The organism is Gordonibacter sp. RACS_AR68 (genome assembly GCF_030418485.1).
Classification (GTDB): Bacteria; Actinomycetota; Coriobacteriia; order Coriobacteriales; family Eggerthellaceae; genus Gordonibacter; species Gordonibacter urolithinfaciens.
Window position 1 is genome coordinate 1 of the sequence record NZ_JAIPUP010000002.1, and the last position, 54,126, is coordinate 54,126.

At 68.5% G+C, this 54,126-nt stretch carries 56 protein-coding genes, 1 tRNA gene, 1 pseudogene and 1 riboswitch (1 of these 59 only partly in view); of the genes and pseudogenes, 16 read left to right on the top strand and 42 right to left on the bottom strand.

The window, feature by feature from the left end:
* The 4 genes and pseudogenes from K9U15_RS04695 to K9U15_RS04710 form a co-directional block, all read right to left on the bottom strand.
* Positions 1-552: pseudogene (locus K9U15_RS04695) on the bottom strand (hypothetical protein); the annotation flags it as partial.
* Between the two features lie 4 nt (positions 553-556).
* Entirely contained in the window at positions 557-1,243 is a 687-nt protein-coding gene (locus tag K9U15_RS04700) for an ABC transporter ATP-binding protein (RefSeq protein WP_301155680.1), read from the bottom strand.
* Positions 1,244-1,460: 217 nt separating this feature from the next.
* Positions 1,461-1,613, bottom strand: a complete 153-nt coding sequence (locus tag K9U15_RS04705; RefSeq protein WP_241557781.1) for a hypothetical protein — start codon at positions 1,611-1,613, stop codon at positions 1,461-1,463.
* Complete coding sequence (locus K9U15_RS04710) at positions 1,562-2,575, bottom strand: helix-turn-helix domain-containing protein (RefSeq protein WP_241557782.1); 1,014 nt, start codon at positions 2,573-2,575, stop codon at positions 1,562-1,564. The genes K9U15_RS04705 and K9U15_RS04710 overlap by 52 nt, the downstream gene beginning before the upstream one ends.
* 262 nt (positions 2,576-2,837) lie before the next feature.
* Between K9U15_RS04710 and K9U15_RS04715 the strand changes: the two genes are divergently transcribed.
* The 5 genes from K9U15_RS04715 (at position 2,838) to K9U15_RS04735 (ending at position 6,278) form a co-directional block, all read left to right on the top strand.
* Entirely contained in the window at positions 2,838-3,767 is a 930-nt protein-coding gene (locus K9U15_RS04715; protein WP_123674695.1) for a DMT family transporter, read from the top strand.
* A 320-nt stretch (positions 3,768-4,087) separates the two neighbouring features.
* Positions 4,088-4,567 (top strand): type III toxin-antitoxin system ToxN/AbiQ family toxin, encoded by a 480-nt coding sequence (locus tag K9U15_RS04720; protein WP_157780582.1) that lies wholly within the window; start codon positions 4,088-4,090, stop codon positions 4,565-4,567.
* 218 nt (positions 4,568-4,785) lie between these two features.
* The gene (locus K9U15_RS04725; protein WP_123674696.1) at positions 4,786-5,109 is read left to right on the top strand and encodes a PadR family transcriptional regulator; all 324 of its coding nucleotides are present in this window, start codon (positions 4,786-4,788) and stop codon (positions 5,107-5,109) included.
* Positions 5,106-5,462, top strand: a complete 357-nt coding sequence (locus K9U15_RS04730) for a DUF1048 domain-containing protein (RefSeq protein WP_087191954.1) — start codon at positions 5,106-5,108, stop codon at positions 5,460-5,462. Before K9U15_RS04725 ends, K9U15_RS04730 begins: the two co-directional genes overlap by 4 nt.
* A 24-nt stretch (positions 5,463-5,486) precedes the next feature.
* Positions 5,487-6,278 (top strand): bifunctional 2-polyprenyl-6-hydroxyphenol methylase/3-demethylubiquinol 3-O-methyltransferase UbiG, encoded by a 792-nt coding sequence (locus K9U15_RS04735; protein ID WP_096228214.1) that lies wholly within the window; start codon positions 5,487-5,489, stop codon positions 6,276-6,278.
* A gap of 114 nt (positions 6,279-6,392) precedes the next feature.
* On the opposite strand, the gene K9U15_RS04740 is transcribed toward K9U15_RS04735, so the two are convergent.
* Together K9U15_RS04740 and K9U15_RS04745 are read right to left on the bottom strand one after the other, a co-directional pair.
* On the bottom strand, positions 6,393-6,875 hold the full coding sequence (locus K9U15_RS04740) for a hypothetical protein (protein WP_096228213.1): 483 nt from the start codon (positions 6,873-6,875) through the stop codon (positions 6,393-6,395).
* Entirely contained in the window at positions 6,872-7,081 is a 210-nt protein-coding gene (locus K9U15_RS04745) for a helix-turn-helix transcriptional regulator (protein ID WP_087191957.1), read from the bottom strand. Before K9U15_RS04745 ends, K9U15_RS04740 begins: the two co-directional genes overlap by 4 nt.
* 308 nt (positions 7,082-7,389) lie before the next feature.
* Between K9U15_RS04745 and K9U15_RS04750 the strand changes: the two genes are divergently transcribed.
* Positions 7,390-8,277 carry a YafY family protein gene (locus tag K9U15_RS04750; RefSeq protein ID WP_301155681.1) on the top strand — a complete coding sequence of 296 codons (888 nt, stop codon included), beginning with the start codon at positions 7,390-7,392 and terminating at the stop codon, positions 8,275-8,277.
* 61 nt (positions 8,278-8,338) lie between these two features.
* Positions 8,339-8,923, top strand: a complete 585-nt coding sequence (locus K9U15_RS04755) for a type 1 glutamine amidotransferase family protein (protein ID WP_301155682.1) — start codon at positions 8,339-8,341, stop codon at positions 8,921-8,923.
* 79 nt (positions 8,924-9,002) lie between these two features.
* Here the strand turns inward: K9U15_RS04755 and K9U15_RS04760 are convergent, their stop codons facing one another.
* From K9U15_RS04760 to K9U15_RS04780, 5 genes are all read right to left on the bottom strand, one after another.
* Positions 9,003-10,442 carry a HAMP domain-containing sensor histidine kinase gene (locus K9U15_RS04760; RefSeq protein WP_301155683.1) on the bottom strand — a complete coding sequence of 480 codons (1,440 nt, stop codon included), beginning with the start codon at positions 10,440-10,442 and terminating at the stop codon, positions 9,003-9,005.
* Positions 10,430-11,092 (bottom strand): response regulator transcription factor, encoded by a 663-nt coding sequence (locus K9U15_RS04765; protein ID WP_301155684.1) that lies wholly within the window; start codon positions 11,090-11,092, stop codon positions 10,430-10,432. The genes K9U15_RS04760 and K9U15_RS04765 overlap by 13 nt, the downstream gene beginning before the upstream one ends.
* A 150-nt stretch (positions 11,093-11,242) precedes the next feature.
* Positions 11,243-12,061 carry an ABC transporter permease gene (locus K9U15_RS04770; RefSeq protein ID WP_241557752.1) on the bottom strand — a complete coding sequence of 273 codons (819 nt, stop codon included), beginning with the start codon at positions 12,059-12,061 and terminating at the stop codon, positions 11,243-11,245.
* The gene (locus K9U15_RS04775) at positions 12,058-12,834 is read right to left on the bottom strand and encodes a hypothetical protein (RefSeq protein WP_123674430.1); all 777 of its coding nucleotides are present in this window, start codon (positions 12,832-12,834) and stop codon (positions 12,058-12,060) included. Before K9U15_RS04775 ends, K9U15_RS04770 begins: the two co-directional genes overlap by 4 nt.
* Positions 12,831-13,529 (bottom strand): lantibiotic protection ABC transporter ATP-binding protein, encoded by a 699-nt coding sequence (locus tag K9U15_RS04780; protein ID WP_301155685.1) that lies wholly within the window; start codon positions 13,527-13,529, stop codon positions 12,831-12,833. The genes K9U15_RS04775 and K9U15_RS04780 overlap by 4 nt, the downstream gene beginning before the upstream one ends.
* A gap of 134 nt (positions 13,530-13,663) precedes the next feature.
* Between K9U15_RS04780 and K9U15_RS04785 the strand changes: the two genes are divergently transcribed.
* Positions 13,664-14,506 carry a hypothetical protein gene (locus K9U15_RS04785; RefSeq protein ID WP_123674432.1) on the top strand — a complete coding sequence of 281 codons (843 nt, stop codon included), beginning with the start codon at positions 13,664-13,666 and terminating at the stop codon, positions 14,504-14,506.
* A gap of 28 nt (positions 14,507-14,534) precedes the next feature.
* On the opposite strand, the gene K9U15_RS04790 is transcribed toward K9U15_RS04785, so the two are convergent.
* Positions 14,535-16,280 carry a sensor domain-containing diguanylate cyclase gene (locus tag K9U15_RS04790; protein ID WP_301155686.1) on the bottom strand — a complete coding sequence of 582 codons (1,746 nt, stop codon included), beginning with the start codon at positions 16,278-16,280 and terminating at the stop codon, positions 14,535-14,537.
* A 594-nt stretch (positions 16,281-16,874) separates the two neighbouring features.
* On the opposite strand from K9U15_RS04790, the gene pyrE reads away from it, so the two are divergent.
* Positions 16,875-17,552 carry an orotate phosphoribosyltransferase gene (pyrE, locus tag K9U15_RS04795; protein ID WP_087191966.1) on the top strand — a complete coding sequence of 226 codons (678 nt, stop codon included), beginning with the start codon at positions 16,875-16,877 and terminating at the stop codon, positions 17,550-17,552.
* A 127-nt stretch (positions 17,553-17,679) separates the two neighbouring features.
* On the opposite strand, the gene K9U15_RS04800 is transcribed toward pyrE, so the two are convergent.
* From K9U15_RS04800 to K9U15_RS04855, 12 genes are all read right to left on the bottom strand, one after another.
* Complete coding sequence (locus K9U15_RS04800) at positions 17,680-18,393, bottom strand: VanZ family protein (RefSeq protein WP_301155687.1); 714 nt, start codon at positions 18,391-18,393, stop codon at positions 17,680-17,682.
* Positions 18,394-18,603: 210 nt separating this feature from the next.
* Positions 18,604-19,776, bottom strand: coding sequence for an MFS transporter (locus K9U15_RS04805; RefSeq protein ID WP_301155688.1), 1,173 nt, complete (start codon positions 19,774-19,776; stop codon positions 18,604-18,606).
* 161 nt (positions 19,777-19,937) lie between these two features.
* Positions 19,938-20,273 carry an oxidoreductase gene (locus tag K9U15_RS04810; RefSeq protein ID WP_123674436.1) on the bottom strand — a complete coding sequence of 112 codons (336 nt, stop codon included), beginning with the start codon at positions 20,271-20,273 and terminating at the stop codon, positions 19,938-19,940.
* Between the two features lie 20 nt (positions 20,274-20,293).
* Entirely contained in the window at positions 20,294-22,600 is a 2,307-nt protein-coding gene (locus tag K9U15_RS04815; RefSeq protein ID WP_154270695.1) for a molybdopterin-dependent oxidoreductase, read from the bottom strand.
* A complete protein-coding gene (locus K9U15_RS04820) occupies positions 22,593-22,868 on the bottom strand; it encodes a hypothetical protein (RefSeq protein ID WP_301155689.1) in 276 nt (91 codons plus the stop codon). The genes K9U15_RS04815 and K9U15_RS04820 overlap by 8 nt, the downstream gene beginning before the upstream one ends.
* 6 nt (positions 22,869-22,874) lie before the next feature.
* Positions 22,875-24,173 (bottom strand): trigger factor, encoded by a 1,299-nt coding sequence (locus K9U15_RS04825; protein ID WP_123674438.1) that lies wholly within the window; start codon positions 24,171-24,173, stop codon positions 22,875-22,877.
* Positions 24,174-24,206: 33 nt separating this feature from the next.
* Positions 24,207-24,443 (bottom strand): hypothetical protein, encoded by a 237-nt coding sequence (locus K9U15_RS04830; protein WP_123674439.1) that lies wholly within the window; start codon positions 24,441-24,443, stop codon positions 24,207-24,209.
* Positions 24,444-24,577: 134 nt separating this feature from the next.
* Positions 24,578-26,083, bottom strand: coding sequence for an MFS transporter (locus K9U15_RS04835; protein WP_123674440.1), 1,506 nt, complete (start codon positions 26,081-26,083; stop codon positions 24,578-24,580).
* A 70-nt stretch (positions 26,084-26,153) separates the two neighbouring features.
* On the bottom strand, positions 26,154-26,486 hold the full coding sequence (locus K9U15_RS04840; RefSeq protein ID WP_154270691.1) for a 4Fe-4S binding protein: 333 nt from the start codon (positions 26,484-26,486) through the stop codon (positions 26,154-26,156).
* Between the two features lie 33 nt (positions 26,487-26,519).
* Positions 26,520-28,832: a molybdopterin-dependent oxidoreductase gene (locus K9U15_RS04845; protein WP_301155690.1), complete on the bottom strand. Its 2,313-nt coding sequence runs from the start codon at positions 28,830-28,832 to the stop codon at positions 26,520-26,522.
* Positions 28,833-28,862: 30 nt separating this feature from the next.
* Complete coding sequence (locus tag K9U15_RS04850; RefSeq protein WP_154270690.1) at positions 28,863-29,099, bottom strand: hypothetical protein; 237 nt, start codon at positions 29,097-29,099, stop codon at positions 28,863-28,865.
* Positions 29,100-29,325: 226 nt separating this feature from the next.
* Positions 29,326-30,573: an MFS transporter gene (locus K9U15_RS04855; protein ID WP_227115381.1), complete on the bottom strand. Its 1,248-nt coding sequence runs from the start codon at positions 30,571-30,573 to the stop codon at positions 29,326-29,328.
* Positions 30,574-30,929: 356 nt separating this feature from the next.
* Here K9U15_RS04855 and K9U15_RS04860 point away from each other — a divergent pair, with 356 nt between their 5' ends.
* The gene (locus tag K9U15_RS04860) at positions 30,930-32,429 is read left to right on the top strand and encodes a response regulator transcription factor (protein WP_123649924.1); all 1,500 of its coding nucleotides are present in this window, start codon (positions 30,930-30,932) and stop codon (positions 32,427-32,429) included.
* A 42-nt stretch (positions 32,430-32,471) separates the two neighbouring features.
* Here K9U15_RS04860 and crcB read toward each other — a convergent pair whose 3' ends face one another.
* On the bottom strand, positions 32,472-32,873 hold the full coding sequence (crcB, locus tag K9U15_RS04865; RefSeq protein ID WP_114568427.1) for a fluoride efflux transporter CrcB: 402 nt from the start codon (positions 32,871-32,873) through the stop codon (positions 32,472-32,474).
* Positions 32,874-32,959: 86 nt separating this feature from the next.
* A riboswitch (Fluoride riboswitch) is annotated at positions 32,960-33,036 on the bottom strand.
* The gene (locus tag K9U15_RS04870) at positions 33,037-33,327 is read right to left on the bottom strand and encodes a hypothetical protein (protein ID WP_154270687.1); all 291 of its coding nucleotides are present in this window, start codon (positions 33,325-33,327) and stop codon (positions 33,037-33,039) included.
* Positions 33,328-33,632: 305 nt separating this feature from the next.
* On the opposite strand from K9U15_RS04870, the gene K9U15_RS04875 reads away from it, so the two are divergent.
* Both K9U15_RS04875 and K9U15_RS04880 read left to right on the top strand, forming a co-directional pair.
* Positions 33,633-34,019, top strand: coding sequence for a helix-turn-helix transcriptional regulator (locus K9U15_RS04875; protein ID WP_114568429.1), 387 nt, complete (start codon positions 33,633-33,635; stop codon positions 34,017-34,019).
* Positions 34,016-34,849 (top strand): nitroreductase family protein, encoded by an 834-nt coding sequence (locus K9U15_RS04880; RefSeq protein ID WP_301155691.1) that lies wholly within the window; start codon positions 34,016-34,018, stop codon positions 34,847-34,849. Before K9U15_RS04875 ends, K9U15_RS04880 begins: the two co-directional genes overlap by 4 nt.
* Positions 34,850-34,988: 139 nt before the next feature.
* On the opposite strand, the gene K9U15_RS04885 is transcribed toward K9U15_RS04880, so the two are convergent.
* From K9U15_RS04885 to K9U15_RS04895, 3 genes are read right to left on the bottom strand one after another with little or no spacing between them, the layout of a single operon-like run.
* Positions 34,989-35,786 (bottom strand): ABC transporter permease subunit, encoded by a 798-nt coding sequence (locus K9U15_RS04885; RefSeq protein WP_301155692.1) that lies wholly within the window; start codon positions 35,784-35,786, stop codon positions 34,989-34,991.
* Positions 35,779-36,735 carry an ABC transporter ATP-binding protein gene (locus K9U15_RS04890; protein WP_301155693.1) on the bottom strand — a complete coding sequence of 319 codons (957 nt, stop codon included), beginning with the start codon at positions 36,733-36,735 and terminating at the stop codon, positions 35,779-35,781. Before K9U15_RS04890 ends, K9U15_RS04885 begins: the two co-directional genes overlap by 8 nt.
* Positions 36,732-37,382, bottom strand: coding sequence for a TetR/AcrR family transcriptional regulator (locus K9U15_RS04895; RefSeq protein ID WP_096228186.1), 651 nt, complete (start codon positions 37,380-37,382; stop codon positions 36,732-36,734). Before K9U15_RS04895 ends, K9U15_RS04890 begins: the two co-directional genes overlap by 4 nt.
* 429 nt (positions 37,383-37,811) lie before the next feature.
* On the opposite strand from K9U15_RS04895, the gene K9U15_RS04900 reads away from it, so the two are divergent.
* Positions 37,812-38,540: a hypothetical protein gene (locus K9U15_RS04900; RefSeq protein ID WP_096228185.1), complete on the top strand. Its 729-nt coding sequence runs from the start codon at positions 37,812-37,814 to the stop codon at positions 38,538-38,540.
* Positions 38,541-38,743: 203 nt separating this feature from the next.
* On the opposite strand, the gene K9U15_RS04905 is transcribed toward K9U15_RS04900, so the two are convergent.
* A tRNA-Thr gene (locus K9U15_RS04905) sits at positions 38,744-38,818 on the bottom strand.
* A 145-nt stretch (positions 38,819-38,963) separates the two neighbouring features.
* Here K9U15_RS04905 and K9U15_RS04910 point away from each other — a divergent pair.
* The 3 genes from K9U15_RS04910 to K9U15_RS04920 all read left to right on the top strand — a co-directional run bounded on the left by K9U15_RS04910 (position 38,964) and on the right by K9U15_RS04920 (position 42,830).
* A complete protein-coding gene (locus K9U15_RS04910; protein WP_123674447.1) occupies positions 38,964-40,475 on the top strand; it encodes a putative DNA modification/repair radical SAM protein in 1,512 nt (503 codons plus the stop codon).
* Positions 40,472-41,575: a TIGR03915 family putative DNA repair protein gene (locus K9U15_RS04915; RefSeq protein WP_241557753.1), complete on the top strand. Its 1,104-nt coding sequence runs from the start codon at positions 40,472-40,474 to the stop codon at positions 41,573-41,575. The genes K9U15_RS04910 and K9U15_RS04915 overlap by 4 nt, the downstream gene beginning before the upstream one ends.
* A gap of 124 nt (positions 41,576-41,699) precedes the next feature.
* Positions 41,700-42,830 carry a DUF362 domain-containing protein gene (locus K9U15_RS04920; RefSeq protein WP_301155694.1) on the top strand — a complete coding sequence of 377 codons (1,131 nt, stop codon included), beginning with the start codon at positions 41,700-41,702 and terminating at the stop codon, positions 42,828-42,830.
* Between the two features lie 176 nt (positions 42,831-43,006).
* On the opposite strand, the gene K9U15_RS04925 is transcribed toward K9U15_RS04920, so the two are convergent.
* The 12 genes from K9U15_RS04925 to K9U15_RS04980 form a co-directional block, all read right to left on the bottom strand.
* Positions 43,007-43,957, bottom strand: coding sequence for a radical SAM protein (locus K9U15_RS04925; RefSeq protein WP_123674449.1), 951 nt, complete (start codon positions 43,955-43,957; stop codon positions 43,007-43,009).
* A 15-nt stretch (positions 43,958-43,972) separates the two neighbouring features.
* On the bottom strand, positions 43,973-44,926 hold the full coding sequence (locus K9U15_RS04930; RefSeq protein WP_123674450.1) for an NAD(P)-binding domain-containing protein: 954 nt from the start codon (positions 44,924-44,926) through the stop codon (positions 43,973-43,975).
* 63 nt (positions 44,927-44,989) lie between these two features.
* Positions 44,990-45,916, bottom strand: coding sequence for a DegV family protein (locus K9U15_RS04935; RefSeq protein WP_041240313.1), 927 nt, complete (start codon positions 45,914-45,916; stop codon positions 44,990-44,992).
* A 56-nt stretch (positions 45,917-45,972) separates the two neighbouring features.
* Complete coding sequence (locus K9U15_RS04940; RefSeq protein ID WP_114568438.1) at positions 45,973-46,875, bottom strand: DegV family protein; 903 nt, start codon at positions 46,873-46,875, stop codon at positions 45,973-45,975.
* A gap of 57 nt (positions 46,876-46,932) precedes the next feature.
* On the bottom strand, positions 46,933-48,411 hold the full coding sequence (locus tag K9U15_RS04945) for a nicotinate phosphoribosyltransferase (protein ID WP_181813785.1): 1,479 nt from the start codon (positions 48,409-48,411) through the stop codon (positions 46,933-46,935).
* Positions 48,412-48,492: 81 nt separating this feature from the next.
* Entirely contained in the window at positions 48,493-50,049 is a 1,557-nt protein-coding gene (locus K9U15_RS04950; protein WP_301155695.1) for a regulatory iron-sulfur-containing complex subunit RicT, read from the bottom strand.
* A gap of 13 nt (positions 50,050-50,062) precedes the next feature.
* The gene (locus tag K9U15_RS04955) at positions 50,063-51,232 is read right to left on the bottom strand and encodes a DNA polymerase III subunit delta (RefSeq protein ID WP_096228178.1); all 1,170 of its coding nucleotides are present in this window, start codon (positions 51,230-51,232) and stop codon (positions 50,063-50,065) included.
* 3 nt (positions 51,233-51,235) lie between these two features.
* Positions 51,236-52,177 (bottom strand): dTMP kinase, encoded by a 942-nt coding sequence (gene tmk / locus K9U15_RS04960; protein WP_301155696.1) that lies wholly within the window; start codon positions 52,175-52,177, stop codon positions 51,236-51,238.
* Between the two features lie 43 nt (positions 52,178-52,220).
* Positions 52,221-52,763, bottom strand: a complete 543-nt coding sequence (locus K9U15_RS04965; protein WP_087190982.1) for a fumarate hydratase C-terminal domain-containing protein — start codon at positions 52,761-52,763, stop codon at positions 52,221-52,223.
* A complete protein-coding gene (locus K9U15_RS04970) occupies positions 52,760-53,629 on the bottom strand; it encodes a fumarate hydratase (protein ID WP_278806935.1) in 870 nt (289 codons plus the stop codon). The genes K9U15_RS04965 and K9U15_RS04970 overlap by 4 nt, the downstream gene beginning before the upstream one ends.
* Positions 53,630-53,722: 93 nt before the next feature.
* Entirely contained in the window at positions 53,723-53,902 is a 180-nt protein-coding gene (locus K9U15_RS04975; RefSeq protein WP_301155078.1) for a helix-turn-helix transcriptional regulator, read from the bottom strand.
* 24 nt (positions 53,903-53,926) lie between these two features.
* Positions 53,927-54,126 carry the 3' portion of a hypothetical protein gene (locus K9U15_RS04980; protein ID WP_301155697.1) on the bottom strand. Its footprint extends 121 nt past the window's final position, so the window shows 200 of its 321 coding nt (coding positions 122-321); its start codon lies off the right edge, out of view; the stop codon is at positions 53,927-53,929.

Here is a 54,126-nt window from a genome sequence, read left to right on the forward strand (position 1 = left end):
GCCCAGGAGCCACGCGCCGCCCACCTCCGCCGCGACCAGCAGCGCGGCGGCCAGCGCGCAGGCCGCCGGCGGCGCGAACGCCCCCAGCCCGCTTTCAAGCCCCACGCCCAGCACGTACCCCGCCAGCGCCCCGGCCGCGGCGCCCGCGAGCATGGAGGAGGCGCAGCCCATACCCGCGATGGCGCGCATGCCCAAGGGTCCCGCCGCGACGAAGGGCATGTCGGCGCGCGCCAGCTTCACCGGCGACGTGCGCAGCGCCCGCACCGCCGCCCACGCGAGCACGGCAACAGGCGCCAGCAGGCCCAATGCCAGCGCCATGGCCGACGATGCCGGCCCGACCGCGGCGAATGCCGCCGCCGTGGCGTCCAGCAGGGCCGCCCACATGAGCGCCGCCCACACCGCCGCGATGGCCGCCAGGTACAGCTGGTAGGCGCGCTCCCCTGGACTGCGGTTCTCCACGAGGTCGGTGCCGCCAGCGTGGACGAGCCGCACGAGAGCCGTGCGCGCATGCCGGGCGCGCAGCCATAGCAGCAGGCGGATGTCGCACAGCATGGCGTCAGCCCCGCCCGGGGACGGCCGCCGCCAGGCGCCCGCCCTCCACGTGCAGCAGCAGGTCGGGCTCCAGGCCCGGCACGTCGTGGTGGCAGCTCACGAGGGCCGCCGCGCCCTCGGCGCGCGCCGCGTCCAGAAGGCCGCTCAGCACGGCGGAGGCGTCCGGGTCCAGCGGCCCGTACGGCTCGTCAAGCAGCAGCAGGCGCGGGCGCACGGCCAGCGCCAGCACGAGCGCGAGCTTCTGGCGCATGCCGCGCGAGTACGCCGAGGGGCACTGGTCGCGATGCCCCGCCAGCCCGAGCGCCTCCACGAGCCCGGCCGCGCGGGCGTCGTCCGCGGGCAGCCGGTTCGCCCTCAGCACGAAGTCAAGGTGCTCCCCGGCGGTCAGGTCGTCGTAGAAGGCGGGCACGTCGGGAACGAACGACACGGAGCGGCGCTGATCCAGCCGCTCGGGCCGAAACGGCCGGCCGGCAAGCTCCACCGTGCCTTCGGCCGGCGCGTCCCATCCGGCCAGGCAGCGCAGCAGCGTGGACTTGCCCGCGCCGTTCGGCCCGGTCAGAAACGCAATGCTCCCGGCCTCCAGAGAGAACGACACGTCGTTCCACACGTCTTGGCGCACGTAGCGGTACGCCAGCCCCTCCACCCGCAGCGCGGGCGCCGCAGCGCGCGGTTCTCCGTCCAATGCGTCCATTCGCCCTCTTTCGTCTTCCTGGACCGATCGCAAGGTTTCCATCAGAAGTCACACCAGGTTCGCTGTAGGGCAAGGGGCTCTGCCCTTGCCGTCAACCGAGATTGTCCTGCAAGTGGCGGCAAAGGCTCTGCCCTTGCCCTACAGGATGGTTCCGCCGCGAAATGCCGATTGCGAAACTGTTGGCACAGTCCCGCCGGCTGGAATCGCCTCGCACTCCCTACGCCGCGGCCAGCCGGTCGAGCAGCGGGCGGAAGCGCGGATCGTCGGCCACGCGCTCCCACGCGGCATCGCCGGTGACGGCCAGCTTGCACTGCTCCTTCATATCGAGACCGCCGAACAGCGTGTCGGCGGTCGCCTGCTCGCGCTCCACGTCGGTCTCCGCCAGCTCGGGCACGAGGTCGAACAGCGCGGAGCGCCGAGGGAACAGCAAGCCGTCCAAGTCGAAACGCTTGAGCAGCCCACGAACCGCTCCAGATAGGACAGCGCGCCCTCCTCGTCGCCGGCCCGCAGGCACGCCGTGGCCGCCGAGCCGCAGAACGTGGCGGCCTCCATGGGGTTCACCTCCTCAACGTCGAAGCCCTCCATCACCCCCTCGGCCGCCCGCAGCAGCGCGGCGAGGTGCGCCGGGTCCTCGGTGTAAAGCGCAAGCTGCATGCCGATGCTCTGCATCACGTTCATCTCGCCCCAGAACAGCATCTCCTGGCAGAGCTTCAGGCACGTCTCGCGCTCGCCCCGCATACTGTGCAGGCCCGCAAGCATCCCCTCGATGCCCAGCGGACGTGCGGGCTTCACGCCCTCCAACAGGGCAATGGCCTCGTCCATGCCGCCGCGCTGGCTGATGACGAGCGCGCGCACGACGCGCGCCGAGCGCACCAGCTCCACGTCGTCGGCATTAGCCTCCACCCGCTCGGCCAGGCTGCACGTCCTGTCCAGCAGCTCCACGGCGCGCTCCGGCTCCACGAGCGAGCGCTGCGAATACAGCGAGGCCATCTGCAGTAGCAGGCTCCAGCACGAGGCGTAGTCGCGCACGAGCTCGTCCATGCGCGCGTAGGCGGCGTCGGCGTCTTCGGCGAACAGGCGGCACAGCTCCAGGTAGACGTCGCGCACCTCGTCTTCGGCAAGCTGCGGCCGAAACGCGAACAGGTCGTCCAGCGAGATGCCGAAGTAGGCGGCTATGCGCGGCAGCAGCGCCACGTCGGGCAGGCTCTGGCCCAGCTCCCACTTCGACACGGCAGCCTTCGTCACGCCCAGGCGCTCCGCCAGCTGGGCCTGCGTGACGCCCGCCGTGCGTCGCTCGCGCGCGATGGTGGCGCCGATTCCCACATCGTTCATGGTCGCCTTCCTCTCTTTCGGGTCCCGGCCGCTTTGGGATTTGCCCGCGCCCGGTTCCGGGACGCTTTCCGCGCTTCCAGTATGAGGGAGTCGCATTGGTTGACGCAAGCGATCATCGGTTGATTCTCGAACGCGAAAGTAACGCACCGCGCGACCGGGCAAGGCGGCGCAGCGCGGCCCACGGCGCACGCCTTCTGCCGACGCCACGGCCCGCCGCCCCGCCCGCCTCCGGGCGCTCTCGGCATGCCCTAGAATAGGCCCCATGCAGAAGGACACCTTGAAATACTCCGGGATCGTCTTCCTCGCCGGCGCCAGCTACGGCGCCCAGGCCACCACGGTCAAGATCACCTACGCCGCCGGCTTCACCTGGACCCAGACGGTGGCAAGCCAGGCGCTGTTCGCCGCGCTGCTGTTCGCGGCGGCGCTGCTCGTGCAACGCTCGCGCGGCAGGCGCCTCGTTCCGCTCTCGCCGAAACAGGTGCTCGCCCTTCTGGCCCTCGGGCTGAACACGTGCATCGGCACCGTGCTCTACAACTACGCGCTCACCCTGCTGCCGGTGTCGGTGGCCATCACGCTGCTGTTCCAGTTCACGTGGATGAGCATCGTCCTCCAACTGGTCGTCGTGCGCCGCCGCCCGCGCGCGGCCGAGGTCGTCGCCGTCGCCGTCATCCTGGGAGGGACGTTGTTGGCCAGCAGGGCGTTCTCGAGCGACGTGGGGGCGCTCGATCCCGTCGGCGTGGCGTGCGGGCTGCTCTCGGCCGCGAGCTGCACCTTCTTCATGTTCTTCTCGAGCCGCGTCGGGCGCGGCCTGCCGCCCATCCAGCGCGGGCTCGTCGTGTGCCTGGGCGCGTGCGCGCTCGGCTTCGCGCTGTGCCCCGACTACTTCGCCAGCGGCGCGCTGCAGGACGGCATCTGGAAGTTCGGCCTGGTCCTGGGGCTGTGCGCCCTGTTCGTCCCCGTGGTGCTGTTCGGCATCGCCACGCCGCACCTGACGCCGGGACTCTCGGCCATCATGGCGTCCTCCGAGCTTCCCTGCGGCATCGCCCTGTCCGCGCTCGTCATCGGCGAGCCGGTGGAGGCGCTCCAGGCCGTCGGCATCGTCGCCATCCTCGCCGGCATCGCCATCTCGCAGCTTCCCCACATGAAGGCGCAGGTCGAGCCTGCGGAGGAAGCTGCGGAGCATCCCGCCTAGCCGGCACGCTTCGGAACACCTCTAATGGGGACTGTCCCTTTTTGGGACACGCACTAACAGATGCGGTGGACGCATAGCTGTGTAGACGTAAAGCATAGTTTCCCCATCGTTTGTTCGCTTGCGCTCCGCGCGGGCGCGTGCCATACTAAGGTTATTCAAGGTGTTTCGCCACCGATAAGCGCGACTGGTTTATGCAAGGTGTTTCGCCACCGATAAGCGCGACTGGTTTATGCAAGGTGTTTCGCCACCGATAAGCGCGACTGGTAAGCATGAGCGGTTCGAGCAGTCGAGCCGCTTATCTTTTTTACAAGGGGGAGATCATGGGGGCGCTGAACTTCTACACCGTCGATCAGGCTTATATCGACGAGCTACAGGCCATCGAGCCGAAGGTGCCGAACGTGCAGTACGAGAAGCACAACAAGTTCGTGTGCGGCGTCCTGTTCCGCATCCACGGTCTTGACTACTTCGCACCCGTTTCCTCGTTCACCAAATCGCAGAAGACAAGCTTCGTCATCAAGAACGTGAACAACAAGCCCGTCGGAAGCCTGCGGTTCTCCTTCATGTTCCCCATCCCGCCCGACCTGCGAGCCGTCAAGAGCTTCGACGAAGAGGACTACCAGCGCAAGCGCCTGCTTCTTGAGGAATACCAGTACTGCAACCGCAAGGCGCGGCAGATCGTCTCGAAGGCGCAGCACGTCTACGACATGGCGACCTCGGGAAAGGACCCGCATCTGGCCGCGGTGTGCTGCGACTTCAAGCGGCTCGAGGCGCACCTGCGCGAGCGGCAGGCGAACTCGTAGGGACGCTCGCACGCCGCGGCGGTAGGCGAGCCGCCGTATCACGCCCCCAGCGCCCCGCCTAGCGCCCATACCCGCGATCCGGCCTGCCCGCGCTCCTGCCCGCCGCGCCTTACCGTCTTGCCCGTGCCCTCCTGTATCCTCGCTATTCTGTGTTACTATATACTGGTACTAAGCACCGCTGAATACCGTTCACCCGAACCGCTTGGAAGGAGGGAGCGATGGAGAACCTAACCGAGATGCTGAAAGGCGTGCTGGAGGGCTGCGTGCTGGAGATCATCGGCCGCGAGGAGACGTACGGCTACGAGATAACCCGGCACCTGAACGCGCTGGGCTTCGCCGACGTAGCGGAAGGCACGGTGTACGCCATCCTCGTGCGCCTGGAGAGGAACGGGCTGGTGGACACCCAGAAGAAGCCGTCCGAGCTGGGCCCGCCGCGCAAGTTCTACGCGCTGAACGATACGGGCCGCGAGGAGCTCGTGCGCTTCTGGGCGAAATGGGAGTTCGTCGCGTCGAAGATCAACGAGCTGAAGGAGAGCCGATGAAGAACCCGGTCGCCTATTTCAAGAAGGTCGCCCGCGAGAAGCGCGAGTACCGCGAGGCCATGGCGCGCGTCAAGGCGCTGCCCGAGGACTACCGCTTCGTGTACGACAAGATCCAGCACTATATGTGGAACCATGTGGCCGGCGACGGCATGGACATGACCGTGGTGCTGGCCGACCTCGTGGACCTGTTCGAACAGGGCGCCGCGGCCGGTCGGGACGTGCTGGACGTCACCGGCGAGGACGTGGCCGCGTTCTGCGACGACCTGCTGACGGGCGCGAAAACGTACCAGGGCACGAAGCAGGACGCCCTCAACCGCGCTATCATGGGAAAGCTGGGGAGCAACCGCCCCTAGCCCGACGAGAGGAGAGGACCTGGCATGATCGAGGTGGAGAGCAACCGGCATGCCTGGGGCATGCTGGCCGAGGACCATTACCGCCACTACCGGAAGCGCATCGAGGACGGGGAGAACCGTCTGAACGCCCACATACGGGAAGAGCTGGGCGATTTGGCCGGCAAGCGCGTGGCGCACCTGCAGTGCAACGTCGGGTTCGACACGCTGGCGCTGGCCGAAGGCGCGGCGCACGTGACGGGCGTTGACCTGGCTCCCGAGAACGTGCGCTGTGCGCGGATGCTCGCCGAGGACTTCGGGTTCGCGAACGTCGATTTCGTCGAGGCCGACGCCTGCAACCTGCCCGCCAGCCTCGACGGCCGCTACGACGTGGTGTTCACATCCGAGGGGGTGCTGGGCTGGCTCCCCGACCTCGATTCCTGGGCGCGCGGCGTGCGACGGCTGCTCGCGGACGGCGGCTTCCTCTACGTGTTCGACTCGCATCCGTTCTACCTGGCCTTCGACGAGGCCAAGCTGGGACGCGGCGAGTACGACCTGGCGTACCCCTACTTCGGCAAGGAGCCCGACGTGGACGACTGCATCGGCGGCTACGCCTCGGAGCCGAAGGAGGGCGTCGAGGCGTACTTCTGGATGCACCCCGTCTCGGACATCCTGAACGCGCTTATCGGGGCCGGCTTGCGCATCGACGCGTTCAACGAGTTCCCCGAGAACTTCTTCGACTCGGGCAGCCTCGAGCTCTCCCCCGAGAAGGGCCTCTACGAGCTCCCTGGCAACGACGACAGGTTCCCGATGACGTTCAGCCTGCGCGCCTCGGCGTGACGGCGCGCACGTGGGACGGGTGCCGGGAGCAGGGAGACTTCGGGGCTTGGAGGGTGGAGACGCCGGAAGACCTGCCCGATGCCGCGAGGGTCGCGCCGGGAGGCGGGCCGCCCCTCACTTCCGGTACTCGAGGCACCACCGGATGCAGTACGAAGCACTCGCGGCAACGAGGGTGGCGGCGATGATTCCCACGGCCGTGCGGTACACGGCTACGGCGTCGCCCAGGAAGGTTGCGGAGAGGAACTGGGCGGCAGCCAGCACGCCCAGGCCCACGATCAAGCACGTCATGAGCACCCGGTACGCGGTTCTGAGCGCGCGGCCCGTTATCTGGAGCTCGCGCTCGTCGTCGGCTGCGAGCTCCAGGTTGTCCCGCGTGCTCGCATGCAGCCCGCTGCGCCTCACGAACATCGCACGGGCGATGGGATAGAGCACCAGGAACACCACGAACACCGCCATGAGCGGCGAGAGGTGGACGGAAAGGGAGAAGCCGTCTGCGGTCGCACCGCCCTCGTAGCGCGAGAACGGGAACATGAACGCCAGCCCCATGAGCACGAACAGCAGCACGTTGCCCACGCTCTCGAACACCACCTTCTTCATGATTGCTCCTCCTTGCTGAACACGTCCTCCACCGCGGCATCGAACACCTCGCACAGGTTGAGCGCGAAAAGCAGCGACGGCACGTAGCTCCCCTTCTCCAGCGAGATGATGGTCTGGCGGGTGACGCCCGTGAGCCGTGCCAGCTCGCTTTGGGAGAGCCCGCGGTCCTCGCGCAGCTCCCTCACCCGGTTCCTGATGGTGTCCACGGTCGGCTCGATTCAATAGTAGTAAAGTTGACTTTACCTAGTATGGCAGGCGGGCGAAGATATGTCAAGTTGACTTTACTTGCATCGCGGGCGCCCGAAACAGAACAGCCGGCGCATAATAAAGAGAACAGATGTTTCACGCTAAGCACTCCGTCGCAGGCATGGTAAGCTGGCGCTTGACAAGTTTGCGTTCCGGCAGGTTTGCACTCCGGCAGGTTTGCGCCAGTGCAAGCTGACGCCGCGGCAAGCTGGCGCTTGGCGAGTTGGCGCCTTGAATGCAGGCAGGAAAGGGAGGGAGGGGGGGGCTTATGCGGATGGAACGACTCATCGGGATCATGTGCGTGCTGGCGGATGCGCAGCGCACGACCATCGGGGCGCTGGCCGAGCGGTTCGAGGTGTCGACGCGCACGATCGCGCGCGACCTCGACACGCTGGGGCAGGCGGGCGTGCCCCTCGTCACGTTCCCGGGCGCGGGCGGCGGCGTGGGCGTCGTCGAGGGCTTCAAGGTGCGCCGCGACCTGCTGAGCACGCACGACGCGGCGGCGCTGTACGCGGCGCTCGACGGGCTGCGCAGCGTCGACGGCGACCAGGCCGTCACGCAGCTCATCGCCCGGCTCGTCCCCGGCGCCGACGCGAACGCGCAGGTCGCCGCGAGCGGCCCCATCGCCCTCGACCTCTCGTCGTGGTTCGCCGACGGCATCGCGCAAGAGAAGCTCGCCCTTCTGCTCGACGCCGTGCGCGAGCGGCGCTGCGCGCGGATCGAGTACATCGCGCGGTCGGGGCGCAGCGCGCGCACCGTGGAGCCGGCGCGGCTCGTCTACAAGCAATCGAGCTGGTACCTCCACGCCTTCTGCCGAGAACGCGAGGCGTTTCGCCTGTTCAAGCTCAAACGAATCGCCGCTCTCGAGGTGCTGGGCGAAACGTTCGAACCGCGCGACACCCCGGCGCTCGCCCTCTCCGCCCCGCACGCCCCGCTGCTGCTGCCGCCCGACGAGGACGTTCCGGGCACCTTCCTCGTGGAACTCGACTACGAGGCGGCCGACGAGTTCGCCCTCGTCGAAACCATCGACGCGCGCTTCCTCGAACGCGGAGCGGACGAAGCCGCCGGCGTCGCGCGCTTCCGCACCGACGACGCCGCCTGGGTGCAAAGGCTCTGCGGATTCCTGGGCGATCTCGCACATATTCGAAAACCATGACATACAGCTGTCATGGTTGCTCCCGTACTATGGGTTCCGCCCCCTAAGGAAAGGATCCACCATGCAGCATCCGAAGAAAACCGTGCTCGTCTACGTGTTCGACGGCTTCGCCGACTGGGAAAGCTCGTACGTGTGCGCCGAGCTCAACCAAACCGACTCCTTCGAGGTGAAAACCGTCGCGCCCGACCATGCCCCGAAACGCTCGATGGGCGGCATCGCCGTGGTGCCCGACTACGCGCTGGACGACGTCCCCGAGGAATTCGCCGCCCTGCTGCTCATCGGAGGCAACCCCTGGCTCGACCCGACGAGCGGCATCGACGCCGTTGAGCCCCTCGTCCGCCGTGCGCGGGAGCAGGGGGCGCTCGTGGGAGGCATCTGCAACGCGGCCGCGTTTCTGGCCGAGCACGGCTTCCTCGACGACTGCGCCCACACGGGCAACACGCTCGAGTACGTGCAGCAGTGCGCACCCCATTACCGCGGCGCCGAGCACTTCGTGGAAGCGCAGGCGGTGGCCGACCGCGGCGTGGTCACGGCGAACGGCAGCGCCGCGCTCGAGTTCGCGCGCGAGGTGCTGCGCGAGCTGGACGCGAAGGACGACCCCGATGCCTGGTTCAAGCTCCACAAGGACGGCTTCTACCCCGGGTAGCGCCGGACGCGGCGCCCCTGCCGCGAAGGGGCGCTCGACCGCCCAGGGCGCCCGCTCCGCACCATGGGAGCGGGCGCCCCTAGCCCAGCGGAAACCGCAGCGTCACGCAAGCGCCGCCGTCCGCGTCCTCGCGGTTCGCCAGCTCCACCGAGCCGCCGTGGCGGGCGGCGGCCTGAGCGGCCACATGCAGCCCCAGCCCGCGGTGCCCGCGCGCGGTGCGAGCGGGATCGCCCTGGTAGAAGCGCTCGCAGGCGCGCTCCAACGCCTCGGGAGAGAAGCCGGGCCCCGCATCGGCCACGCTCACCGCGAGCATGCCGCCCGCGCCCGCCGCCTCGTCCGCCCGCACGCGCACCTCCACCGTCGAGCCGGCGGGCGCGTGCTCCACGGCGTTCGCCACCACGTTCATCGCGGCGCGCTCCACGAGCGCCTCATCCATCCGCAGCGCCTCGGGCAGCCCCGCGCCCTCGCTCCATGCCACCTGCGCGCCGCCGCACGCCGCAAGCGCCTCGGCCTGCGCGCGCAACCGCTCGAGCAAGGGACGCAGCGGACGTTCGACCGGCGCGAACGCCGCGGCGTCGCCGAGCGTCGCGTCGATGAGCGCGGCCAGGTACGTGCCCATCTGACGCGCGCCCTCGGCCGCATCGGCCGCGCACGGGCGCGCCTCGTCCGACAGCTCGCCTTCCAGCAGCAGGTCGACGTTGCCGCGCACCACGGTGAGCGGCGTCTTGAGGTCGTGCGCGAGCGCGGCGATCTGCTCGCGCTGCGCCTGCTCGCTTCTCCATTGCGCCTCGAGCGAGCGCTTGAGCGAGGCGCGCATCTCGTCCATCGCGCCCAGCACGTCGTCGATCTCGCGCACGCCCGACGCCCCCACCTCGAAGTCGAGGTCGCGCTCCTCGATGCGGCGCGCGGCGTCTGCAAGCGGGGCCATCTTGCGCGACAGCACGCGCGCCGCGCGCACGGCTATGGACACGAGCACGAGCACCGCCAGCACGGCGAACCCTCCCAGCAGCAGGTTCTGCGGGTTCGGCAGCGCGTCGCGCAGCCCCTTCGACGCGAACTGCGGCATGTAGTCGTACGTCAGCACGCACACCGAGCCGTCGGCCAGCTCCACCGGCTCGTAGCGCGTGGTGCTCAACCCTCCGTAGGCGATGGCGAGCCCGTCGAAGGCGGCCGCCTTGAGATCGTCCCGCGCGCGCTCGGGCGCATCGCCGGCCACGTAGGCGCCGTCCTGCGCGAACAGGGCCCAGCGAAAGCTCGACGGCACGGCGTCGTCGATCGCCCCAGCATCGTCGCTCGGCAGCTCAGCCAGGCGCGCCGACGTCTCCGCGAGCGCCGTGTCGCCGTAGTTCGCCGGATACACCGCGCCCGTGCCGACGAGGATGCCGAACACGAGGTACGTCCCCAGCGCCAACGCGACGGCCGCCGCCAGCACGTAGGCGAAGTAGCGCAGGATGACCAGGCTCAACGGCAGACCTCGCCCGCGGTCGCGCCGGGTTCCGCTTCCGCTCACGCGATCCATTTGTACCCCACCCCCCATACGGTCTGCACGGGTTCCGCGCCCGCCGCCTTCAGCTTCGCGCGCGCGTTGCTCACGTGCACCGAGATCGTGGCCGCGTCGCTTTCGGCGCCCCAACCCAGCACGCCTTCGACGATCTGGTCGCGCGAGAACACCTGGCCGGGGTGGCGTGCCAAGAACTCGCACACGTCGAACTCGGTCTTCGTCAGCGCCACGCGCGCCTCGCCCACGTACAGCTCCCGCGCCGCGAGGTCGAGCCGCACGTCGCCGAACGCGAGGGCGTACACGCGCTCCCGCTTCTCGCGCCGCAGGTGGGCGGCTACCTTCGCGCGCAGCTCGGCCGCGCCGAAGGGCTTGCGCACGTAGTCGTCCGCGCCCGCGCCGAGGCCGAACACGGCGTCCTCCTCCGCGGCTTTCGCCGTGAGGAACACGATGGGCGCGTCCGTGCGCTCGCGGACGATGCGGCACAGCTCGAAGCCGTCCATGCCGGGCATCATCACGTCGAGCAGCACGAGGTCGTAGCGCTCGGGATGCGCGGCGAGCGCCTCCTCGGCGCATGCCGCGCAGCGCACGTCGTGACCGTCCTTGCCGAGCGTGCGCTCAAGCAGGCTCCTGATCGCCGGCTCGTCGTCCACCGCCAGTATCCGCGCCATCTTCGCTCCTTTCCTTCGTCGTCGAGTGTAGCATGAGACAAAGACCCCGTCCCTTTGTCTCACCCCCGCTTCCCGCCGTCCCCGACTATGCGGATCGGCGGGGCTCCGGTCGGGCACGGAAGACGGAGGCGAGGCGCGAGGGGCGATGCCTCATTCGCCGCCGCGGCGGCCTTCGAAACGGTTCGCGCAGGCCAGCACCGCGGCTGCCACGACGGCCGTCAGGACGACGCATGCGAGCGCCACCGTTATCCAGGCCGACGCGAGCGCCTGGGCCTGGCCGGCCGCGCCCATCGCCGAGGCGATGGACGCCTCGAGGGGCAGCGTCGCCAGGCGGGACGGCCATGCGAACGGCACGAGCGCGGCCGCCTCGACGCCCAGCGCCCCGGAAAACGTTCCCGTCACCAGCCCGTTCGCCAGCCCGCCGAGCAGCGCCATCGCAGCGATGAACCCAAGCGCGCCCAGGCCGATGGACGCGTTGCGCCCCCACTTCAGCGCCACGATCAGGAAGACCGCGTATGAGCACGCGCTTCCCAGCGCGATGCCCAGCACGGCCAGCGCGAGGGCCGGAAGCTCCGGCATCGGGCGCCCGGCCAGCGCGAGGGCCGCGCAGAACAGCACTGCCGCCCAGGCAGCCGCCGCGAGGCCGAGCCCCAAAAGCGCGACGATCTTCGCCGCGAGCGCGCTTCTGCGCGACGACACGCCCAAGAGGTTCGCCGCCTCGCCCGCCCGCTGCTCCGCGTCGGCCGCCAGCCCGCACGAGATGCCCGCCAAAAGCGGCGCGCCGGCGCCGAGCAGCTGGAAGAACGCGTCGGTCCCCATGAGCGAATCCCAGGCCGAGAACGCGAAGTACGCGCCCGCCAGCCCGCCGAGGACCGTCGCCAACACCGCATGGAGCCACACGAGGGGCGAGCGGCGCAGCCGCGCAGCCTCCGAGCGCAGCGCGTGCGCGAACGTCACCCGCGCCATCATGCGGCCTCGCGCTTCGAGAACCACGCCGCCCCGGCGATGGCGAGCGCCGCGAACAGGGCAAGGGCCACCGCGATGCCACACACGGCGTCCCCGCCGAAGGTGCCGAGCGCGTCCCCTGCCTCGAGCGGCACGCCCGAGGGCGCCACGCCCAAGAGCGGCGCTACCGCGCACAGCGTCGTGGCCGGGGGAAACGCGAACCACGCGCCCGACGTCCACAGCGCGATGCCCACGCCCACCTGCGCCAAAGCCGGAATCGCGATGCCGGCGAGCGTGCCGAAGCGCAGGGTCAGCGCGAGCGCGGCGGGAACCATCCACGAGCTGGCGAGGGTCAGCAGGACCGCCGCGGCCAGCCCCTCGGCGAAGCTCGGCCCCTCAGCGCCGAGCGCCGTGAGCACCGTCGAGCAGGCGAGCACGACGAGGTTCGCCCCCAGCACGAGCGCGAGCGCGTAGGCCACCTTGGCCCACCACGTACGCGCCGGCGGCAGCGGAAGCCCGAGCACCGGGCGCAGCTTCTGCCGCGCGTCGAGGTTCGCGATGGACGCGCAGATGAGCGCGATGGCCACCGGCATCATGAGCGCGTACCAGTAGTTCCACAAGCACGTCGCGATGCCGCCGATGGCGCCCGTGCCCGGGATCACGCCCGAGGACAGCACGCCCAGCACGCAGAACGGCAGCGGCGCGATGAGCGCCACCTTGCGCGGGGCGCCGCGGCGGCCCTTGAGCACCTCCGCCTTGAACACGGTCGGAAACGATCCTGCTGCAGCTCCCATCATGCCACCGCCTTCCCCATGCACACGTCCATGAACAGCCTCTCCAAATCGACGCCCGCGTCGAGCGGCGCCTCAAAGGCCAGCCGGCCCTCCACGATGATGCCCACGAGGTCGGCCACGTGCTCCACTTCGTTCAAGATATGGCTCGACAGCACCACAGTGATGCCGCGCTCCGGGAACGACCGGATGAGCGCGCGCAGCTCCTGGATGCCCACCGGGTCGAGGCCGTTCGTCGGCTCGTCGAGGATGAGCAGGCGCGGGCTGCCCACGAGCGCGAGCGCGATGCCGAGGCGCTGCTTCATGCCGAGCGAGAACTGCCCCGCGCGCTTCGAGCCCGTATAGGCGAGCTCCACCGTGGCCAGCGCCTCGTCGACGCGGCTCTCGGGCACGCCCAAGAGCGTCGTGCGCACGCGCAGGTTCTCGCGCGCGGTGAGGTTGTCGTAGAGCGGCGGCGTCTCGATGAGCGCGCCGATGCCGTCGAGGTCGGCGCGCGTCCACGGGCGCCCCGCGAAGGCGATGCTGCCCGACGTGGGGCGCAACATGCCGCACACCATTTTAAGCAGCGTCGACTTCCCCGCGCCGTTCGGCCCCAAAAGACCGTACACCGAGCCCTCCGGCACGTGCAGCGACACATGGTCGACCGCCGTCTGTCCCTTGAACGTCTTCGTGAGCGCGTTCGTTTCCAGTAGGTTTCCCATAGACCTTTCCTTTCTCTTGCCTGAACCCAGGATGCGCCCGGTTCTTAAAGATTCGTTAAAGGCAGGGGAAACAATCGCCGCGCGCACGCGGTGCCCTATAATGGGAGTTCGTTCTCGGAAGGGGGAGGAACCGCATGGGCTTTCTGCGCGCCGATTTCACGTGGGGGTGGAAGGCCCTCGTCATCGCCGGGATCGCGCTGCTGTTCGGCGGGTTCGCCGTGCTCATGTACGGGGAATTCTCCCCTTCGATCGGACTCCAGGGCGTGATCGACTACGGCATCAGGGCCCTCGGCTTCGTGGCCATGGGCGTGGGCGTGGCCTGCTTCGTGCCGGTGATCCTGCGCGACCCCTGGCGCTCACGCCCCCGCACCGAAGAGGGCTGGCGCACGCTACGGGGCGAGGCAGCACGCGAGGCGGGCGTCATCGCGCTCAACCTCGTGTGCTACGTGGGCGCGGGGCTCGTCGCCCTCGGCGCCCTCACCGCGCTCGGCCGCGCACCGGTCGCCGCAGGCATCACCATGCTGATCTCCCTCGCCGTGCTGGTGCGGTACCGGTGGCACCGATGGAAACACCGCTGCACGTACGATCACTTCAAGCCGTTCGGCATCGTCCTTATCATGCTCGCGTTCGGCTTGGTCGCCGGCATAATCGGAGGGATGCAGGCCGCCGATGCCATCGCGGATGCCGCCGAGGGCCCCAGCGAGGAAGCGTGCATGCTCAACGGCTTCAAAGAGCAGCGCCCCTCGGGTCGCGGCGCCGCCTTCAACGCCACCGACCTCGTAATCGATTTCACCACCGGGGTCGGCAACGAGCACGTGTACGTGTCCATCAAGGAGCAGGACCGCGCCGTACTCCAGCAGATCGTGGACACCGGCGGTTTCGTGCGCCTCACCTATTACCCGCGCACGAACGTGTTCGTGCGCGCCGAGTCCTCCCTGGGTTGGCGCACGACCGACAACACTTCGGGCGCGAACTGAACGTCCCCGCTGACACTGCGCCCTGCTTTTACGGGCGGCAGCCGCCGGCGAAGCGGGTGCAGTCCTTGCCCTCGCGCTTGGCGTCGTAGAGCGCCCGGTCGGCGGCGGCGAAGAGATGCTCGTAGTCGTCGCCGTCCGCGCCCGCCAGCGCCACGCCCACGCTGAGCGTGACCTGCCGGCCCGACACCTGCAGCGCCGACGCCGCCCGGCCGAGGCGCTCGCCGGCCTTGCGCGCACGGTCCGCGTCGGCGTGCGGCAGGAACAGCACGAACTCGTCGCCGCCTATGCGCGCGGCGAAGCCCTCCTCGCCGCGCAGCCCCTCGGCCAGCACGCCCGCCGCACCCACCAGCAGGTCGTCGCCCGCCAGATGGCCGTATGTGTCGTTGACGGCCTTGAAGTCGTCGATGTCCGCCACCAGCAGGGCGCCGGTTCCGCGCTCGGCGCATGCAGGCAGCTGCTGCGCAACCAACTCGGCGGCCGCCCCCTGGTTGAGCAGCTTCGTCAGCGGGTCGCGGCGCGCCTGGTCGACCAGCTGCTCGATGCGGCGGCGCTCCTCGGTAACGTCCTTCCAGCTTCCGATGGTGCGCACGGGCCTTCCCTCGGCGTTTCGCAGCATGAGGGCATGCATGCGCACCCAGCGCCACGCGTCGCCGCCCCCGGCAACGCGGTGGCGCACTTCCATCGTGGTGGAGCCGTCGTCGCGCAGCGCCTCGGACAGGCGGCGGAAGTCGTCGGGGTGGATGCGCCCCGACTCCGCGGACGCGGTGTAGCGCGGGTAGCGGCGCTCCTCGGGCGGAGCCCCGTCCGCAGTCGCGACGCCGCGCTCGAACTCTATGAGCGCGTCCTGCTCCACGTCGTACTCGAACAGAACGTCGGTCACGCTGCGCAGCGCTATGCGGTAACGCTCCTGCTCGAGCAGCAGCGCCTGCTCGGCACGCTTGCGCGACGTGATGTCCATGAGCAGGCTGCTGATCTTCACGGACCCGTCGGCGGCCTCCATCTTGCGACCCGAGTCCATGATCCACACCAGCTCGCCGTTCTTCTTGCGCACGCGGTACTCCGTCTCGTACGACGACCCCTGCGCGAAGCAGCGGCGCACGTCCGCGAGCGCCTGGTCAAGGTCGGGCGGGTACACGATGCCGGAGGCCGTGCCCCCGCTCATGGCCATGAATTCCTCGGTGGTGTAGCCCAGCATGCGCGCCAGGCCCTCGTTCACGTACACCAGCCGGTAGGGCTCGGCGTCCTCGCTCACCTTCAGGCCGCCGGCGATGTTCGCCGTTATGAGGTCGATGGTCTCGGTTTTCTCGCGCACCAGCTGCTGCAGGTACTCGTAGCTTTGCCGGCCGGCCTCGAAGGGGAAGAACTCCTCGTCCTTCATGGCCTGGTAGGGGTTCGACACGTGGACGTGCCCGATCCTCAGCTCGCCGCCCTCGTCCACCAGCTCGTAGCTGCAGCGTTGGCGCTCCTCCAGCACCAGGCCCGAGTCCGCGCTCGTGCGCACCCGGTAGCGCCCCATGACCGTGCAGGAGCGCTCCCCCACGTTCACCAGGCGGAAGTCCTCGTCCGACACCTCGCATGGCGGCGCGAGCGGGGCGCGCTCCAACAGGTACGACACGATTCCCTCGGAATCGGTGGAGAACTCGACCTCGCCGGCGCCGATCCAGGAGAAGCCGTCGGCGAAGCGGCCGACCACGCGCTCCACGTCCTTGCCGGAGTAGAACAGCCGCACCGTCTCGGAAACGTATGCGATCGCCTTGTCGAAAAGCGGGTTCATGCCCATCCCCCCAGCCTGCCAAGCTTCACGGTTCGACGGAGGGCTCCCCTCGCCCTTCATCGTCGCTTGCGCACCCCCTTGGCAATAGCGCGCCACTGGCAGTATGGCCTTTCAACCAGGCGTTGACGGGCGCGCATGGCAATCGGGAGAAAAAATCGACAACCGGAACGCCCGGGCGCAGCGGCGGCGCAGAAGAGGTTTGGTGCCGCCCCCGGCCAGCCAGGACCGGAAGCGTGTGCCGGAGTCGCAGTCGTTCGCCTCGAGGCAGAACCGGGACGGATCCCCGTCATCGAACGCGCCGGCGTCGGAAAGGAGTTGCGCACGCGTAGCACGGCACCTGGAACGGCAAGGCGAAGGGCGGGTCCAGCTCGCACGAACGAGGCGCGCCCGGCATCCCTTGGGGGGTGGGATGCCGGGCGCGCCTTCCTGTGTTTCAGACCGCCCTTACTGTATGACGTAATCTAATAGTTGTCAATGACTCCTATTGTAGTTTTTCGCGAATAGACCCGGAGCGGGCCGCGTTCTTGTATCATGGTTGCACGACGGAACGCGCACGTGCGGCACGGTGCCGCACGCGGGAGGAAGGGAGCGCCCATGGAGGCCTACAAGCAGGAGTTCATCGAGTTCATGGTGGAGAGCGACGTGCTCAAGTTCGGCGACTTCACGCTGAAGAGCGGCCGGAAGTCCCCCTTCTTCATGAACGCGGGCGCCTACGTGACGGGCTCGCAGCTCCACCGCCTGGGCCAGTTCTACGCCCGCGCCATCCACGACGCGTTCGGCCTGGACTTCGACGTGGTGTTCGGCCCGGCGTACAAGGGCATCCCGCTTTCCGTGATCACCACGATGGCGCTCTCGGAGCTCTACGGCAAGGAGGCGCGCTACTGCTCGAACCGCAAGGAGGTCAAGGACCACGGCGACACGGGCATCCTGCTGGGCTCGGCGCTTCATGACGGCGACCGCGTGGTCATCGTAGAGGACGTGACCACGTCGGGCAAGTCCATCGAGGAGACTCACCCCATCCTCATGCAGCAGGCGAACGTGGAGGTGGTGGGCCTCATGGTGTCGCTCAACCGCATGGAAGTCGGAAAGGGCGGCGAAATCTGCGCGCTCGACGAGGTGCGCGAGCGCTACGGCTTCGCATGCGCGTCCATCGTGGACATGGCCGAGGTCACGGAGCACCTGCTGAACCGCGAGTGCCAGGGCCGCGTGGTCATCGACGACGAGGTGAAGGCTGCGCTGGACGCCTACTACGAGCAGTACGGCGCGAAGTAGCCCCGCCCTCCCGCAGGTGCGGCCGTCAGGCCGAACGAAGCGAAAGACGGCCATCGGGATGAACGACAGGGGGAGCGCATGGTGCGCTCCCCCTGTCGTTCATCCCGGGCAGACCCAGGTCGCCTCACTATCCGTTCGCCGCCACGAGCAGGGCCGTCAGCGCCAGGACGAGCAGCGTGCAGGCAAGCCCCGCGGCGTTGCACCAGCGCAGCGCGCGCCCGTCCGAGCGGAAGGCGCGGCGCGCGAGCGCGTAGAGGCCCAGCCCCAGCGCGCCGCCCGCCGTGTTCGCGATCAGGTCGGTGACGTCCGACGCCCCCATGGCGAACGCGAACTGCAATACCTCGAAGCCCAGGCTCACGGCCGCCACGGCCGCGATGCCCCGCCAAAGCGGCTGGCGCCCTGCGAGCATGCCCAGGTACAGCCCGAACGGCACGAACGCCACCAGGTTCTCCACGGTCTCGCGGTAGTCGGCCGCGCCGTTGATGACCGTCGCGCCCGCCAACGGCACTAGGTTCACGCTGCGCATCGTGCCTGCCACGTCAAGCGAGAACTGCCCTTTAAGCAGCACGATCCATGCCAGGAACGCCAGATAGACCGCGAAGAGGCACCCGGTGAGCGCCCGGCTTCCCAAGAACCCCGCCGGCCGTTCCATCTGGAACGCCGCCGGTGCGGCGATACCCGGAAGGCCGTCCGCCACGCCACCGGCCCCGTGCCCGGCGCTGCGTCCCAGCCCGCGGTCGGTCGCGCCGCGGGGCCCGCCATCGCGTTCGCCGTCCCTCGCAGGGCCGTCCGCCCTGCCCGCCGCCTTGCCTGCACACCCGCAAGCCTTTGACTGCTCCATAAGGCCGCTCCTTCTCCGCTTCCGACCGGTTGCGCCCCGGTGCGCGCAACCGGGGCAGGAAGAAGCGTACCGCCCTGAGGCCCCTGCCCCGCCCCGCGCGCGCCAACCGTAGCCGCAACTTCAGCGCCGGTTAAGGAACGCTTAAGGGACGGGAGCATGAGGGGGCACGGCAGCCTTCGCAGCCGACGGAGCGTGGCTGGACGGCTACCGTCAAGAGGCGCTGTCGGCACGCCGCCTTCCGCAAACGACGAGCAGCCCCAAGCCTGTCAGGACGGCTGTCGCGTTGAACAGGAACAGGGCCGCCGCCCCCGCCGCCTGCAGTACGAAACCTCCCAGAACGGGGCCCAAGCCCATGCAGAGATCCGGTCCGAGATAGAACGTGTTCGCAGCGCGCCCAACTCGATCCTTAGAAACCCCGCGCACCGACTCGGCCTGCAGGGCGCAGTACGCGGATCCCTGCCCCGCCCCCATGCACACTCCCGCCGCGGCGATGCCCGCGAACGAATCCACGAACGCCGCCGCCAGCATCCCGAATGCGGCGAGCATCATCATGGGAACCGCCACCGCATGGACGCCGCGCGCATCGCTGATGCGCCCTGCCAAAGGTCGCGCCGTCGCCGTTGCCAAGGAGTAAAGCAGAAAATACAGGGGCGCGCCCTCGATGCCGCGCATTTCGCCCACTACGAGCACAAACGACGACGTCACGCCCTGCGCCACCATCAGCAGGCCGGCTACCGCGGAAAGCGGCAGCGCGGGGCCGTAGAGCCAATCGGAGGGCTTTCCGCGAAGCCGCCCGCCCGACGATGCACGAACCTCTGCAGCGGGAGGCGTCTTGAACAGTACCGCCATGACGAACCCCGCTGAAAGCAGAGCCCCCGAGGTGGCGAAGGCGCCCGCATAGCCTGCCATGTCGCCGACGAGCGAGCCGAACGCAGGACCCAGGGCGCAGGCTATCGTGTAGGCTACCCCCAGCCACCCTACGCCGCTTCCCACCCTCTCCTCGGGAACCACAAGCGATGCGAGCGAGACGACGACGGTCGATTTGAAGGCGAAGGCGAACCCCTGCAGGGTCAGGAAGAGCGCCATGAGCGGGATCGACCGGAACAGGGCGCACCCCAAAGCCGAGACCGCGAAGAGCCCGCAGGATACCGAGAGCAGGTCCTTTTTCCCCAGCCTGTCAGCAACGATGCCACTCGCCGGCCTTGCAGCGAGAGCCGCTGCGGCGAAAAGCCCCGCGAGGAAACCCGCCAAAGTCAGGGACGCTCCCAACGAAACCGCATAACCCGCGATGAGGGGTCGCGTGAGGTACAGCCCGAACTGCAGCGTTGCCTCGATGCAGAACAGCTGCGCGAACCTCGTGTTCCACAGCTTCGCGCTCCCCATGCCCTCCCCCCTCCTCTTGCAGCAACCCCTGGCTTCCAAAGCCGGAAACCGGTGCCGAGCCAAGTTCAAAACGTGCGCACCAGGCACCGGCGCCGATCAAGCAGGAGAAGAGCCGGGCGCAGCTGTTTCCGGCCGAGTGCCTCGCGCCCGGCTCCAAGTGCTTACGGCAGGAACACCGAGCACTGCGCCCCGCGTTCGGCCATCTTCGCGGCCAGCTCCTCGAGCGTGCCGTACTCGATGGCGTTAGCTAGACAGTGCAGCGCGCACGAGGGCTCCCCGCCCGCGGCAACGCGGCCCTCGCACAGGTTGCACGAGGTGGTGGGCACGGGGACGTACTTACCCTCCCAGGTGCCGTCGGTCTTGCGCCACGGCCCCATCTCCAAAAGCTTGATGCCCCATTGCCCCAAGGGCAGGCCCAGCTCGTTGCGGCAGGCGATCTCGCAGGTGTGGCAGCCGGTGCAGTACTCGTTGTCTACCATCAGTCCATAGGTGGCCATATCAATACCTCCCTTCCAGGCTAGTTTTCGGTCCGGTAGATCTTGCAGGGCAGCGCTCCGTAGTGGGAGCCCAGGCCCAGCTTCCCGATCTCCTTCCACGGCATGAGCGAGTTGATGGACGACTTGCGCACGCTGAACAGCTCGGCGTCCTTGTCCTCCGGGTACCACCATCCGTGATCGCACCCGATGACGCCCTCTTTCACGATGGGCGTGATGTCGGCAACCATCTGGCACTTCCCCCAGGGGTTCTCGATGGTCACCCAGTCGCCCTGGCCGATGCCGTGCTTCTCGGCGGTGGCGGGGTGGATCTCCACCGTGGCTGCGGTGCGTATCTCGCGCAGCGAATCGATCATGCGGTGCTCGGTGTGGAACGACGTGGGACGGCGGGCGCCCGTGACGAAGTCGAGCGGGTACTCGTCGATCCATTCGGGGCGCGAGCGCTTGGAGAAGCGCGGCTCCTCGTAGTAGGGCAGCGGATCCTCGCCCAGGTGCTGCTTCACCGTGCTCCACAGCTCCACGCGCCCGGTGGGCGATTTGAAGCCCGGCTTGCCGTCGGCGCGCAACAACCCCAGTTCGTACTGGTAGTAGGGAATCTCGTAGCGGCCGTATACCCATTCGCGCAGCGTTTCGTAGGTCATGTCCTCGCCCGTGTCGGGGTCGGCCGTGTAGGGTATGTTCTGGATCTTGTTGTCCAGGTACGCGTGCGGGCTCGACCACTTCTCGGCGTCCTCGGTGCGGTCGGGATTGATGCGGTGGTCGAGGTCGAGCATGATCTCCAGGTCGGACTTGCACTCGCCGAGCGGCTCGAGCACCTTCGTGAGCGCATGGAACTGGCCGGGCTGGTTGCAGCCGTGAAACGTGACGATGCCCTCGTGCTCGAGCGAGGTGGACACCGGAAGCACCACGTCGGCGAGCGCCTGGATAGTGGGGTTCATGAAGATGTCGGTGGCCACCACGAACTCCTTGTGGCGGCATGCCTCCATCCACTGCATGGGCTGCTGGGTGATGCACGACGAGATGAAGTTCGAGCTCTGGATGAACAGGAACTCTATCGGGTACGGGATGTTCGTGCGCAGCGTGTCCAACGTGCAGTCGGGCTGCGTGGTGTTGATGATGAAGTCCATGGCCGGATACTGGTCGTGGCCGGCGATGGGGATAGGGTTCGTGTCCTCTTCCTCCACCAGCATGCCCACGCCCTTGCGGCCCGTGGAGCCGCCGTTGAGCATGGTCTGTCCCAGCTTGATGCCGCCCGGGTTGTCCAGGTTGCCGCAGATGGCGAAAATACCCCAGATGGCATGGCAAATCTGGAGCGTGTTGGGGTTCTGGTCGGTCTTGAGACCCACCGACGCCGTGCACGGCTTCTGCGCAAGGCAGCGGGCGGCGGCGTAGATGTCCTCGACCGGCACCTCGCAGATCTCGGCGGCCCTCTCGGGCGTCATGGTGCAGCAGCGTTCCGCGTACTCGTCGAAGCCGTACGTCCATTTCTCCACGAAATCGTGGTCGTAGAGGTCCTCTTTGATGATGACCGCGTTGAATGCCATGGCGAGCGCCGCGTCGGTGCCGGGCCGGATCTGGAAATGGTAGGCGGCGTGGCGGGCGAGCCAGTTGGCGCGGGGGTCGACCACGATGACCTTCATGCCGCGCTTCATCATGTCAACCGTGCTGTGCCCGAACAGGCCGTCCGGGTTCGACCACAGCGTGTCGCGGCCCCACACGAGCATGTAGCGGGGCAGCTCGTAGCGCGGGTCGTCGTAGCGGTCCTTGAAGCCGAAGGCGCCGTCGTACTCCACGTAGGCGCAGCCCAGAAGCCAGTCCATGGCGGTCTGGCGCGGAATGACGCACGACCAGCCGCCGTTGGCGTGGATGGCCGTCCGGCTGTGGAACACCTGGTTGCACGTTTGGAACTGGTACGCGCTGGCCTCGCGGCCGGTGCCCGTCCAAACTGACACCGTGTCGGGGCCGTACTTCTCGGTAAGCTCGCGGTACTTCTCCACGATGATATCGTACGCCTCGTCCCACGAGATGCGCTCCCACTTGTCGGGCTGGCCGCGGTACGCGCGATCGCGCTTCATGGGATGCAGGAGACGGTCCTCGTGGTAGAGGTACTCGGGCAGCGTCAGGCAACGCACGCAGAGGCGCCCGTTCGTGATGGGCTGGTCGGGGTCTCCTTCCACCTTCACCAACTTGCCGTCCTTGACGAACGCCTTCAGGCCGCAGCCGACGCCGTGACAGCCCGGGGGCGACCACTGGGCCGTGCGGTACACCTTCGTCCCGTCCTCGAGCTCCGTGACGCGAGGCGTCTCGGACACGCGGGTCAACTCACTCATGCTCTCTCCTCTCTGTTGCGCTCCGCCCGTTGGCGAAGCGGTTTCCCTGGTTGCGCGGGCCGACGGAGGGCTGAGCGCCGCCGGGCCCAGGCGATGCGGTCCGGTCGGTCGCCGCGATGAGCCCGCTGCCGCACACGGCGCAGCGGGCGGGGCTCTCGCCCGGCTCCACGACATGCCCGCAGTCGAGGCAGACGGGTGGCGGTGGGGCGATACCCCATTCCATCTCGTCGCATTTCCCGCAGTGGTTGCACACGTAGCAGCGCTCCATGACCGGTCAGCCCTTCACGACCGCCGTGTCGGCGAGCCAGTTGAGGGCGGCGATGCGCTTCGCGGCATCCTCCACCACACGGCGCCTCCCCGTGCGCTCGAGCGTTTCCGGGTCGTACGACCCGGCGCCGAACGCCTCCTCGCACGCAAGCCGAAGGTCATCCTCGGCAAGCTCCATGCCGCGTGCGTCGAACAGGGCCTCCAGCGCGAAGCCCTGGCGCAGGTTCTCGCCCGACTTGATGAGCAGCTGCACGGAGAGCTCCTCCTCGTTCATGCGCTCCTGCTCGTAGTAGTCGTCGATCGTCTGGCCCTTGCCGGCCAGCTCGCGTTCGAGCGAGCGGCGCAGGCCGTCCCGCGAGGCTTGGTAGAACGCGTCGGGAATAACCCCTTGCAGGCGCTTCTCCAGCTCGATGTTCGCCAGGCGGGCATGCGCGTCGCGGTTGAGCAGCGTAGCCTCAGCCTCGAGGCCGCGGGCCACCGCAGCCCGGAACTCCGCCGCCGTGGAGGCGCCCTCCATGCTTTCGGCGACCCACGCGTCGGTGAGGGCCGGCACTTCCTTGTGCAGCTGGCCGAGAACCGTGACCGTGGCCGTGTAGCACTCCACGTCGCCGTCGCCGAGGGCTCGCGGCCGCGGCACCTCGTAGTCGAAAGTGCGCGTCTGGCCCACGTCCATGCCCACGAGCCGCTCGACGAAGGATTCGGGCATGGAGCCGTCCGCCAGTTCGAGCACCATGCTCTTGCCCGTGAGGCGCGGCACCGGCCGCCCTTCCAAGAACGTGGCCACGTCGACGCTCACGACGTCGCCGAGCACAACCGGGTGCGGGTCGGCCGGCAGGAACTTCGCGCGCGCCTCCATGAGCTCCGCGATGCGGGCATCGACCAGCTCGCCGGTCACCCGGACATCCTCCGCCTCGATCTCCACGGGGTCCGCCGACGACAGCGAAAGTGCCGGCCTCTCCACTGCGGACAGCTCGAAGGCGAAGTCCTCGCCCGCGTCCGGGTACGCCGTGGCGCGGACGCGCGGCGTGAGCGCCGGCTCGATGCCGAGCGCCGCGAGCGCCTCGCCCGCCGCTCGGTTGACCACGAAGTCGCGCCGCACCTCGCGGTAGTCCTCCGGCGGCATCGTGCGCGCGCCGGCGGCGTCCACGTCATCCCACTGCGCATCGGACGGCAGCTTGCACGCCGCGCCCACCGCGCCGTAGAATTCCGCCAGCTGTCGGTGCACCTCTGCGGCGTCCAGCACGACGGCAACCTCTACCGCGCCGGTCGCCTCATCGTCCGCCCTCTCGAGTTTCTTGAAGTCCATGGCTCGCTCCCGTCCTTGGCTGCGTCTTCGGCGCTACTCGGCCGCAGGGGCCTTCGGGGCCGCAGGGGCTCCCGGCGCCGCCGGGGCTTTCGGGGCAGCTGGCGCTCCGGGGGCACCTGGCACCCCGGGCGCCCCCGGCATGCCCGCGATGGGCGGGGCGCTCGGCAGCGTCGCGCCGCACTGGTCGCAGTTCTCGTTATTGAAGTCGTTGGTCGCGCCGCAGGCGGGACACGTCTTGTCCATGCTGATGGCAGCTGGTCTGAAGCACATGTGAGTCCTCTTTTCCGTTGGGGACGGGCCGTCCGCAGCCACTCGCCGCGGCGCAGGTCGCCGGCTGGGACGCTCGGTCCCCGCCGCAAGCGCGCTGTTTGCGGCCCGCCCGGTTGTAGTCAATCGGCGGCCGGCTACTTGCCGTCCGCGCCCTTTTCAGCCTCGCGGGCAGCGAGGTCGACGGCGATCTGCTCCATCTTCTTCGGTGTCAGACGGTAGCCGAAGAAGAAGGCCGCGAACGCTACGCCGAAGCACACGGCAGGGATGAGGCAGATGATGTTCACCATGCCCTGTGCGAGCTCGGGCGACGCCTCCATGCCCGACACGAATCCGATGGCGGCCAAGCCGAAGCCTGTGAGCAGGCCGGCCACCGCGTTGGCGATCTTCGGGCACCACTGGAACGTGGACATGATGAACGCCTTGGCGGTCTTGCCGTCGCGCCACTCGCCGTAGGCGATGGCGTTGGACTGCATGCCCATCATGGTGCCGTTCATGAAGTTCATGCCGAAGTAGATGCCGCAAATGCACACGATGAAGGCCATCATGCTCGACGCGCCCACGAAGAGGCACACGACGGAGAACGCGAACGACACCCCGATGCCCACCAGGTACGTGGCGCGGATGCCCACCTTGCGGGCGACGGGCTCGGACACGAACGTGGCCACGAGGCCTGTGACGTTGCACGCCGTGAGCATGACGGCCGCCATGGCCACGTCGCCGAACGCGTAGGTGAACACGTACATGGCCATGCTCTGGATGGTCATCTGCGCCACGAAGCGGATGATCTCGGCGAACAGGCCGATGACGGCCGGAAGGTTCGTGAGCCAGTACTTGAGCATCTCGCCCAGGCCCACCTTCTCGCCGGCGGCGAGGGGCGGCACCTTCTCGCCGCGCTTCTTGGCCGCAGCGCGCTCCTCGCATATCTTCTGCGTGGGGTCCATGCCGTCGATACGCTTGTACATGACCACGAACATGACGATCATAATGATGCCGAACACCAGCGCCAGCACCGTGAATCCGGCCGGTCCTGCGTTCTGGGCGTTCTCGCCGGCGGGCACGCGGTACACGAGGCTGTTGATGGCCAGGATAGCCGGCAGCGATATGGCGGCGAACAGCACCTTCACCAGCATGTTGCCCTGCGCCTTGCGCTGCGAGAGCAGCGTGCGGTCGGCCTCGGTCCGGCTGATAACCGGTACGATGGACGTGGCGGCTATCATGAAGAAGCTGGAGAAGAACCCGCCCACGATCTGGAAGAAGATCATCCAAGCCGTCTTGGCGCCCATGTCCAGGAACACGGGATCGACGAACGTCATGAGCAGGCAGACGAACGTCGCCGGCGGCGCCACCAGAAGCCAGCTGCGGTACTGGCCGTGCTTGAGCCACACGCGCTCGATGATGATGGCGGCTATGATGACGAAGAACCACTCGCCCACGCCCGTGACCGCCTTCACGGTGCCCATGACGGTGGGCTCCAAACCGCAGATCTCGGTGAGGAAGTACGACCAGTAGTTGCTGTTCATCTGGTTGAACGCCGTCCAGGTGAGCATGCCGAGGCCGTATATCAGGCCGAGCGCCTGCCCAACGTTGTTCTGGATGGCCGAAACCGCCCGGTCCCCTAGCTGTGAAACCTTCTCGCTCATGCGAAACCCCCTTTGCCGTATGCCGGCCCCCGCGGCGCGCCCTCCCGGTGCACCGCGGGGGCATAATCCTCTACCGAACCGTGAACAGCGCCATGCGCGGCTTGACCGCTTTCTTGGCAAGCTCGTCCACCGGGCCGAACTCCATCGCCAGCGACTGGCAGTGGTGCACGCACGCCGGGACCTTGCCCGCCGCCACGCGCTCCGCGCACAGGTCGCAGCGCTGGGTGGGCAGCGGGACGTAGTCCCATTCCCACGCGTCGCCGTCCAGCTTCCAAGGCCCTATCTGGGCGAGCTTGATGCCCCACTCGCCCTCGCCCAGGCCCTTCTCCACTTTGCATGCCATCTCGCAGGCGTGGCAGCCCGTGCAGAACTCGTAATCGATCAAAAGACCATGTTGTGCCATGCGTCCCATCTCCTTTCCTTAGTATGGCGGCGCCTACAGGTTGTGGTGTTCCGCGTACATCCTCTCGAACTCGGCCCCGTATCCCTCCGGCGCCGGGTAGACACGGCAGAGCTGGGTCTTGTACGACGAGCCGTAGCCGCTCGGGCCGAAGTCCCCCTGCACGGTGAGGCAGTTGATGTTGGACTCCCACACCCCGTAAAGCGACGGCTCCTCCTTGTCGCGCTCGGGGAACCACCAGCCGTGCTCGGCGCTCACCACGCCCTTCATGATGGTGTCGGTGACATGGGCCACCTCGATGGCCTTGCCGTGCGCGTTCTCGATGACGGCCCAGTCGCCCTCCTTGATGCCCGCCGCCTCGGCGTCGGCCGGGTTGATGGCAAACATCGGCCACTTGTGGAACTCGCGCATGGAGCGCAGCTGACGATGCTCGGAATGGAAGTACTCCCAGCAGCGGCGCCCGGTCGTGAGCACGAGCGGGTACTCGGCGAACAGCTCGGGCGTGCTCTCGGGGCTCTCGGGAGGCTCCTTGAAGTAGGGAAGCGGGTCCATGCCCACGTTGTTGTACATGTTGCAGAACAGCTCCACGCGCCCGGACAGCGTGTTGAACCCGGGGTTGCCGTCGAAGCGGAGCTTGCCCGTCTTGTACTTGTAGTACTCGAACTCGGGGTACACGATCACCTTCTCGCGCAGCTCGCTGAACGTGATATGGATGGGAACCGTGGCCATGTTGTTCGTGCAGAACTCCAGCATCTCGGGCACGTCGTCCCAATAGAACAGGTCGGGGTTCATCTTCTTGCCGAGCTCGAGCATCATCTGCTCGTCGCCCACGGCGTCGCCGGTCTGCGTGACCTTCACGATGGAGCGCAGGGGCGTGTACCAGCCGCGCACGCCGTTGCGCTCGCAGCCCATGGCCATAGGGATGAACAGGTCGCCGATGGCCATGGCGGTGGGAGTCATGAACAGGTCGCACACCACCACATGGTCCATGTCCTTGTACACGTCGTACACGCGCCGCGCCTGGCCGGCCATGTTGGTGAACGCCGTCGTGGAGCACATGAACAGCATCTTCACCGGATACGGCACCCCTGTCTCGGCTGCGTCGAGGATAGCCTCGGGGATGGCATGGCCGCCCTTGCCCACGGCGTTCATGAGGCCCCAGTTGCCGTCATCGCCCAAGCGGCCCTCGCGCACGTTCGGCAGGCTCTTGGCAATGTTCTCGCGGATGTCGGACTGCACGTAGCCGAAGTTGATGCCAACGAAGCCGCCAGGGTTGTCGATGTTGCCGGTAAGCGCCTGCACGGCCACGGCCGCATGCGCCGTGCCGTTCGCCCACTTCGTCTGGTCGAAGGCCACGCCCCACTGCAGCGTGGTCACGCCGGCGGTGCCGATGAGGCGCGCTGCCTCGTAGATCTTCTCAGGCTCGCACCAGCAGATCTCCGCGGCGCGCTCGGGCGTCCAGTCGCTCACGCGCTCCTTGTACTCGTCGAAGCCGTAGCACCAGCACTCCACGAACTCCTTGTCGTAGAGCCCCTCCTCCACCATCACGTGCCCGATGGCCAGCGCGAGCGCCGCGTCGGTGCCGGGGCGCACCTGCACGTAGAGCTTGGCATGCGCCGAGAGCCACGTCACCTGCGGGTCGACCACGAACAGCTCCGAGCCGCGGCGCATGCAGTCGATGATCCAGTGCCCGTAGAAGCCGTCGGCGTTGGCGCGCAGCGGGTTGTTGCCCCAGATGATGAACAGGTCGGGGCGCCGGTAGTCGGGGTGGTCGAAGCGCGCCTCGTTGAGCTGTCCGCAGTCGGCGATGAACGTGTCACCCAAGACCGCGTTCATGCCCTGCATGCGCGGCGTGTAGCAGCAGTTGCCCGCGAGCAGGCCGCAGTTGTCGTTCGGCGTGCCGAAGGCGCCCTGCCCCAGCACGTTGGACTGCCAGGTGGCGTTGCGGCCCGTGCCCGCGCCGGTGCAGATGGACTTCGCGCCGTACTTCTCGGTGATGTCCTTCACCATCTCGACGCACAGCTCGTACGCCTCGTCCATGGTGATGCGCTCCCACTTGTCCTTGCCGCGATCTTCGCGGGCGCGCTTCATGGGATAGATTATGCGGTCGGGGTGGTACACGGCCTCCACCATGGCCAGGCAGCGCATGCACAAACGGCCGTCCGTCACCGGCGAGTTGGGGTCGCCTTCGACCTTCACCAGCTTGCCGTCCTTGTCGGTGTAGAACAGGATGCTGCACCCCTGGTGGCAGCCGGGAGCCGACCATTGGCACGTGCGCGTGACGGTGAGGTCCCCTTCCTGGTACTGCCAATCCTTCTTGTAGATTTGAGGATCGAAGCACTCTCTCATGCAATTCTCCTTCCAGCGTTCGCTCTCGTATCACTTCACCTGCTCGCCCTGCTTCTGGGCGCGCGCCCACACGCCCAGCATGACAAGGTTGTCGTTCGACACGACGTTGTCCTCCCCCACCCGGTGGTAGGTCATGCGCGTTTGGAGCTCGGCCGGGTCGCGGAACTCGTGGCGAATGTACAGCTCGCTGTCGAGCAGGTAAGCCTCCTTCGTCTCCGGCGAATCGATCGTCGGCGCATACCGGGCGAGCAACTCCTGATCTGCCATATGAACCTTCCTTCCTCGCAACTCCCTCGGGCCGCCAACCTCCCCGAGGCCCTCCTTCATCCTTCGACCCCGCCGCGTCTCGGCCCATTTGGCCCGCGGCGGCTTCGATGCCGACGAGTTTCCCCGCTTGGCGGCGCCGACGCATCTGCTGCTGGGTATTAACCTGGAAATCATGCTCTGAACTGGCGGTTTGAAACTGTTCCAACGGGGTGCGATACTCTGGGTATTAGCCGCGCCCAGCACCTTTTCCCTGCCGGCCCGCCCCTCTCTTGCGTCGGGAGGACATCGCCTCCACCGCGACGAGCGCCGCGAAGCCGCATCCGGCCACGGCGAGCGAGCCCGCTGCCGATTCCGCACCCCACACGAGCACCTGCAGGCCGTTGATAACGAGCGGCGACAAGGTGGCGCCGAGCGAGACGAACGAGACCAGCACCGAGATGGCCATGGTCACCACGCTCTTGTCCACCGTCTTCGAGATGTAGTAGATGGTGCTGATCTGCTGGATGCCTGATCCGATGCCGAACAGCACCCCGCCCGCCATGATCACCGGAAAGCTGTAGCCGAACGCCGCCACGGCGAGCATTCCCGCGGAGAGGCACCCGAACCCGATGCACAGCGTGGAAGGGCCGAACGTCTTCGACACCTTCCCATATGCGATGCCCACAAGGAAGGACACGACGCTCACCGACGAGGCCACCACCGACACGTCGGCCGTCGTGCCCAGGCCGCGCTCCTGCACCAGCATGGCGATATTGGTGTGGAAGCCGAACAGGAACATCATGGCGAAGAAGAACAGGGCGAACAGGTAGACGGCGCGGGGCTTGAACACCTCCTTCAAGCCGGCCGCACGGCCCTTCCCGCCGACAAGCCGCTTGTCTAGGCCGCCCTCGGGAAGCGCGATATGGGCTACGATGAACACGGGTATCACACCCAGGTACACGAGGAACGCGTTGCCCCAATGGGAAAGCGCCAAGAACCCCACGAGCAGGGCGACCAGCGCCTCCCCAATGAAGTTGAACGCCTGCTTGAACCCGAGAGCGCGACTGCGCTCGCCGTCGTCGTCCCAGGTCTGGCAGATGAAAGCGTTCGCCATGGGGTGCAGGAGCCCCTGCCCGAGACCCACGCAGGCGCTGCACGCGAATAGGGCGTAGATGCTGGGCTCGGGCAAGACTGCGGGGATCATGCCCCCGACGAACAGCACCGCCAGCGCGAACTCCGCGATGCGCTTCTTGCGCACGTACGAGGACAGGAACCCCGAGAACAGCGTTCCGGGGATGCTCACCAGGGGCGGCACCGAGAGCACCATCTGCACCATCGTGCGCGGCACGTCCGGATACGCGTCGCCCAGCACGCCGAGAATCGACGAGAACGCCGAGAACACGCTGTCGTACACCGCGAACCCGAACACGGGCACGAGCACGAGCGCGTGCTCGATCCTGAAATAGGCGAAGAACCTGCGAAACGTCTCTCTCATGGCGCCTTCCCCTTTACGCCGAGGGCCGCTTGCGTCGCCGAGCACAACGCGGCACGGGCCCTGCCGCCGGACCGACGGAGGCCGCGCCTGCGACCGCGCCCCTCGCGCGCCGCAGGGCATCCGCCCGTCGCTTGGCCATGATTGCCACGGGGACGGTTTTTGTCTTGCTACTCAGAGGATTAAATCGGCTCCGGCGGCATCGAAACGAGAAAACGTACTCTCGATAGCATACCGCACGCGATAGAATACGATATATCCGAAACCTGCGGAGCAGCGCATCGGAGGGCGGGCCCTCCCAAGCCGAGCCGCGCGCCGGCTTTCGCATGGGTACGTGGAATCAGGGGGGATACGCGACCATGGCCGAAACCACCAAGGGGCATGCAAATCGAAAGGCGAACCGCTACAGCGAGCGGGAGCTGGCGGGGATCGCGGGGTTCACGCTCTTCACCGCGTCCGTGCTGCTTGCCGCCTTCAGCCCGCTGCTGGCCACGGTCGCAACCAACACGCCCGTCATGCACGGCCTCACCCACGGCACGATGTTCGCCGCCATGGCAGGCTTCTACTTCGTCATCACGCGCTGCAAGGGTCGCAACGAGCTCGTCTCCTCCAACCGGGTGCGAACCGGCTTCCTGGCCCTGCAGCTGCTGTTGCCCGGCATCGTCCTGCTCGAGACGGTGCTCGCGTTCGCACTTCCCCTGGTACTCCAGTTCGCGCTCTGGGCCGTGTTCGGCGCCTCGGGCGCCTACTTCTCGTGCGTCTGGGCGGACGTGCGCAGCTCGCTTGGCGAGGAGCGCATCCGCGCAGCCAACCTATGGTCGTTCGGACTGGCAGGATGCATCGTGGCCGGCGTCTTGGCCATGCCCGGCCCTGCCGCCATCACGGCGTTCCTGCTGCTGTGCGCGAGCTCGTTCGCGCTTCTCGCAGCCTCACCGCCGAGCACGACCGAGCTCACGAGCGAGCGCGACGAGCGCTGGCTGGCGGAGACGAGCCGGTACAGCCCGAACGGCTCCTACATCATGCTGGTCGACGGCATAATGTGCGGCGTGATAGCAGGGCTCGTCGTCGCGCGAATCAGCAAGGGCGTCCTGCCGCCCATCACCATGGGCGCGGCGTTCGTCTGCGTCGCGCTTATTTTCCTGCTCCTGAGCCGGAAGGCGCCCCGGCTCCTTGCCATGGGAAGGGTGCAGCTCGTGCTCTTGCCCTTCCTCGTGTGCGGGCTCATCCTCTCCGGGTTCCTGCAGGCGCCTTGGAACACCGTCGCCGCGCCGCCGCTCTTCGTCATCCTGTACCTGCTGGACTACACGAACGCCTCGGTGCTGTCGCTGCGCGGCACGCTGCTGTCCATCTCACCGTGCTACTGCTTCGCGAGAGGACGCTTCTTCATCGTCCTCGGCCAGGCACTCGGCTGGTTCGCCGGCGCGTTCGTGGCCACGGACTTCGGCAAGGGCTGGCTCACCGTGGCGGCCATGGTCCTCATCATGCTGGTATGCGCCTACATCGTGGTCGCCACCGTCAGGCCCGACCAGTACGCCATCGTGGCCGAGGAGCCCGAGCCCGTCGAGGCGCCTCCCGCCCCGATGTCCGAGCCCGAGACCGACCCCGAGGCGGTGGTGGAGCAGCATTACAAGCACAAATGCGCCGAGGCGACCCGCACCTTCAACCTTACCCCACGCGAGGGAGAGATACTGTTCTACCTGGTGAAGGGGCGCAACGCGCGCCATATCGCCGACCAGCTCTACGTGGCCGAGCGCACCGTCAAGACGCACACCTACCACATCTACCAGAAGATGGGCATTCACTCGCAGCAGGAGCTCATCGACATCGTGGAGGCCCAGGAGGCCGGCGATACGGCATGAAGCGCGCCGGCCGGCCGCGCGTCCAACGCGCCTTCCGCTCCGTCAGGCGCCCTGTGCGCCGATGAGCTGCACGAGCGACAGCGCGCCGCGCACGGCAAGCTTGCCCGCCGCTACGCCCAGCACGCAGGCAACAAGGCTGCCGCCGGCGTAGAGCGCGGCCGTGGCGTACTTGCCGCCCTCGAACAGCGCGAGCGTCTCCAGCGAGAACGTGGAGAACGTGGTGAAGCCGCCGCACACGCCCGTCTTCAAGAAGAGCGCCGCCTCGGCCGACAGGGCCGACGTGGCACCCGCCACCTCGGTTATCGCGCCGATGGCCACCGCACCGGCGAAGTTCACGAGGAACGTCATAAGGGGGAAGTCCCCCTCGAAGGGCACGAGCCCCAGCAGGTAGCGCCCGACGGCGCCCAGAAACCCGCCGGCGCCCACCCAGAGCACCGCTGCCATATCCCGTCCTTTCCGACACCCCCCCGCCGGCCGCGCGGCATGAAAAAAGCCGACGACCCGCGCGCGGGCGCTCCCCCATGGGGAGTCCGTTTGCAGAAGTCATCAGCTTTACGCGGTTCAAGCCTTCGAGCGGCTTAGGGAGAACCTCATTCCCGCAGGCATTCTACCGCTTGCGGGCCCCGCCCGCAAGCGACGCGCTCCCCTCGTCCTCGGGCACGACCTCTTCCACGAACCAGCGCGGGTCCTCGAAGAACAGGTACTTGTCGCGGCCGTGAACCGTCACCAGGTAGCGTATCCCCGTGCCGCCCACCCGGGTGGACGCGCGCCGGATGGCCTCGTGCACCCGGTCGATCTCGAACGTCCGGCCGTCGCGCCACCGGATGGACAGCGGCGTCACGCGCCCGTCCACGTCGATGTTCGCCACCACGTCCACGTATGTCTTGCGAAATCCCATGCGCCCATGCAACCATGCCCGGCACCCCGGCGCAATCGCCCGCATCGACCCGTAGCGAAACGAATGCCCGCTCGTCATGCGCGACGGCCGGTGCAAGCGCCGGCGGTACGGGGTCGGCGGCGCACCAGCGGTCACGGGGCGCTCGGCGGTAAGCGCCAGGGCGGAACCGGAGGGCCACGGCCTCCGTCTCGAATTTCTTTCCCAAGGGAAAACGCCAGCCTTCCCCCGCCTTGCGAGCCGCCTCTTCATGGTTTAATGGTTCGAACAATCGAACCGTATAAGACGCGATGGGCGAAGGAGCATCGATGGACGAACGCGAATGGGCGCAGAGCAGGCAGGACCTCGCAGAGGGGTTCAAGAAGTGCCGGGGCATCATCGGGGCTCTGGGCGACGAGACGCGCCAGCAGATCATCATGGCGCTGTTGGAGGCCGAGGAGTGCGGCTTGCGCGTGGGCGAGATCACGGTGCGCACGCACCTCTCCCGCCCCGCCGTGTCGCACCACCTGAAGATCCTGCGCGACGCGAACATCATCGCCCTTCGGCGCGCGGGCACCATGAACTTCTACCACATTGCCGCCGACGACGCGCAGTGGGCGCAACTCAAGCAGCTCGTCGACCGCGTCTACGAGCTGGTACAGCAGGCCAACCTCGAAGGCTATCTGCAAGACAGCGAAGGCAAGGTGCAGCGATGACAACGAACCCGCACGAGCAGAAGGAGCGCGGCATTATGGAGAAGGTCGAAGGAGGACCCGGCGGCGCCCGCGAAGACGAGGACATGCCCGGGAGAGCGTATGAGGACGCCGCGGCGTGCGAGGATCGCACGACCCCCTCAGGCGGCGCCCTCCCCCTCTGCACCGTCGAGGAGGCGATGGAGCGCCGCCACTCGGTGCGCAGCTTCACCGGCCAACGTATCGAGGGCCCGGTGCTCGCCGCACTGTGCGACGAGCTGGACGCCTGCAACCGCGAGGGCGGCCTGCGCATGCAGGTCGTGCTCGACGAGCCGCGGGCGTTCTCCAGCATGCTGGCGCGCTACGGGAAGTTTGCCAACGTGCGCAATTACGTGGCGATCATCGGGAAGACGGCCGACGACCTGGACGAGCGCGCGGGCTACTACGGCGAGCGCCTCGTGCTCGCAGCCCAGGCGCTCGGGCTGAACACGTGCTGGGCAGCCCTCTCGTTCAGCAAGCGGCAGGTCCGCCGCCTCGCCGGGCCGGAAGAGAGGCTGATCTGCGCGCTGGCGCTCGGCTACGGCGCCACGCAGGGCAGACCGCGCAAGTCGAAGGCACCCGAGGACGTGAGCCGTGCGGCCGGGAAGCCGCCGGAGTGGTTCGAACGCGGCGTGCGGGCGGCGCTGCTCGCCCCCACGGCCCTGAACCAGCAGAAGTTTCGCTTCGAGCTGCTGCCCGACGGCAAGACGGTGCGCGCCCAAACCCTCTCCGGCGCCTACACCGCCGTGGACCTGGGCATCGCAAAATACCACTTCGAGGTGGGCGCCGGCACGGAGAGCTTCGCCTGGGCGTGACAGGGGCGTGACAGGGGCGTGACAGGGGACGGGCGAGACAGGGGGGGGGATAATGTCTCATTCCAATACGTCTGCCGAAGCCTTGCCGCATCGCGGAATGAGACATTATCCCCGTCCCCCTGTCTCGCCCTCGAATCTGCTAGATGCTCAAGTCGCGCCGGTCGAACACCGCCACTGCCGCTGCGAACAGCGCCACCGCGCTCGCGGCCAGCGCAATCGCGCCGCCGACTGCCGACGCGTCGCCTGCGGCCAAGCCGTAGTAGTCGAACAGCGTCAAGGGGTTGACGTTCTCCAGGAACTCGAACTTGTCGCCCACCTTCGACACCATCTGCATGAGGAAGAACAGGATGCAAAGGCCGCCGCCCGCCCACAGAGCCGCCGTGGCGTTCGAAAACAGGCAGGCCGACAGGAAGCACAGGCCCGCGATAGCCAGCCACAGCGCGAACAGCCCCGCGTTCACCTGCAACAACGCCTGCATGTCCAGCTCGCCGGGGAACAGAGTCTCGGCGAATCCCACCTCGAGCGCCGTAACCGCCACCATGAGGGCGGCAAGGATAGCCACCATCACGCCGATCATCGTGCATGCGATGCGCGTGCGGCTGTTCGGCGTTGCCAGCAGGTACGCCATCGCGCCGCGATCGAGGTAGCGCACCATCAGCTTGTTCACCATGATCAGGATCAGCACGAGGATGAAGATGGTCAGCAGGAACCCGTACAGGTAGTTCAGCATGAAGTCGATAAGGGTGGTGGCCTGCGTCGACATGCCGAATGCGGCGAACACCTCAGGCATGCTCTGCATCATGAGATCGAGGCTCTCGCCCAGCTCGGGATCGAACATGCTCACGATCATGCCGATGTACATAGCCAGCACCGCGGCGATGATGCCGCTGACGAACAGGTTGGCGCGCAGCTCCTTCGCGAACAGCGTCTTATTCATGGGAGCCTCCTTTCAACCCCGACCTGCGGTTCGACGCGTCGCAGAAGGTGCCGTACAGGTGCATGAACAGTTCTTCGAGCGTCTGCTCGCGCGCGGTGAGATCGACGATCTCGTACGCGGCCAGGTCCTTCACGAACGCGTCGAGGTTGCCGGACACGGCCGTTTCCACGCTGGTCGTCCCCTGTTTCTGCACGCTGACACCGGTGCCACGGTGGGCCGCCGCGTAGCGGTCGCGCGCGGCCTCGTCGGCGAACGTGACGACGAACAGACGCTTGCGCGACTTCCGCACATCGTCCATGCGCTCTACGGCGGCAAGCTTGCCCCCGCGGATGAACGCCACCCGATCGCACGTGCGCTCAACCTCCTCGAACAGGTGCGACGACAGCAAGATGGTGGTGCCGCGGCGCTTCTCTTCCAGCACGAGGTCGATGAAGCGGCTCTGCATGAGGGGGTCGAGGCCGCTCGTGGGCTCGTCGAGCAGGACGATGTCGGGCGAGGCCATGAACGCGCAGACCAGTCCCACTTTCTGCTTCGTGCCCTTCGACATCTTGCGAATGCGCCGCGCGGGATCCAGCTCGAAGTACTCGATCAGCTGCTCCATGCGCGTGCGGTCGCGCAGCTTCTTCATGCGCGCCATGAATTCCAGGAACGCCGCGCCGGTCATCTCGTCCATGCAGGCGATTTCGCCGGGGAGGTAGCCCAGGTGCTCCTGGATGCGGGCGCGCTGGCTGAAGCAGTTCAGGCCGTTGATGTTCACGGTTCCCTCATCAGGGCGGATGAAGCCCATGAGGTTGCGCATGGTCACCGTCTTGCCGGCGCCGTTCGGTCCCAAAAAGCCGAACACCTCGCCCCGCTCCACGGCAAACGACACGCCGAACACGCCGCGCCCGCTTCCGTAATCTTTCTTGAGCCCCTCGATCGCAATCGCGGGGCCGATTGTTGCGCTCATCGGTATTCCTCCTTGTACGAATAGGCTTTCAGCATGTCGCACCAGCGGTACATCTCGTCCAGCATCGCATCCATGTCGAGGCGCTGATGCAGGGCGCGCTGCTGGTGCAGGTAGCCGTCAGCCAGCCAAATCAGCAGGTCGAGCACGTACTTCGGGTCGATGTCGTCGCGGAACCGGTCAAACCGCACGCATCTGAAGTACGTGGAGAACATCAGGTCGATTTGCCGCTGCGTCCAGCTGTCCATCGTGTCCTTGATGTCTTTGTGCTCCGGGTAGAAGGCCCGGACGGAGAACTCCAGCAGGTAGGGGAAACGCGAAAGCACCTTGCGCTTGGTTTCAGCTGCGTACACGAGCAGATCGAAGAAATCGTCGATCTCGTAGAATCCGTCGTCCACCACCAGATCGGACACCTTCTCCATGAGGTGCTCCATGAGGTAGAGGTACAGCTCCTTCTTGTTCTTGAAGTAGAAGAACAGAAGGCCCTTCGAGATGCCAGCGCGCCGTGCGATGTCCTCGGTCGAAGCGCTTTTGTAGTCGCATCGACCGAACGTTTCCACGGCGGCGTTGACGATAGCCTCGCGTCGCTGTTCGGGGAGGCTCTCGAACTTGCTGAAGTCCGCATGCTCCCTATCGTCCGTTGCACTCATTGCCGCCGCCTCCCTTCCTGCCGCTCTGCGGCCGTTGACCGCTCGGTCAACGGATTGGAGATCATGCTACCCCGTTGACTATTTTTTAGAAGGGGTCGAGGAGGTTTTTTCATTGGGAGAGCCGCCAAGCCCGTAGCGCGCCGGGCCCGCATGCGAGGCCGGCGCCCCCGAGCCATGTCTGCCTCGCATGCGAGGCAGACGGGCACGACCGACGCGCAAGGCCGGCATGTCACGCTGCACCCACCGACGCGCGCTGCCGCCCTCCCCTGCGACCGGCTGAAACGGGGAGGGGCACCCCCAGCCCCCTTCCCCCTCCTGCTCCCTCCCGCCCGCTCCTCCGGTGGCAGCCGGCCCGGCCCCCTCCTCGCCCGTCTGCTATCATGGACCCGTATCACGCGACATGCCCTCCCGCCGACGACAGGAGACGCCATGGCCCGCTCTTCGAACCTCCCCGAACCCACCGCATCCGCCGCTCCCGTCCGCGCGCTCGGAGCGCGCCGCCTGCTGCTGGCGCTCGCCGTCGTCCTGGCGCTCTACGCCGTCGACCTGGCGTGCGCGGCCACCGTGCCCGCCTCGGCCCACGCGTTCGCCGTGAACGTGGCCGTGCCGTTCGACCTCATGGTGTGCGTGCCCGCCGCGTTCTACCTGCTGGTGGTGCGCCGCCGCGGCCTCACGCCCCTGGCCGTGCTGCCAGTGGTGTGGGCGGGGTACCTCGCGGCGTCCCAGCTGGCCGCGCCGGGGCTGCTCTCGCCGCTGGCGGTCTCCGCGGCGGCGGGGTCGGCCGGCACGTTCTCGCTGCTGCCGCCGCTGTTCGCCGCCTCCTTGTACGCCCTTCTGTGGCTCGTGGCCGCCGCGCGCGCCAGCGTGCTGAACCCGCTGCTCGTGGACGACGAGACGCTCACCGTGCGCTGGGCCGCCTTCGTCTGCGAGGACGTGCCGCTGCGCCTCGTGACCGGCGTGGGTGCCGCCGCGCCCGACGTCCCCAAGCGCGAGCGCCTCGACCTGGGCGTCATGGGCGCCCCGCCCTGTTGGATCGAGCTCTCCGAGCCCCTGGAGGTCCGCACGCTCGCCGGAACGCGCCGCCCCGTGCGCGCCATCAACGTGTCGCCCGACAACGCCGCCGCCTTCAAGCGCCTGGTGGGAGCGCGCCTGCGCTAACGGCAGCGCTGGCGCATCGCAGGCCGCGACGAGACGGCCCCGGCCCGGGCATCGCCCGCCCCAGCCGGGCCTGCCAAGCGAGCCATGCCCGGGCCGACCGCAGCCGTGCAAGCCGACCCGGGCAGACCGCAGCCACCCGCACCCCTCGAGCCGCACGGCGACGAAAAAGGCCGGGGGCTGTGCGCCTCCGGCCTGCTGTTTCCTGGAGCCAGTGACAGGACTCGAACCTGCAACCCACAGTTTACAAAACTGTTGCGCTACCATTGCGCCACACTGGCATAAGAATTGTCGTGCCTGCGTATTGTACGACATCCTGCCCGTTTCGGGAAGAAGCATCCCCCATCTTGACAACGAATATCCGTTCGCCCATACTAAGCGAACAGATATTCTCGCGAACACTTGATCTGGCGAACGGGCGTGCGTATGGAACTGATCGACAAACTGGAGATACTTGCCGATGCGGCGAAATACGACGTGGCCTGCACTTCCTCGGGCATCGACCGCGACGCCCAGAAGGGGAAGCTTGGCAACACGATGGCGGCGGGATGCTGCCACAGCTTCGCGGCGGACGGGCGCTGCATCACGCTCTTGAAGGTGCTCATGACCAACGTGTGCGTCTACGACTGCGCCTACTGCGTGAACCGCTGTTCCAACGAGATGAGGCGCGCCGCCTTCACGCCGCAGGAGCTGGCCGACCTCACCATAGCGTTCTACCGTCGCAATTACATCGAGGGGCTGTTCTTAAGCTCGGGCGTCATCAAGAGCCCCGACTACACCACCGAGCTCATGATCCAGACGCTGTCGCTCCTGCGGGGCGAGCACGGCTTCCGCGGCTACATCCACGCCAAGGCCGTGCCCGGCACCTCCCCCGAGCTCGTGGACGAGCTGGGGCATCTGGCCGACCGCATGAGCGTGAACATGGAGCTGCCCTCGCAGCAGAGCCTGGCCCTGCTCGCCCCCGAGAAGAACAAGCAGCAGATCATCGCCCCCATGCGCCAGATCCGCGACAACATCGCCGTGGACAAGGACACCCGCGCGCTCGTGCGCAAGAACACGACCTACATGAAGGCGGTCAAGCCGAAGAAGAAGGAGCGGGCCTTCGTGCCCGCCGGCCAGTCCACGCAGATGATCGTGGGGGCCACGCCCGAGAGCGACTTCCAGATACTCAACCTCTCGGCCGCGCTCTACCGCACGCTCTCGCTCAAGCGCGTGTTCTTCAGCGCCTACACGCCCGTGAACGACGACGCGCGTCTGCCCGGCACCGACGCCCTGCAGCTCAACCGCGAGCACCGGCTCTACCAGGCGGACTGGCTCCTGCGCTTCTACCGCTTCGACGTCACCGAGATCATCGACGAGGAGCACCCGTTCCTGGACCCCGAGGTCGACCCGAAGGCGAACTGGGCCCTCAACAACCTGGACTTCTTCCCCGTGGAGGTGAACAAGGCGCCGCTCGAGGCACTGCTGCGCGTACCCGGCATCGGCGTGAAGGGCGCGCACTCCATCATGCGCGCCCGGCGCTCCACCACGCTCGGCGAGCGCGAGCTGCGCAAGCTGGGCATCGCCTACAAGCGGGCGCGCTTCTTCATCACCTGCAACGGCAGCTACGCCGGCCAGGGAACGGACTTCTCTCGAGAGGGCCTGCGGGCGCATTTAGCCGCAACGCCGAAGGGCGGCGGCCACGGCCGTCGCGCAGACAAAGCCATCCCCGGCCAGCTGAGCCTGTTCGAGAGCGTGGAGACGCCCGAGAAGGCCCGCATCGCGCAGGGTGCGGGGGCCGATCCCCGCGGGCACTTGGGCGCGGCGACAGGCGGTCGCCTGGGAACGGCGCCCGCCGGACAGCTCGGCGGCAGGGCGAACGGACAGCGCCACGGGAATGCCGACGGCGCGTTTGGCTGGCAGCACGCCCTCGAGCAACCCGAGGCGGCCTGCGCATGAGCACCGACCACGGAACCGGCTTCGAACGGCCCTCGGGAGCTGCGGCGGCCGAGGCCGGTTCCGGCCGCTCGGCCGCCCCGGACAAGGGGGCGGGCGGCCGTGCGGCCGCTTTGGCTGCGACGGGAGCGGGACGGGAGCCCGCCGCAGCCGGCGATGCCCCCCATGGGCCGGTAACGCCGGAAGAGCCGCTCCCCGACGTGGCCTACGCCTACGACGGGACGCTGGAAGGCCTGCTCTCGGCGGTGTTCGAGGCGTACGAGCGCCGAGAGGACCCGCAGGACGTCACGGCCCAGGCCGCACTCCAGCCGCGCCTCGGGCAGACGGTGCGCTTCGTGGAGACGGACGTGGAGCGCGCCGTGCGCGTCCAGCGCGGCATCAAGCGCGTCTGCGGCCACGCCGCCTACGACGCCGTCATGCGCGCCTCGCTCTCGGACGAGCCGGACGCCGGCACCGTCGTCTACCGCTTCGTGCGCTACGCCATGGCGGCCAAGCGCCCGCACGACTGCACGGGGTGCCGCCGGCGCGGCTCGTGCAGCGGGCCCATGGCCTCTTCGCGGCCCACCGATTCCCTCGGCTGCTCGGGCAAGGCGCGAGGCAGCGTGCTGAACGACCTGGCCCATCCTGCGGTGGAGCCCCTGCACCGCCTCGTGCGCTCCGTGGGCAACGAGCGCCACCACATGGTGCAGTTCCTGCGCTTCGAGCACCTGGAGAACGGCGTGTGGCTCGCCCGCTGCAACCCCAAGGCCTCGGTGGTGCCGCTGCTCATGGACTGGTTCGCCGGCCGCTTCAACACGCAGCCCTTCATCATCTACGACGAGGTGCACCGTCTGGCGGGCGTCTACGAGGGGCGCGACTGGTACCTCGTGCGCACCGACGAGCTGGACGTGCCCGACCGCGCCGCGGAGGAGGGTCTCATGCAGGCCGCCTGGAAGCGCTTCTACCGCACCGTCGCCGTGGAGGCCCGCTACAACCCGGAGCTCCGCCGCCAGTTCATGCCCAAGCGCCTGTGGAAGAACATCCTGGAGATGCACGAGGACCTCCCCGGCACCGAGCTGGCCCGCGCCGCCGCCCCGCAAGCCGAGCGCCTCTGGCGCGGTTGAGGGAGGGGGAGCTACGGCAGCATCTCCCGCAGCCGGGCGTTTCCCCGGAACCCGCGAGGCACTATCATGGAACCCGACGAGAGAACCGCACGGTGCGGCGGCGAGCCGCAAGAAGGAGGATCCCATGGAACCGGCCAAGGTGTACTTCACGGACTTCCGCACGCAGGCGTTCGGCGACGGGCTGCCCACGAAGCTGAAGAAGCTCGCCCGCCGCGCGGGCATCGCGGATTTGGACCTCGACGGCAAGTTCGTGGCCGTCAAGCTGCACTTCGGCGAGCTGGGCAACGTGAGCTACCTGCGCCCCAACTACGCGCGCGCCCTCGTGGACGTGGTGAAGGAGCTGGGCGGCAAGCCGTTCCTCACCGACTGCAACACCATGTACCCCGGCAGCCGCAAGAACGCCCTCGAGCATCTGGAGTGCGCATGGGAGAACGGCTTCACGCCGCTCACGGCGGGCTGTCCCATCCTCATCGGCGACGGCCTGAAGGGCACCGACGACGTGGAGGTGCCGGTTGCGGGCGGCGAGTACGTGAAGGCGGCGAAGATCGGCCGCGCCATCATGGACGCCGACGTGTTCGTGAGCCTCACGCACTTCAAGGGCCACGAGCTCACCGGATTCGGCGGCGCCATCAAGAACATCGGCATGGGCTGTGGCTCGCGCGCCGGCAAGGCCGAGCAGCACAGCAACGGCCAGCCCGAGATCGACGCAGAGAAGTGCCGCGGCTGCAAGAAGTGCCTGCCCGAGTGCGCGAACGGCGGCCTCGTGTTCGACGAGGCCGCCCGGAAGATGGGCGTGGACAAGGCGCGCTGCGTAGGCTGCGGGCGCTGCCTGGGCGCCTGCAACTTCGACGCCATCGACTTCGCGCAGGATGCCGCCAACGCCGACCTCAACCGCCGCATGGCCGAGTACGCGAAGGCCGTCGTGGACGGCCGGCCGCAGTTCCACGTGTCGCTCGTGGTGGACGTGTCGCCCCACTGCGACTGCCACGCCGAGAACGACGCGCCCATCCTGCCGAACCTGGGGATGTTCGCCTCCACCGACCCGCTCGCCCTCGACCAGGCCTGCGTCGACGCCTGCCTGGCCGCCGCCCCGCTCCCCGGCAGCAAGCTCTCCGACAACCTAGCCACACCCGGCTTCGAAGCCGCCGACGACCATTTCACGAACTCCACCCCCGAGTCGGAATGGCGCACCTGCCTCGAGCACGCCGAGAAGATCGGCCTGGGAACCAGGGACTACGAGCTGGTGAGGATGTAAGCATCTCCCGGGTTGGCGCAGTAAGTCAGCGAGAAGCCCTCTGATTCCGAAGATTGGCGCGTCATGCGGCAGAGCGTACTTCGGTACGCGAAGGCAAGCATGAAAGCGCCAAGATTCGGAATCAGAGGGCTTCGCAGCGTCGGCATGCTCCGCGGGCCGTAGGCACGCGGAGCAACCTACACCCCCGTCAGGTCGAACGGAGGGATGAAGCTCTCCTCGGCCGCACCGCCCTCCTGCCAGAAGTAGTCCTCCACGCCCAGCCCATCGGCGTAGTCGAGCAGGCGCTCGTAGTCCTCGTCCGGCACGCGGAGGGCGAGCTCCGGGCTGCAGCGCAGCGCCGCCGCGGCGCGCTCGTCGCCCGCGGCGGCGGCATCGGCCAGAACCGGCGTGTACTGGTTCATCAGCGACAGCAGCACGTCGTTGCCGAAGCGCTCGTGCACGAGGCGCACCACGCGCTTCGAGTCCTCGAGCGCCCCCGGAAGCATGAGGTGGCGCACCACCGTCCCGCGCACGAGGCGCGGATCGCCGTCCACCTCGTCGAACTCAGGGGCGCCGGTCTGGCGCGCCATCTCGTCCAAGGCGGCCAGCGCCACGTCCGGGTAGTCCGGCGCCTTCGAGTAGCGCGCCGCCAGCGAGGGGTCGGCGTACTTGAAGTCGGCGAGGTACGCGTCCACGGTGCCCGCGTTCGCCTGCACGGCCGCCACCGTCTCGTAGCCGGAGGTGTTCCATACCACGGGAAGCGCCAGCCCCCGCCCGCGCGCCCGCGCAACGGCGGCGCGCGCCTGCGGCGCGTAATGCGTGGGCGTGACGAAGTTGACGTTCAGCGCCCCCTGCGCCTCCAGCTCCAGGAGCATCTCCGCAAGCCGGCCCACATCCACGGCGCGCCCCACCTGGCCGGCGGCTATCACGGCGTTCTGGCAGTAGCAGCAGAGAAGAGGGCAGTGCGCGAAAAACACGGTGCCGCTGCCGCGGCTGCCGCTGATGGGAGGCTCCTCCCAGAAGTGCAGCGCCGCCCGCGCCACCACGAGCGCATCGTCGGCCCCGCAAACCCCGCGCTCCCCTGCCGCCCGGTCCGCCCCGCACGAGCGCGGGCAGAGGTCGCAGGAGGTTGGAAGGTTGTAGCTCATAGCCTCGTGCGGAGCTTAATTCGCCGAATACGCCCCGAAGCCGCCGGGGAAGTCGCCGCCGTCGCCCTCGTCGTCGTAGTCGTCGTCCTCCCCCGCCTCCTCGGAGGCGTAGGCCTGCTCGGCGCGGGTCCAATCGAGGCCGTTCTCGGCGCAGGCCGCCTCCTCGCCGTACACGAGGGCCAACGCCGAGGGCGCCTTGTCGGCCCCGCCGATCACGGCCAGAAGCTCCAGCAGGTGCAGGCATGCCTCGGCCTGTGGCAGGATGAGGTCCACGTCGTCGGCGGCCATGAGCGCGGCCGACAGCTCGGACATGAGCATCTCCACGGTGTACGCGCCGTCGAAGCGCCCGGCGTTCACGGCCGCGAGCACCTGCTCGGCCTCGGGCGTCGTGGCGCCCGCGCGCCCGAACGTGGCGCCGAACGCGGCGGACGAACGCTGCACGGCGCGGTAGAGCGCGTCGGCCTCGATGGCGGACATGATCTGCGCCGACGTCTGCAGCGTGTAGGCTGCGCGCGCGAGCTGTGCCGACCCCGGGCCGCCCGTTTCCTGCACGGTGCCCACGAGCGCGTCCAGCACGGGGCGCGCCGCCTCCACGTCGTCCTCCTCGCCTCCCACCAGGCACATGAGGTTGTCCCGGTCGGAGAGGGCGTCGGGCTGCATGGGGTCGGCCACCACGAGCGGCGCCTCGATGGATGCCAGGTCGCTCACGATGGCCACGGCGTTCAGCTCGCGCGCGAAGCTCGGCGTGGAGGCCGACAGGTCCACGAGCACCGTGTGCGGCGACGCCGCCTGCACGATGCCGTTCTCGTCGAAGTACGCGTCCTCGAGCGCCGTCTGGGACGTGCAGTACGTCACGACCATGCCGGCGCTCGCCACGTCGTCCGTGCGCGTCCAGCCCGCCGCGTCCAGGCGCTCCCGCACCACGTCGCCCACCGCGTCGTTCCCGATAAATGCATACCGCTTGTCCATAGGAGCAGCCCCTTTCCGGGCGTCGTTTCTCGAATGCGTGCCGCGCGCCTCGTCGGCGCGCGCCTATCCCTGCTTGACCTTGCGCGCGATGCGGTCGGCCACCGACATGTCCTCGCGCTTGTCGCCGCCCCAGAACACGACGGCTATCATGCCCGGCCCCACGTGCGAGCCGATGACAGGCCCGATGCTGCTCTCCAAGAACAGGATGGAGTCGTCCACCTTGCCCAGAGCCTCTTTGAGGCGCCCCACGTCCTTCGGGCAGTCGGCGCCCGCCACCACCACGCACTGGCCGGGAACGCTCTCCGCCACGCGCTTCTGGTAGTACTCGGCCAGCTGCTTGATGCCCTTCTTGCGGCCGCGCGCCACGCCCGCCAGCGACAGCTTGCCGTCCGGCGCGATGGTGAGCATGGGCTTCACGTCCAGCTTGGAACCCGCATAGGCCACCGAGCCCGGGATGCGCCCGCCGCGCCGCAGCGCATCCAGGTCCTCCACCATGAACTCGGCGTCCACGAAGTAGCGGGCTTCCTCGGCCCATTGGGCCAGCTCGCGCGCCGTCAGGCCCTTGTCGCGCTGGCGCAGCGCCTCGTGCACCAGCAACCCCTCCGCCACCGAGGCCAGGTGCGTGTCCACCAGGTAGAGCTCCGCATCGGGATGCTCGGCCATGATCTGGCCGTGCACGAGCACGGCCGCGTCGAAGCTGCCGGACAGCCCGCTTGAAAAGCTCAGGTACACGGTGGGCACGCCGCTCTCGACGGCTCGCTCGAAGGCTGCGCGGAACACCGGCACGGGCACCTGCGCCGTGGTGGGCTCCTCACCGTCGCGCATGGCCTGGTAGAAGTCGTGGGCGCTCGATGCGCGGTACAGGTCGTCGGCGTGCTCCCCGTCGCTCATGACGTAGGGGAACTCGATGAGCTCCACCCCGTCGCGGTCGACTGTCTCGAACGGCAGGTCACAGCACGAGTCGATGATAAGGTTGCAGGAATGCGGCATAGGGGCGTCGGCCTCCTTGTCGAATACGGTTTCGTCCATCGGGCGGGCCGGCACGCTCACGACGTGCACAGGCGCGCCTGCACCGGGGCCGTGAGCTTGCCGGCCAGCGCGCTCGCGCACTCGTAGGCGATGCCCACCGCCGGCCCCACGTGCAGGCCGATGACGGGGCTCACGGGCAGCACCGGCACCGTGCGGCCCAAGAGCGGCTCCACCACCTCGTGGGCCCACGCCACGGCCGGCGTCTTGTCGCCGATGTAGTGCACCACCACGTTCTTCAGCCCGTGCTTCTCCACGTCGTCCTTGAACGTGGCCAATATCTTCTCCAGTGCCTTCTTGCGCGTGCGCACCTTCGCGAGGGTTGTGGCCTTGCCGTCGCTCACCGTGAGCACGGGCGAGAGCTGTATGAGGTTGCCCAGAAGCGCCGCCGCGTTGCCGATGCGCCCGCCCTTCTGAAGGAACGTAAGCGTCTCGGGCGTGAACAAGAAGCGCGTGGACTCGATGCCCTTCAGCACGGCGCGCGTGCAGCCCTCCAGGTCCTCGCCGGCCGCGCGGGCGGCCACGGCGTCGAACACCGGCCACGCCTCGTCGTAGCCGCACGAGCTGGAGTCCACGAGCGCGTAGGAGAAGCCGATGTTGCGGGCGGCCACGGCGCGCGCGGCGCGCACCGCGCCCTCGTAGGCGCCCGAGAGGCCCGTGGAGATGAACACGCCCAGCACCTCGTCGCCTGCCTGCGCGGCCTCCTCGAACACCGCTTCCAACGCAGCCTGCGAGGGCTGGCTCGACGTGGGGATGTTGTCGACCATATCGTAGATGTCCGCGTAGAACGCGTCCAGGTCCATGTCCGCATCGGCCAGCTCGCGGCCGTCGCGGTTCACGTAGAGCGTTATGACGTCGATGCCCGCCTCCCGCGCAGCGTCGGCGGGGATGGAGGCGACCGAATCGGTGAGTATCTTGATCATGGCACGTTACCTTGGGCTAGGGCGCACGGGGCGCGAGGTTATCGTTCTCCCATTAAACTACGCGATGCCGCGCATGCGGGCAACCAATTCGCGGCGGCGCTCAAAAAGACCATATTCGAGGCCCACAGGATAGGTATGCGGGTTCAGCATGCGCTTCTGGCTCTCGTCGAGCAGCGCGAGCCCCTTCTGCGCCCGCGCGCGCGCCGCCTGCGCGTCGCGCCCGGCGGCGTCGAGCACCGTCCTGCCGTCGCGCGCCAGCGGCTCGAGCAGCGTCTTGGAGCACAGCCCCGCAAGGTTCTTCTGCCTAAGATCGTCGGCGGGGTCCACGATCACCTCGCGGCTCTGGTCGCCCGGCGCGTTCACGTCGAACACCATGTCGCCGGCCAGCCGCCCGTTGTCGCAGTAGAAGTAGCGCCGCACGTCCAGCACGCCGGGCGTGGTGAGCTTGCCCACGGACTCCGAGATCTTCAGGCGGTCCGTCCACTCCCGCTCGCCCGGCTCGCGCGTGGCCGACAGCTTGTACACGCCGCCCAGCGTGGGCTGGTCGTAGGCGCAGGCCAGCTTCGTGCCCACGCCCCACGACATCACCTGGGCCCCCTCGTCGCGGATGGACTGGATGGTGAACTCGTCCAGGTCGTTCGACAGCACGATGCCGCAATCGGAGAGCCCCGCCTGGTCCAGCATGCGCCGCGCCATCTTCGCGAGCCATGCGAGGTCGCCCGAGTCGATGCGGATGCCGGCCAGGCGCTCGCCCCGCGCGCGCATCTCCAGCCCCACGGTGATGGCGTTTCTCACGCCCTGGGCCACATCGTAGGTGTCCACGAGAAGGATGCAGTTCTTCGGAAACGCCTCGGCGTAGGCGCGGAAGGCGGATATCTCGTCGGGGAACGACATGACCCACGAATGCGCATGCGTGCCCGACACGGGGATGCCGAACAGCTTGCCGGCCAGCACGTTGGAGGTGGACGCGCAGCCGCCCACCACGGCGGCGCGGCTCGCCCAGAGGCCGCCTGCCGCGCCCTGGGCGCGGCGAAGGCCGAACTCCGCCACGGGCGCCTGGGCCGCCTGGCACACGCGCGCCGCCTTCGTGGCGATGAGCGTCTCGAAGTTCACGCAGTTCAGAAGCGCCGTCTCGATAAGCTGGCAGTCCATGATGGGGCCGCACACGCGCACGATCGGCTCGTGCGGGAACACCACCGTGCCCTCGGGCACCGCGTCGATGTCCACGGACAGGCGGTAGCCGGCCAGGTAGTCCAGGAACTCCTGCTTGAAGAGCCTTCCACCGCCCGGCGCGTCGAGCGACGCCAGGTAGGCGCGGTCTTCCTCGGAGAACGCGAAGCCCTCCACCAGCTCGGCGAGCTGGGCCATGCCGCAGGCCACGGCGTAGCCGCCCTTGAACGGGTAATCGCGAAAGTACATATGGAAGCACGCCTCCGTGGCGCCCTTCCCGCTTTCCCAGTACCCCTGCGCCATGGTGATCTGGTACAGGTCCGTGAGCAGCGCGTAATCGAGCTTCAATGCATCCTCCTCAAGCATGCGGCGTTCCGTCAGCGTTCCGGTGCCGGCAGCGTCCCGGCGGCACCGCCAAGGGTGCGGGCCGCCTCCCCGAGCATCCGGCTACTCGGCCTTGCCGCCCGCGGCGCCACCCTGGCCCTCCTGCGGGCCGCCGGCCTTGTGGCTGCGGCGGCGCGCCCGGCGGTGTCCGCCCTCGCCGCCCGGCGCGGCCCCGGGAGCGCCCGACGCGGAGGCCCCGGCGCCCTGCTGGCGCAGGCCGGACGAGCGCTGGCCGGGACGCGGTCCCTGCTTGGAAGCGCCCTGGCCGCCCTTCGTGCCCTGCTTCTTGGCGTTCTTGTCCGCGCCGCCGCGGCCGCCGCCTGTCGGAGCACCGCCGTTGCGCCCCTGGCCGTTCTGGGAGCCGGAGCCCTTCTTGCCACCGTTTCCGCCGCCCTGGGCGCCGTTGCCGCCCTTCTTCGATCCCTGCTTCCTGCCCCCTCCGGAGGCCGCCGCGCCTCCTTGCTTCGGCTTGCGCTTGGAGGGCGTTTCCTCGGTCGTCGCAGGCTGGACCGTGCCGTCGGCCGCCACCTTCGTGGAACGGCGCCGCCGCGGCTTGCGCGACTCGTTGCCGGAGCCGGCCGAGCTGCCGCCCGATCCCGTGCCGGATCCCTTCCCTGCGCCGCCGCGGCCCTTCGGGCCGCCCTTGCCGCCCGATCCCGTGCGACGCACGGCCTTCGGATCGGCCAGCTTGTCGGAGCCTGTCAGCTGCGAGGTGGCGAAGATGGAGCTCTCGCCCGCCACGCCGATCACGGCCTGCGTCGTGGCCTCGTTCCAGGCGTCCTGCCCCACACGGTTCGGGCGGTTCGAGCCCTCGTCGGGCGGCTCGAAGTCCGCGAGCGGCACGCGCACCGGCTTCTCGCCCTCCACCTTGAGCGACACGATCTCGCGCGGCACGTCCAAGTCCACGACCTTCGCCATGCCCGCCGGCGTCTCCACCTGCGAGTTCTGCTTAGGCGCACGGCTCTTGAAGTCCTTGTACGCGTCGAACTCGTAGCGCAGGCAGCACATGAGGCGGCCGCACACTCCCGATATCTTCTGCGGGTTGAGCGAGAGATCCTGCTCCTTGGCCATGCGGATGGACACGGGGCAGAACTCGCCCCCCAGGCGCTTGCAGCACAGCTCCTGGCCGCAATGCCCCAGGCCGCCCACCATGCGGGCCTCGTCGCGCACGCCGATCTGGCGCATGTCGATGCGCGCGTGGAAGTGCGCGGCCAGCCTGCGCACGAGCTCGCGGAAGTCCACACGCTCCTCGGCCTCGAAGTAGAACACGGCCTTGTCGCCGTCGAGCAGGAACTCCACGGACACCGGGTGCATGTCCTCGCTCGCCTCGGCCGCCATCTGCTTGAACACGGGCAGCGCTTCCTCCGAGCGGCGGCACATCTCCTCTGCGCGGGCGACGTCCTCTTCGCTCGCGAGGCGCTTCACCGGCTTGAGCGCGGTCTTCAGCTTCTTCACCTGGGCCTCGTCGGCCTCGAACACGTCATCGGCCATGCGGCCGAACTCCAGGCCGCGCGCCGTGGACACCACGACGGGGTCCTCCTTCTTCAATTCCAGGTCGCCCGGGTCGAACCAGAGCGTCTTGGGGTTGTAGGCGAGCCTGATGGGCGCTATGCGAACCATTGCCGATACCTCTCTATCTCACGGCCCCGGCGCCCGCGGGCGGGCGGGGGCGGTAGAGCGCGTCCCTTGTTTCGAAGAGCAGCGCGTCGATGCATGTCTCAGGGGATACATTATACGAGATGGCCTCGTCGCAGCGGCGCACGGCCGAAAGCGCGGCGGCCACGCGGGCCTCGTCGGTGGCGCGTGCGGCGTCCTCTATCGCGCCGCGGGCGTCCACGTTTATCACGAGCTCGGGCGTCTCGGCGCACACGGCCAGCACGTCGCGCAGCCACGAGCGGATGATGGCCGTGAGCTGGCGCAGCGACTCGAGGCTCTTCGCCGTCAGCTGGCGCTTGTTGCGCGCCTCTATCTGGCGGATGGCCGACTTCGCCAGGAAGTCCGCGTTCTCGGCCAGCTCCTCCTCCTGCGCGGCGCGCACGACGTCGAGCGGGGCCTTCGCCAGCACCACGAGCTCGCCCGCCTGGCCCACGAGGTCCCAGTCGTCGGCGTTGCGCAGCAGGGCCAGCGCCTCGAGCACGCGGGCGCGGAACGCCAGGCGCTCGTTGGACTTCAGGAACTCGATGCCGCGCGTGATGGAGCCGTCGCACGCCTCGATGGCGATGCGGGCCTTCTCCCGCGACGCGCCCGTGTTCTGCGCCAGGATGCCGGCGGCCTCGCTGGCCGGGATGTGGCGGAACGGCACCACCTGGCAGCGCGACACGATGGTGGGCAGCACGCTCTCGCGCGTGCGGCCCAGGAGTATGAGCACCACGTCGGACGGGGGCTCCTCCAGCGTCTTCAGGAAGGCGTTGGCCGCCTGGACGCCCAGCAGGTCCACGCGGTCGAGGATGTATATCTTGCGGTCGGCCTGGATGGGCGCGAGCACCGTGTCGGCCGCGATGTCGCGGATTTGGTCCACCAGGTAGCCGCCGGCGCCCTCGGGCGCGAAGTAGCGCACGTCGGGGTGCTTCTTGCGCTTGACGCGCCGGCAGATGTCGCAGGCGCCGCACTCGCCGCCCCGCGGGCCGTGGGGTCCCTTCGGGCACAGCAGCGCCTGGGCCAGCGCGTAGGCGGCCATCGTCTTGTTTGACCCGGCAGGGCCGGTGAACAGGTACGCATGCGTCACGCGCTCGCTCGCCACGCTCGCGCGAAGGAACTCGCGCACCTGCGGCTGCCCGAGTATGTTCTCGAAGGCGTCGGCCACGGCCTATCTCCCCTGGCCCTTGCCGCGCGGGGCGCTGCCGCTCGAGCCCTGCGAGGGCTTCTCCTGCCTGGCACGGCCGCCGCCGCTGCGGCCGGCTTTCGCACCAGGGTTGCCGCGGTTGCCGCTTTTCCCCTTCGCGCCGCCGTCGGCGCCGTTGCGGGTGCCGCCGCTGCCACGGTTGTTGCCGTTGCCGCCGCCGCGGTTGCCCGAGCCGCCGCGCGCTCCCTGCGGGCGCGGGCGATGCACGTCGAGCGAGGCGAAGTACGGCGGGTCGTCCACGACGTCCGCCATCCACGGGAAGAGGTCGGCCAGCTCGCGGAACACGAGCTCCGACGTCCGCGACTTCCGCGCGGCCGACTGCACCACGCGCACGCGGTCGGCGTGGGCCCGCGCGATGGCCAGGAAGCCCTCGTTCACGCGCGTGTGGAACTCCTCGCCCGCCCGCTCCACGCGGTCGGCGCCCCGGTGCGTGGCGCGCGAGAGCCCCGTGCGCGCCGAGCCGCCCGTGGTCAGCAGGATGGTGCGGTCGGGCGACACGCCTTGGCAGGCGAACGCGTTCGCCTGCTCCACGAAGGCGGCGTCCAGCCCGCGCCCGTGCACCTGGTAGGCGATGGTGGAGTCCGCGAAGCGGTCGCACAGCACCACGGCGCCGCGCTCGAGCGCCGGGCGGATGACCTCCGCCACGATCTGCGCGCGGGCGGCCTCGTAGATGAGCAGCTCGGCCTCGTCGGAGAGGTTGTCGTTCTTCGGGTCCAGCACCACGGCGCGCAGCTCCTCGCCCACGGCGGTGCCGCCGGGCTCGCGCAGGCGCACGACCTCGCGGCCGCGTTCGCACAGCTTCTCGGACAGGAAGCGGATATGCGTCGTCTTGCCGGCGCCCTCGCCACCCTCGAACGTTATGAAGATGCCGCGCGGGGCATCGTTTTCGGCAAGTTCCTGCGTCACAGTGTCTTTTCGATCCTAACGGTCAGCGCCGGAAGCGGCGCGCTCAGGCGAGGTCGTACACGTCGCGCCCCTGGACGTCCACGCCCACGAACACGGGAAAGTCCACCACCTCGATGCGGCGCAGCGCCTCGGTTCCCAAGTCGTCGTACGCCACCGTCTCCGATGATGCCACGCACTTGGCCAGGTAGGCCGCAGCGCCGCCGCACGCCACGAAATAAACGGAACCCGTGGCGCAGCAGGCGTCGCGCACCTCGGCGGAGCGGCGCCCCTTGCCCACGGTCGCCACGACGCCCGCGCGGTGCAGCGCCGGGGCGGCGAAGTCCATGCGGCTGGCCGTGGTGGGCCCGACCGCGCCGAACGGCCGGCCGGCGGCCGCGGGCGTGGGGCCGGCGTAGAAGATGGCCTGGCCGTCCAGGCCGTAGGGCAGCGTGCCGTCCGCGGCCTCGAGCTCGGCCATGAGGCGCACGTGCCCGGCATCGCGCAGCGTGTACAGGGGACCCGTGAGAAGGCACGCATCGCCGGCATGGAGCTCGGCGAGCCGCGGGCGGTCGAGCGGCAGGGACAGGCGGATCGCTTCGTCGCTCATCGCGCGCCCCCTTCCGATGCGAGGTCGATCGTGCACCGGCGCATGGCGGAGCATCCCATGTTGATGGCGAGGGGCAGCGCCGCGATGTGGCACGGAGCCGTGGCCACGCGCACGGCGAGCGCCGTCGTGGCGCCGCCGAGGCCGCCGGGGCCCACGCCGGTGTCGTTCACGGCCGCGAGCAGCTCCTCCTCGAGCATGCGCAGACGCGGATCGGCCGCCGGCTCGTCCACCGGGCGCATGAGCGCCCGCTTCGCAAGGCTCGCCACCTTGTCGAACGTGCCTCCGATGCCAATGCCGATCACCAGCGGCGGGCAGGCGTTCGCGCCCTTCTCGCGCACGCAGCGCACAAGCTCGTCCACGATGCCCTGCTTGCCGGCGCCCGGCACGAGCATGACCACGCGGCTCGCGTTGTCCGAGCCGCCGCCCTTCAGCATGAGGTGCAGCCGCGCCGCACCCGGCTCGTCCACCGGGTGGATGTCGCAGAACGCGGGCGTGTTGTCGCCGGTGTTCGCGCGGTCGAGGATGGCGTCGCGCACCACCGACTTGCGCAGGCGCGCCTCGTCGTAGGCGCGGGCGACCGCGTCGTCCACGTCGGCGAACACGTCGCCGGCCACGAGCACGTCGGGGCCTATCTCGAGGCTCGCCCACACCGTGCCGGTGTCCTGGCAGAGGGGCACGCGGTCCTCGCGCGCGATGCGCGCGTTCTCCGCCAGCTGGTCGAGCACCGCCCGACCGCGCGGGTTGTCCTCCACGGCGCGCGCCGCGGCGATCCCCGCCTCGATGTCGGCCGGCAGCTCGCACGCCAGCCGCGGGATGGCCGCGTAAACAGCGTCCGCGACCTGTGATTTCGTGATGATGGTTTCCATGGGGATGAATTATACCGCAACCCGGCCGATCCGCCTCCCACGTTGCCGGGACGTGCCTGCGAGGACCCCGGCCTGCGCGAGATGGGGAGGCGGTCACTCCAGGTGGAACAATTCCTCCACGGTCGTGCCGAGCTCGCGGGCGAGGCGCAGGGCGAGGGGCAGCGTGGGGTCGTACTTGTCGTTCTCCACGGCCACGATGGTCTGGCGGCTCACGCCGCAACGCTGGGCCAGGTCCTCCTGGCGCAGGCCCAGCGCTTTGCGCAGGCGCTTGATGTCGTTGCGCACGGTGCCGCCCGCTTACGCCGCGTACAAGGCGAGGAAGCCGGCGAAGAACGTCACCAGCGCCACGCCCAACACGCCCACGACGATGCGCACTTTCCGGTTGGGCTCATGGTACTCGTCGTCGCCCTCCACCATGCGCCGCTTCATCGACTCCTCGGAGAAGCCCTGCGCCAGCAGCACGGCGATGAGCACGAGCGTGGGCAGCATATCCCGCG

Excerpts from the sequence above, each read along its gene's own strand:
- K9U15_RS04700 (WP_301155680.1), bottom strand. The coding sequence starts at position 1,243 with ATGGACGCATTGGACGGAGAACCGCGCGCTGCGGCGCCCGCGCTGCGG.
- K9U15_RS04710 (WP_241557782.1), bottom strand. The coding sequence starts at position 2,575 with ATGAACGATGTGGGAATCGGCGCCACCATCGCGCGCGAGCGACGCACG.
- K9U15_RS04715 (WP_123674695.1), top strand. The coding sequence starts at position 2,838 with ATGCAGAAGGACACCTTGAAATACTCCGGGATCGTCTTCCTCGCCGGC.
- K9U15_RS04720 (WP_157780582.1), top strand. The coding sequence starts at position 4,088 with ATGGGGGCGCTGAACTTCTACACCGTCGATCAGGCTTATATCGACGAG.
- K9U15_RS04725 (WP_123674696.1), top strand. The coding sequence starts at position 4,786 with ATGGAGAACCTAACCGAGATGCTGAAAGGCGTGCTGGAGGGCTGCGTG.
- K9U15_RS04730 (WP_087191954.1), top strand. The coding sequence starts at position 5,106 with ATGAAGAACCCGGTCGCCTATTTCAAGAAGGTCGCCCGCGAGAAGCGC.
- K9U15_RS04735 (WP_096228214.1), top strand. The coding sequence starts at position 5,487 with ATGATCGAGGTGGAGAGCAACCGGCATGCCTGGGGCATGCTGGCCGAG.
- K9U15_RS04740 (WP_096228213.1), bottom strand. The coding sequence starts at position 6,875 with ATGAAGAAGGTGGTGTTCGAGAGCGTGGGCAACGTGCTGCTGTTCGTG.
- K9U15_RS04750 (WP_301155681.1), top strand. The coding sequence starts at position 7,390 with ATGCGGATGGAACGACTCATCGGGATCATGTGCGTGCTGGCGGATGCG.
- K9U15_RS04755 (WP_301155682.1), top strand. The coding sequence starts at position 8,339 with ATGCAGCATCCGAAGAAAACCGTGCTCGTCTACGTGTTCGACGGCTTC.
- K9U15_RS04760 (WP_301155683.1), bottom strand. The coding sequence starts at position 10,442 with ATGGATCGCGTGAGCGGAAGCGGAACCCGGCGCGACCGCGGGCGAGGT.
- K9U15_RS04765 (WP_301155684.1), bottom strand. The coding sequence starts at position 11,092 with ATGGCGCGGATACTGGCGGTGGACGACGAGCCGGCGATCAGGAGCCTG.
- K9U15_RS04770 (WP_241557752.1), bottom strand. The coding sequence starts at position 12,061 with ATGATGGCGCGGGTGACGTTCGCGCACGCGCTGCGCTCGGAGGCTGCG.
- K9U15_RS04775 (WP_123674430.1), bottom strand. The coding sequence starts at position 12,834 with ATGATGGGAGCTGCAGCAGGATCGTTTCCGACCGTGTTCAAGGCGGAG.
- K9U15_RS04780 (WP_301155685.1), bottom strand. The coding sequence starts at position 13,529 with ATGGGAAACCTACTGGAAACGAACGCGCTCACGAAGACGTTCAAGGGA.
- K9U15_RS04785 (WP_123674432.1), top strand. The coding sequence starts at position 13,664 with ATGGGCTTTCTGCGCGCCGATTTCACGTGGGGGTGGAAGGCCCTCGTC.
- K9U15_RS04790 (WP_301155686.1), bottom strand. The coding sequence starts at position 16,280 with ATGAACCCGCTTTTCGACAAGGCGATCGCATACGTTTCCGAGACGGTG.
- pyrE (WP_087191966.1), top strand. The coding sequence starts at position 16,875 with ATGGAGGCCTACAAGCAGGAGTTCATCGAGTTCATGGTGGAGAGCGAC.
- K9U15_RS04800 (WP_301155687.1), bottom strand. The coding sequence starts at position 18,393 with ATGGAGCAGTCAAAGGCTTGCGGGTGTGCAGGCAAGGCGGCGGGCAGG.
- K9U15_RS04805 (WP_301155688.1), bottom strand. The coding sequence starts at position 19,776 with ATGGGGAGCGCGAAGCTGTGGAACACGAGGTTCGCGCAGCTGTTCTGC.
- K9U15_RS04810 (WP_123674436.1), bottom strand. The coding sequence starts at position 20,273 with ATGGCCACCTATGGACTGATGGTAGACAACGAGTACTGCACCGGCTGC.
- K9U15_RS04815 (WP_154270695.1), bottom strand. The coding sequence starts at position 22,600 with ATGAGTGAGTTGACCCGCGTGTCCGAGACGCCTCGCGTCACGGAGCTC.
- K9U15_RS04820 (WP_301155689.1), bottom strand. The coding sequence starts at position 22,868 with ATGGAGCGCTGCTACGTGTGCAACCACTGCGGGAAATGCGACGAGATG.
- K9U15_RS04825 (WP_123674438.1), bottom strand. The coding sequence starts at position 24,173 with ATGGACTTCAAGAAACTCGAGAGGGCGGACGATGAGGCGACCGGCGCG.
- K9U15_RS04830 (WP_123674439.1), bottom strand. The coding sequence starts at position 24,443 with ATGTGCTTCAGACCAGCTGCCATCAGCATGGACAAGACGTGTCCCGCC.
- K9U15_RS04835 (WP_123674440.1), bottom strand. The coding sequence starts at position 26,083 with ATGAGCGAGAAGGTTTCACAGCTAGGGGACCGGGCGGTTTCGGCCATC.
- K9U15_RS04840 (WP_154270691.1), bottom strand. The coding sequence starts at position 26,486 with ATGGCACAACATGGTCTTTTGATCGATTACGAGTTCTGCACGGGCTGC.
- K9U15_RS04845 (WP_301155690.1), bottom strand. The coding sequence starts at position 28,832 with ATGAGAGAGTGCTTCGATCCTCAAATCTACAAGAAGGATTGGCAGTAC.
- K9U15_RS04850 (WP_154270690.1), bottom strand. The coding sequence starts at position 29,099 with ATGGCAGATCAGGAGTTGCTCGCCCGGTATGCGCCGACGATCGATTCG.
- K9U15_RS04855 (WP_227115381.1), bottom strand. The coding sequence starts at position 30,573 with ATGAGAGAGACGTTTCGCAGGTTCTTCGCCTATTTCAGGATCGAGCAC.
- K9U15_RS04860 (WP_123649924.1), top strand. The coding sequence starts at position 30,930 with ATGGCCGAAACCACCAAGGGGCATGCAAATCGAAAGGCGAACCGCTAC.
- crcB (WP_114568427.1), bottom strand. The coding sequence starts at position 32,873 with ATGGCAGCGGTGCTCTGGGTGGGCGCCGGCGGGTTTCTGGGCGCCGTC.
- K9U15_RS04870 (WP_154270687.1), bottom strand. The coding sequence starts at position 33,327 with ATGGGATTTCGCAAGACATACGTGGACGTGGTGGCGAACATCGACGTG.
- K9U15_RS04875 (WP_114568429.1), top strand. The coding sequence starts at position 33,633 with ATGGACGAACGCGAATGGGCGCAGAGCAGGCAGGACCTCGCAGAGGGG.
- K9U15_RS04880 (WP_301155691.1), top strand. The coding sequence starts at position 34,016 with ATGACAACGAACCCGCACGAGCAGAAGGAGCGCGGCATTATGGAGAAG.
- K9U15_RS04885 (WP_301155692.1), bottom strand. The coding sequence starts at position 35,786 with ATGAATAAGACGCTGTTCGCGAAGGAGCTGCGCGCCAACCTGTTCGTC.
- K9U15_RS04890 (WP_301155693.1), bottom strand. The coding sequence starts at position 36,735 with ATGAGCGCAACAATCGGCCCCGCGATTGCGATCGAGGGGCTCAAGAAA.
- K9U15_RS04895 (WP_096228186.1), bottom strand. The coding sequence starts at position 37,382 with ATGAGTGCAACGGACGATAGGGAGCATGCGGACTTCAGCAAGTTCGAG.
- K9U15_RS04900 (WP_096228185.1), top strand. The coding sequence starts at position 37,812 with ATGGCCCGCTCTTCGAACCTCCCCGAACCCACCGCATCCGCCGCTCCC.
- K9U15_RS04910 (WP_123674447.1), top strand. The coding sequence starts at position 38,964 with ATGGAACTGATCGACAAACTGGAGATACTTGCCGATGCGGCGAAATAC.
- K9U15_RS04915 (WP_241557753.1), top strand. The coding sequence starts at position 40,472 with ATGAGCACCGACCACGGAACCGGCTTCGAACGGCCCTCGGGAGCTGCG.
- K9U15_RS04920 (WP_301155694.1), top strand. The coding sequence starts at position 41,700 with ATGGAACCGGCCAAGGTGTACTTCACGGACTTCCGCACGCAGGCGTTC.
- K9U15_RS04925 (WP_123674449.1), bottom strand. The coding sequence starts at position 43,957 with ATGAGCTACAACCTTCCAACCTCCTGCGACCTCTGCCCGCGCTCGTGC.
- K9U15_RS04930 (WP_123674450.1), bottom strand. The coding sequence starts at position 44,926 with ATGGACAAGCGGTATGCATTTATCGGGAACGACGCGGTGGGCGACGTG.
- K9U15_RS04935 (WP_041240313.1), bottom strand. The coding sequence starts at position 45,916 with ATGCCGCATTCCTGCAACCTTATCATCGACTCGTGCTGTGACCTGCCG.
- K9U15_RS04940 (WP_114568438.1), bottom strand. The coding sequence starts at position 46,875 with ATGATCAAGATACTCACCGATTCGGTCGCCTCCATCCCCGCCGACGCT.
- K9U15_RS04945 (WP_181813785.1), bottom strand. The coding sequence starts at position 48,411 with ATGCTTGAGGAGGATGCATTGAAGCTCGATTACGCGCTGCTCACGGAC.
- K9U15_RS04950 (WP_301155695.1), bottom strand. The coding sequence starts at position 50,049 with ATGGTTCGCATAGCGCCCATCAGGCTCGCCTACAACCCCAAGACGCTC.
- K9U15_RS04965 (WP_087190982.1), bottom strand. The coding sequence starts at position 52,763 with ATGAGCGACGAAGCGATCCGCCTGTCCCTGCCGCTCGACCGCCCGCGG.
- K9U15_RS04970 (WP_278806935.1), bottom strand. The coding sequence starts at position 53,629 with ATGGAAACCATCATCACGAAATCACAGGTCGCGGACGCTGTTTACGCG.